The sequence below is a fragment of the Mucilaginibacter arboris genome (assembly GCF_009754915.1).
Taxonomy (GTDB): domain Bacteria; phylum Bacteroidota; class Bacteroidia; order Sphingobacteriales; family Sphingobacteriaceae; genus Mucilaginibacter_A; species Mucilaginibacter_A arboris.
In genome coordinates this window covers 1-56,731 of the sequence record NZ_WPIK01000019.1, presented here as the reverse complement: position 1 = coordinate 56,731, position 56,731 = coordinate 1, and the positions used below count along the sequence as shown (strand labels likewise).

Annotated in this window: 64 protein-coding genes (1 of these 64 cut by a window edge); 22 read left to right on the top strand and 42 right to left on the bottom strand. The window is 37.9% G+C overall.

The annotated features are described in order from the left end of the window. Together GO621_RS16925 and GO621_RS16920 are read right to left on the bottom strand one after the other, a co-directional pair. Positions 1-70, bottom strand: the beginning of a protein-coding gene (locus GO621_RS16925) for an alpha-amylase family protein (protein WP_198170294.1). Its footprint begins 1,499 nt before the window's first position; the window shows 70 of its 1,569 coding nt (coding positions 1-70); the start codon lies at positions 68-70; its stop codon lies beyond the left edge, outside the window. Between the two features lie 339 nt (positions 71-409). Next, positions 410-1,870 carry an NADP-dependent isocitrate dehydrogenase gene (locus GO621_RS16920; protein ID WP_157569230.1) on the bottom strand — a complete coding sequence of 487 codons (1,461 nt, stop codon included), beginning with the start codon at positions 1,868-1,870 and terminating at the stop codon, positions 410-412. Between the two features lie 111 nt (positions 1,871-1,981). On the opposite strand from GO621_RS16920, the gene GO621_RS16915 reads away from it, so the two are divergent. After that, positions 1,982-3,121, top strand: a complete 1,140-nt coding sequence (locus GO621_RS16915; protein ID WP_157569228.1) for a 5-(carboxyamino)imidazole ribonucleotide synthase — start codon at positions 1,982-1,984, stop codon at positions 3,119-3,121. 99 nt (positions 3,122-3,220) lie between these two features. Further along, positions 3,221-3,745: a 5-(carboxyamino)imidazole ribonucleotide mutase gene (gene purE, locus GO621_RS16910; protein ID WP_157569226.1), complete on the top strand. Its 525-nt coding sequence runs from the start codon at positions 3,221-3,223 to the stop codon at positions 3,743-3,745. A gap of 66 nt (positions 3,746-3,811) precedes the next feature. Here the strand turns inward: purE and panB are convergent, their stop codons facing one another. Together panB and GO621_RS16900 are read right to left on the bottom strand one after the other, a co-directional pair. Then, the gene (panB, locus tag GO621_RS16905) at positions 3,812-4,627 is read right to left on the bottom strand and encodes a 3-methyl-2-oxobutanoate hydroxymethyltransferase (RefSeq protein ID WP_157569224.1); all 816 of its coding nucleotides are present in this window, start codon (positions 4,625-4,627) and stop codon (positions 3,812-3,814) included. After that, positions 4,605-4,781, bottom strand: a complete 177-nt coding sequence (locus tag GO621_RS16900) for a hypothetical protein (RefSeq protein ID WP_157569222.1) — start codon at positions 4,779-4,781, stop codon at positions 4,605-4,607. Before GO621_RS16900 ends, panB begins: the two co-directional genes overlap by 23 nt. Positions 4,782-4,835: 54 nt before the next feature. Here GO621_RS16900 and carA point away from each other — a divergent pair, with 54 nt between their 5' ends. Then, positions 4,836-5,948, top strand: coding sequence for a glutamine-hydrolyzing carbamoyl-phosphate synthase small subunit (gene carA, locus GO621_RS16895; RefSeq protein WP_157569220.1), 1,113 nt, complete (start codon positions 4,836-4,838; stop codon positions 5,946-5,948). A gap of 187 nt (positions 5,949-6,135) precedes the next feature. After that, entirely contained in the window at positions 6,136-6,378 is a 243-nt protein-coding gene (locus tag GO621_RS16890) for a hypothetical protein (protein WP_157569211.1), read from the top strand. Positions 6,379-7,339: 961 nt separating this feature from the next. On the opposite strand, the gene GO621_RS16885 is transcribed toward GO621_RS16890, so the two are convergent. Together GO621_RS16885 and GO621_RS16880 are read right to left on the bottom strand one after the other, a co-directional pair. Then, the gene (locus GO621_RS16885; protein WP_157569209.1) at positions 7,340-7,675 is read right to left on the bottom strand and encodes a type II toxin-antitoxin system RelE/ParE family toxin; all 336 of its coding nucleotides are present in this window, start codon (positions 7,673-7,675) and stop codon (positions 7,340-7,342) included. Beyond that, positions 7,665-7,883, bottom strand: coding sequence for a hypothetical protein (locus GO621_RS16880; RefSeq protein WP_157569207.1), 219 nt, complete (start codon positions 7,881-7,883; stop codon positions 7,665-7,667). The genes GO621_RS16885 and GO621_RS16880 overlap by 11 nt, the downstream gene beginning before the upstream one ends. Positions 7,884-7,946: 63 nt before the next feature. On the opposite strand from GO621_RS16880, the gene GO621_RS19445 reads away from it, so the two are divergent. Beyond that, complete coding sequence (locus GO621_RS19445; RefSeq protein WP_394350192.1) at positions 7,947-8,252, top strand: PIN domain-containing protein; 306 nt, start codon at positions 7,947-7,949, stop codon at positions 8,250-8,252. A 264-nt stretch (positions 8,253-8,516) separates the two neighbouring features. Here GO621_RS19445 and GO621_RS16875 read toward each other — a convergent pair whose 3' ends face one another. Further along, positions 8,517-9,041 carry a 2'-5' RNA ligase family protein gene (locus GO621_RS16875; RefSeq protein WP_157569205.1) on the bottom strand — a complete coding sequence of 175 codons (525 nt, stop codon included), beginning with the start codon at positions 9,039-9,041 and terminating at the stop codon, positions 8,517-8,519. A gap of 6 nt (positions 9,042-9,047) precedes the next feature. After that, entirely contained in the window at positions 9,048-9,527 is a 480-nt protein-coding gene (locus GO621_RS16870; RefSeq protein WP_157569203.1) for an inorganic diphosphatase, read from the bottom strand. A 957-nt stretch (positions 9,528-10,484) separates the two neighbouring features. Between GO621_RS16870 and GO621_RS16865 the strand changes: the two genes are divergently transcribed. Both GO621_RS16865 and GO621_RS16860 read left to right on the top strand, forming a co-directional pair. After that, positions 10,485-10,868 carry a GreA/GreB family elongation factor gene (locus GO621_RS16865; RefSeq protein WP_157569201.1) on the top strand — a complete coding sequence of 128 codons (384 nt, stop codon included), beginning with the start codon at positions 10,485-10,487 and terminating at the stop codon, positions 10,866-10,868. Positions 10,869-10,983: 115 nt separating this feature from the next. After that, positions 10,984-11,202 (top strand): hypothetical protein, encoded by a 219-nt coding sequence (locus GO621_RS16860; RefSeq protein ID WP_157569199.1) that lies wholly within the window; start codon positions 10,984-10,986, stop codon positions 11,200-11,202. Between the two features lie 101 nt (positions 11,203-11,303). On the opposite strand, the gene GO621_RS18940 is transcribed toward GO621_RS16860, so the two are convergent. The 7 genes from GO621_RS18940 to GO621_RS16830 form a co-directional block, all read right to left on the bottom strand. Then, complete coding sequence (locus GO621_RS18940) at positions 11,304-11,609, bottom strand: GNAT family N-acetyltransferase (protein WP_232335693.1); 306 nt, start codon at positions 11,607-11,609, stop codon at positions 11,304-11,306. Positions 11,610-11,679: 70 nt separating this feature from the next. Continuing rightward, positions 11,680-11,913 (bottom strand): GNAT family N-acetyltransferase, encoded by a 234-nt coding sequence (locus GO621_RS18935; RefSeq protein ID WP_198170293.1) that lies wholly within the window; start codon positions 11,911-11,913, stop codon positions 11,680-11,682. 464 nt (positions 11,914-12,377) lie between these two features. After that, on the bottom strand, positions 12,378-13,337 hold the full coding sequence (locus GO621_RS16850) for a glycoside hydrolase family 5 protein (RefSeq protein ID WP_157569197.1): 960 nt from the start codon (positions 13,335-13,337) through the stop codon (positions 12,378-12,380). Between the two features lie 72 nt (positions 13,338-13,409). Then, positions 13,410-14,174: an alpha/beta fold hydrolase gene (locus GO621_RS16845; RefSeq protein WP_157569195.1), complete on the bottom strand. Its 765-nt coding sequence runs from the start codon at positions 14,172-14,174 to the stop codon at positions 13,410-13,412. A 58-nt stretch (positions 14,175-14,232) separates the two neighbouring features. Next, positions 14,233-14,955: a hypothetical protein gene (locus GO621_RS16840; RefSeq protein WP_157569193.1), complete on the bottom strand. Its 723-nt coding sequence runs from the start codon at positions 14,953-14,955 to the stop codon at positions 14,233-14,235. A gap of 135 nt (positions 14,956-15,090) precedes the next feature. Further along, positions 15,091-15,954 (bottom strand): SDR family oxidoreductase, encoded by an 864-nt coding sequence (locus GO621_RS16835; RefSeq protein ID WP_157569191.1) that lies wholly within the window; start codon positions 15,952-15,954, stop codon positions 15,091-15,093. A 169-nt stretch (positions 15,955-16,123) separates the two neighbouring features. After that, positions 16,124-17,344, bottom strand: coding sequence for an ABC transporter permease (locus GO621_RS16830; RefSeq protein WP_157569189.1), 1,221 nt, complete (start codon positions 17,342-17,344; stop codon positions 16,124-16,126). Positions 17,345-17,562: 218 nt separating this feature from the next. Between GO621_RS16830 and GO621_RS16825 the strand changes: the two genes are divergently transcribed. The 3 genes from GO621_RS16825 to GO621_RS16815 all read left to right on the top strand — a co-directional run bounded on the left by GO621_RS16825 (position 17,563) and on the right by GO621_RS16815 (position 20,197). Further along, positions 17,563-18,732 carry an exo-beta-N-acetylmuramidase NamZ family protein gene (locus GO621_RS16825; RefSeq protein ID WP_232335692.1) on the top strand — a complete coding sequence of 390 codons (1,170 nt, stop codon included), beginning with the start codon at positions 17,563-17,565 and terminating at the stop codon, positions 18,730-18,732. Between the two features lie 8 nt (positions 18,733-18,740). Beyond that, the gene (gene fmt / locus GO621_RS16820; RefSeq protein ID WP_157569185.1) at positions 18,741-19,670 is read left to right on the top strand and encodes a methionyl-tRNA formyltransferase; all 930 of its coding nucleotides are present in this window, start codon (positions 18,741-18,743) and stop codon (positions 19,668-19,670) included. Positions 19,671-19,777: 107 nt separating this feature from the next. After that, complete coding sequence (locus GO621_RS16815; protein ID WP_157569183.1) at positions 19,778-20,197, top strand: hypothetical protein; 420 nt, start codon at positions 19,778-19,780, stop codon at positions 20,195-20,197. A 133-nt stretch (positions 20,198-20,330) separates the two neighbouring features. Here the strand turns inward: GO621_RS16815 and GO621_RS16810 are convergent, their stop codons facing one another. From GO621_RS16810 to pyrE, 5 genes are all read right to left on the bottom strand, one after another. Continuing rightward, on the bottom strand, positions 20,331-21,308 hold the full coding sequence (locus GO621_RS16810; protein ID WP_157569181.1) for a glycosyltransferase family 9 protein: 978 nt from the start codon (positions 21,306-21,308) through the stop codon (positions 20,331-20,333). Between the two features lie 94 nt (positions 21,309-21,402). After that, positions 21,403-21,795 carry an acyl-CoA thioesterase gene (locus GO621_RS16805; RefSeq protein WP_157569179.1) on the bottom strand — a complete coding sequence of 131 codons (393 nt, stop codon included), beginning with the start codon at positions 21,793-21,795 and terminating at the stop codon, positions 21,403-21,405. 1 nt (position 21,796) lies between these two features. Continuing rightward, positions 21,797-22,477 carry a peptide-methionine (S)-S-oxide reductase MsrA gene (gene msrA / locus GO621_RS16800; protein ID WP_157569177.1) on the bottom strand — a complete coding sequence of 227 codons (681 nt, stop codon included), beginning with the start codon at positions 22,475-22,477 and terminating at the stop codon, positions 21,797-21,799. A 144-nt stretch (positions 22,478-22,621) separates the two neighbouring features. After that, on the bottom strand, positions 22,622-23,017 hold the full coding sequence (locus tag GO621_RS16795) for an SRPBCC family protein (protein ID WP_157569175.1): 396 nt from the start codon (positions 23,015-23,017) through the stop codon (positions 22,622-22,624). A 24-nt stretch (positions 23,018-23,041) separates the two neighbouring features. Further along, entirely contained in the window at positions 23,042-23,683 is a 642-nt protein-coding gene (gene pyrE / locus GO621_RS16790) for an orotate phosphoribosyltransferase (RefSeq protein WP_157569173.1), read from the bottom strand. 384 nt (positions 23,684-24,067) lie between these two features. Here pyrE and GO621_RS16785 point away from each other — a divergent pair, with 384 nt between their 5' ends. Together GO621_RS16785 and GO621_RS16780 are read left to right on the top strand one after the other, a co-directional pair. Next, a complete protein-coding gene (locus tag GO621_RS16785; protein WP_157569171.1) occupies positions 24,068-24,238 on the top strand; it encodes a hypothetical protein in 171 nt (56 codons plus the stop codon). Between the two features lie 188 nt (positions 24,239-24,426). Beyond that, the gene (locus GO621_RS16780; protein ID WP_157569169.1) at positions 24,427-25,068 is read left to right on the top strand and encodes an NUDIX hydrolase; all 642 of its coding nucleotides are present in this window, start codon (positions 24,427-24,429) and stop codon (positions 25,066-25,068) included. On the opposite strand, the gene coaD is transcribed toward GO621_RS16780, so the two are convergent. The 5 genes from coaD to GO621_RS16755 all read right to left on the bottom strand — a co-directional run bounded on the left by coaD (position 25,043) and on the right by GO621_RS16755 (position 27,786). Further along, positions 25,043-25,504, bottom strand: a complete 462-nt coding sequence (gene coaD / locus GO621_RS16775; protein WP_157569168.1) for a pantetheine-phosphate adenylyltransferase — start codon at positions 25,502-25,504, stop codon at positions 25,043-25,045. The two genes, GO621_RS16780 and coaD, sit on opposite strands and share 26 nt — an antisense overlap. 68 nt (positions 25,505-25,572) lie before the next feature. Further along, positions 25,573-25,929 carry a helix-turn-helix domain-containing protein gene (locus GO621_RS16770; protein ID WP_157569165.1) on the bottom strand — a complete coding sequence of 119 codons (357 nt, stop codon included), beginning with the start codon at positions 25,927-25,929 and terminating at the stop codon, positions 25,573-25,575. A 5-nt stretch (positions 25,930-25,934) separates the two neighbouring features. Then, entirely contained in the window at positions 25,935-26,228 is a 294-nt protein-coding gene (locus GO621_RS16765) for a type II toxin-antitoxin system HigB family toxin (protein WP_157569163.1), read from the bottom strand. Positions 26,229-26,389: 161 nt separating this feature from the next. Next, on the bottom strand, positions 26,390-26,932 hold the full coding sequence (locus GO621_RS16760; protein WP_157569161.1) for an RsmD family RNA methyltransferase: 543 nt from the start codon (positions 26,930-26,932) through the stop codon (positions 26,390-26,392). Next, positions 26,932-27,786, bottom strand: a complete 855-nt coding sequence (locus GO621_RS16755; RefSeq protein WP_157569159.1) for a DUF3822 family protein — start codon at positions 27,784-27,786, stop codon at positions 26,932-26,934. Before GO621_RS16755 ends, GO621_RS16760 begins: the two co-directional genes overlap by 1 nt. Positions 27,787-27,794: 8 nt before the next feature. Between GO621_RS16755 and GO621_RS16750 the strand changes: the two genes are divergently transcribed. Continuing rightward, complete coding sequence (locus GO621_RS16750) at positions 27,795-29,216, top strand: ATP-dependent DNA helicase (RefSeq protein WP_157569157.1); 1,422 nt, start codon at positions 27,795-27,797, stop codon at positions 29,214-29,216. 5 nt (positions 29,217-29,221) lie between these two features. Here the strand turns inward: GO621_RS16750 and GO621_RS16745 are convergent, their stop codons facing one another. Further along, positions 29,222-30,454 (bottom strand): sensor histidine kinase, encoded by a 1,233-nt coding sequence (locus GO621_RS16745; protein WP_157569155.1) that lies wholly within the window; start codon positions 30,452-30,454, stop codon positions 29,222-29,224. A gap of 352 nt (positions 30,455-30,806) precedes the next feature. Between GO621_RS16745 and clpB the strand changes: the two genes are divergently transcribed. Continuing rightward, the gene (gene clpB / locus GO621_RS16740) at positions 30,807-33,398 is read left to right on the top strand and encodes an ATP-dependent chaperone ClpB (protein WP_157569153.1); all 2,592 of its coding nucleotides are present in this window, start codon (positions 30,807-30,809) and stop codon (positions 33,396-33,398) included. Between the two features lie 453 nt (positions 33,399-33,851). Here the strand turns inward: clpB and GO621_RS16735 are convergent, their stop codons facing one another. The 5 genes from GO621_RS16735 to GO621_RS16715 form a co-directional block, all read right to left on the bottom strand. Continuing rightward, complete coding sequence (locus GO621_RS16735) at positions 33,852-34,124, bottom strand: hypothetical protein (RefSeq protein ID WP_157569151.1); 273 nt, start codon at positions 34,122-34,124, stop codon at positions 33,852-33,854. A 311-nt stretch (positions 34,125-34,435) separates the two neighbouring features. Beyond that, positions 34,436-34,870, bottom strand: coding sequence for a DUF937 domain-containing protein (locus GO621_RS16730; RefSeq protein ID WP_157569149.1), 435 nt, complete (start codon positions 34,868-34,870; stop codon positions 34,436-34,438). 197 nt (positions 34,871-35,067) lie between these two features. Next, entirely contained in the window at positions 35,068-35,904 is an 837-nt protein-coding gene (locus GO621_RS16725; protein ID WP_157569147.1) for a YsnF/AvaK domain-containing protein, read from the bottom strand. A gap of 40 nt (positions 35,905-35,944) precedes the next feature. Beyond that, complete coding sequence (locus GO621_RS16720; RefSeq protein ID WP_157569145.1) at positions 35,945-36,358, bottom strand: YsnF/AvaK domain-containing protein; 414 nt, start codon at positions 36,356-36,358, stop codon at positions 35,945-35,947. Between the two features lie 388 nt (positions 36,359-36,746). After that, positions 36,747-36,938 (bottom strand): hypothetical protein, encoded by a 192-nt coding sequence (locus GO621_RS16715; protein WP_157569143.1) that lies wholly within the window; start codon positions 36,936-36,938, stop codon positions 36,747-36,749. Between the two features lie 130 nt (positions 36,939-37,068). On the opposite strand from GO621_RS16715, the gene GO621_RS16710 reads away from it, so the two are divergent. The 3 genes from GO621_RS16710 (at position 37,069) to GO621_RS16700 (ending at position 41,745) form a co-directional block, all read left to right on the top strand. Further along, the gene (locus tag GO621_RS16710; RefSeq protein WP_157569141.1) at positions 37,069-38,025 is read left to right on the top strand and encodes a hypothetical protein; all 957 of its coding nucleotides are present in this window, start codon (positions 37,069-37,071) and stop codon (positions 38,023-38,025) included. 155 nt (positions 38,026-38,180) lie between these two features. Next, positions 38,181-40,973, top strand: coding sequence for an outer membrane beta-barrel family protein (locus GO621_RS16705; RefSeq protein WP_157569139.1), 2,793 nt, complete (start codon positions 38,181-38,183; stop codon positions 40,971-40,973). 1 nt (position 40,974) lies between these two features. Continuing rightward, positions 40,975-41,745, top strand: a complete 771-nt coding sequence (locus GO621_RS16700) for a GLPGLI family protein (RefSeq protein ID WP_157569137.1) — start codon at positions 40,975-40,977, stop codon at positions 41,743-41,745. Between the two features lie 61 nt (positions 41,746-41,806). Here the strand turns inward: GO621_RS16700 and GO621_RS16695 are convergent, their stop codons facing one another. The 5 genes from GO621_RS16695 to GO621_RS16675 all read right to left on the bottom strand — a co-directional run bounded on the left by GO621_RS16695 (position 41,807) and on the right by GO621_RS16675 (position 48,175). Next, positions 41,807-42,388 carry a PD-(D/E)XK nuclease family protein gene (locus GO621_RS16695; protein ID WP_157569135.1) on the bottom strand — a complete coding sequence of 194 codons (582 nt, stop codon included), beginning with the start codon at positions 42,386-42,388 and terminating at the stop codon, positions 41,807-41,809. A 5-nt stretch (positions 42,389-42,393) separates the two neighbouring features. Continuing rightward, positions 42,394-42,735, bottom strand: coding sequence for a hypothetical protein (locus tag GO621_RS16690; protein WP_157569133.1), 342 nt, complete (start codon positions 42,733-42,735; stop codon positions 42,394-42,396). Between the two features lie 63 nt (positions 42,736-42,798). Next, positions 42,799-46,134: a UTP--glucose-1-phosphate uridylyltransferase gene (locus GO621_RS16685; RefSeq protein WP_157569131.1), complete on the bottom strand. Its 3,336-nt coding sequence runs from the start codon at positions 46,132-46,134 to the stop codon at positions 42,799-42,801. Positions 46,135-46,158: 24 nt separating this feature from the next. Further along, on the bottom strand, positions 46,159-47,109 hold the full coding sequence (locus GO621_RS16680) for a UTP--glucose-1-phosphate uridylyltransferase (RefSeq protein ID WP_157569128.1): 951 nt from the start codon (positions 47,107-47,109) through the stop codon (positions 46,159-46,161). Between the two features lie 220 nt (positions 47,110-47,329). After that, on the bottom strand, positions 47,330-48,175 hold the full coding sequence (locus GO621_RS16675; protein ID WP_157569126.1) for an alpha/beta fold hydrolase: 846 nt from the start codon (positions 48,173-48,175) through the stop codon (positions 47,330-47,332). A gap of 277 nt (positions 48,176-48,452) precedes the next feature. On the opposite strand from GO621_RS16675, the gene GO621_RS16670 reads away from it, so the two are divergent. Next, entirely contained in the window at positions 48,453-48,791 is a 339-nt protein-coding gene (locus tag GO621_RS16670) for a hypothetical protein (protein ID WP_157569124.1), read from the top strand. A gap of 80 nt (positions 48,792-48,871) precedes the next feature. Here the strand turns inward: GO621_RS16670 and GO621_RS16665 are convergent, their stop codons facing one another. The 4 genes from GO621_RS16665 to GO621_RS16650 form a co-directional block, all read right to left on the bottom strand. Beyond that, positions 48,872-49,087 carry a hypothetical protein gene (locus tag GO621_RS16665; protein WP_157569123.1) on the bottom strand — a complete coding sequence of 72 codons (216 nt, stop codon included), beginning with the start codon at positions 49,085-49,087 and terminating at the stop codon, positions 48,872-48,874. Positions 49,088-49,126: 39 nt separating this feature from the next. Beyond that, the gene (locus GO621_RS16660) at positions 49,127-49,555 is read right to left on the bottom strand and encodes a GtrA family protein (RefSeq protein ID WP_157569121.1); all 429 of its coding nucleotides are present in this window, start codon (positions 49,553-49,555) and stop codon (positions 49,127-49,129) included. Further along, positions 49,556-50,296 carry a CDP-alcohol phosphatidyltransferase family protein gene (locus GO621_RS16655; protein WP_232335690.1) on the bottom strand — a complete coding sequence of 247 codons (741 nt, stop codon included), beginning with the start codon at positions 50,294-50,296 and terminating at the stop codon, positions 49,556-49,558. Positions 50,297-50,432: 136 nt separating this feature from the next. Then, the gene (locus GO621_RS16650; protein WP_157569119.1) at positions 50,433-50,903 is read right to left on the bottom strand and encodes a hypothetical protein; all 471 of its coding nucleotides are present in this window, start codon (positions 50,901-50,903) and stop codon (positions 50,433-50,435) included. A gap of 539 nt (positions 50,904-51,442) precedes the next feature. Here GO621_RS16650 and GO621_RS16645 point away from each other — a divergent pair. Further along, positions 51,443-52,201 carry a helix-turn-helix domain-containing protein gene (locus GO621_RS16645; RefSeq protein WP_157569117.1) on the top strand — a complete coding sequence of 253 codons (759 nt, stop codon included), beginning with the start codon at positions 51,443-51,445 and terminating at the stop codon, positions 52,199-52,201. A gap of 30 nt (positions 52,202-52,231) precedes the next feature. Beyond that, positions 52,232-53,401, top strand: a complete 1,170-nt coding sequence (locus GO621_RS16640) for an FAD-dependent oxidoreductase (protein ID WP_157569115.1) — start codon at positions 52,232-52,234, stop codon at positions 53,399-53,401. 202 nt (positions 53,402-53,603) lie between these two features. On the opposite strand, the gene GO621_RS16635 is transcribed toward GO621_RS16640, so the two are convergent. After that, entirely contained in the window at positions 53,604-53,975 is a 372-nt protein-coding gene (locus GO621_RS16635) for a winged helix-turn-helix transcriptional regulator (RefSeq protein ID WP_157569113.1), read from the bottom strand. Between the two features lie 99 nt (positions 53,976-54,074). On the opposite strand from GO621_RS16635, the gene GO621_RS16630 reads away from it, so the two are divergent. Together GO621_RS16630 and GO621_RS16625 are read left to right on the top strand one after the other, a co-directional pair. Further along, positions 54,075-54,440 carry a DoxX family protein gene (locus GO621_RS16630; RefSeq protein ID WP_157569111.1) on the top strand — a complete coding sequence of 122 codons (366 nt, stop codon included), beginning with the start codon at positions 54,075-54,077 and terminating at the stop codon, positions 54,438-54,440. A 20-nt stretch (positions 54,441-54,460) separates the two neighbouring features. Next, positions 54,461-55,096 carry an NAD(P)-dependent oxidoreductase gene (locus tag GO621_RS16625; protein ID WP_157569109.1) on the top strand — a complete coding sequence of 212 codons (636 nt, stop codon included), beginning with the start codon at positions 54,461-54,463 and terminating at the stop codon, positions 55,094-55,096. A 4-nt stretch (positions 55,097-55,100) separates the two neighbouring features. Here GO621_RS16625 and GO621_RS16620 read toward each other — a convergent pair whose 3' ends face one another. Then, complete coding sequence (locus GO621_RS16620; protein ID WP_157569107.1) at positions 55,101-56,621, bottom strand: serine hydrolase; 1,521 nt, start codon at positions 56,619-56,621, stop codon at positions 55,101-55,103. Positions 56,622-56,731: the final 110 nt, after the last annotated feature.

Sequence of the window (56,731 nt, the reverse complement as noted above, 5' to 3'; positions counted from 1 at the left end):
GCTTAGAAGTTAATCCTTTAAAATCCCCGTAACCATCACCATTGCTATCCTTAAAAGTACGTACATCCAAATTATAGATGATGCTGTTTTTATACCATAAATTCTTATTGTTCGGCGGGTTATTTTGGGAGAAAGCTGACGTTAAGACAAGAAAAAAAAGCAATAAAAAGAGGCAAACGTTTTTCATAAAGTATCAGCGTGAAGAGAAACATCATAACAACCCTTGCAATTTCCTGTTTTTGATATTGGGAAACAGGAATGAAATAATTTTATGCCGATAAAAGAAGCATGACTATTCCTGCTGATAAACACTGGAACGAAGGGGAACAAGCAAGTGGTGATCAACAAAAAAAGCATCCGGCTAATTAAAACTGAATGCTTCTTTTATGGCATAAAAATCGGTATCGAACTATTGTCCCTGTGCCAGCGAGTAACCTGGCTTGCCGCCAAATTTTTTCAGAAACTCAACAGAACAAACATTAATCACCTCAGAAATATTAGCTGCCAGATTAAAAATATCTTTCGCGTTGATTTCCTGTCCTTCGTTTTTCTCAAAACGAAAGCGTGATTGATTAGTCAATTCAGTAAAAACAGAACCTGTTGGCCATATTTGTGTACCGCGGTTAGAAATCATCACCAGTTTAAACTGATTGTTTAGCTTGCTTTGTGCCAGTTCTGCTAATTGTTTTGGCTGCAATACAGTTTCAACAAAAATATCGGCGCCCATAATTTCTTCGGAGATGCCCGGTTCCGTTTCGGTAACTTTATTTCGGGTTGGTTTTTCGCCTGCTTTGGTTGCCTTTTCAAAATTGGCCTGTAATGCTGCGCTTCCTTTTTCCGGCGCTTTGCCCAGGTTAGCAATAATGGCATTTGCAAAATCAGTAGTATTGCTGGAAGGCGTATTTTTATCGCCAAAGTCACCGGTATGTACGCCTTGCTCTAAGGTATATAACAGCGCATTTTCTATGGTTGCGGCATTTTCTGTTAAACCTAAATAACGCAGCATGGCTACGCCGGATAACAATAAAGCAGTTGGATTAGCAATATTACGGCCTGCAATATCCGGCGCAGTTCCGTGAACGGCTTCAAAAATCGAAATAAAATCACCAATGTTAGCAGAAGGTGCAAAACCTAAACCGCCAACCAAACCGGCACACAGATCAGAAACAATATCGCCTTGTAAATTGGTCAATACAATAGCTTCAAAAGTTTCCGGCCGGCTAACCAGTTTCATGCACAAATCATCAACAATAATATCGGTAGCTTGTATTTCCGGGTAACTTTTAGCAATCTCATAAAATGTTTCCAGGAACATACCATCCGTTAGCTTCATGATATTGGCTTTATGTCCGCAGGCTAATTTGGTATAACCTTTTCGCTTTGCCATTTCAAAAGCATACTTAATTACCTGTTCTGAGCCGGGGCGTGTAATAATACGGCGGGCAACAGCAACATCATTGGTAAGCAAATGCTCGATACCGCCATAAGTATCTTCCAGGTTTTCGCGGATGATAGTTAAATTGATATTTACGCCTGCCCTTGAAAACACTGTATTTACACCGTTTAATGTCCTGAAATCGCGTTGGTTGGCATAAGTGTTCCAAACTTTTCGTGCAGTAACATTAATACTTTTTACACCTTTACCTTTTGGTGTTTCCATCGGGCCTTTAAATAAAAGCCCCAGGTTTTCAATGGTTTCTTTAGCTCGGGCAGTCATGCCGGTGGAGTGGCCTGCATCAAAATAAGATTTTCCCATCTCCACAAATTCATAATCCAACTGCACACCGCTGGCTTTAAAAATGTTAAGAACGGCATCCATAATTTCCGGTCCTATTCCATCCCCTTTGGCAACTGCTACTTTGGTTTTCATTAACATTAAATCTGGTAAGGCGGCAAATATACAGCTAACTACTGCAAATTGCCTGTTACAAGCAAATTGGTTCGTCTAATTCGTATTTTTGCCTTAAACTTGCAACAGCACATGAAAGCATTTTACGGAGATTTAAAGCTTGGCATTTTAGGCGGCGGACAGTTAGGGCGAATGCTGATCCAGCAAGCCATTAATTACAATGTAACGGTTAAAGTGCTTGACCCCGACCGCAACGCGCCATGTAAAAAGCTGTGCGACGAGTTTGTAGTAGGTTCTTTAAGCGATTACGAAACTGTTTACAATTTTGGCAAACAAGCAGATTTGCTGACGATTGAGATTGAAAAAGTAAACGTAGATGCGCTGGCACAATTAGAAAAAGAAGGCGTACTGGTTTACCCGCAATCGCGTATTATCCGGCTCATCCAGGACAAAGGCCTGCAAAAACAGTTTTTTAAAGAGAACGATATTCCAACTGCTGCTTTTAAGATCATTTCGTCTGTGGAGGAACTAAAAGAAAAACATTTTCATTACCCTTACATTCAGAAATTAAGAAAAGATGGTTACGACGGACGTGGCGTTTACAAGGTTTGGGATGAATCGTATCTGGAAAATGCTTTTACAGAACCCAGCGTAATTGAAGAATTGATTGATTTTGAAAAAGAGATTGCCGTAATCGTAGCCAGAAATGCACTTGGCGAAGTAAAAACTTTTCCGATGGTAGAAATGGAGTTTAACCCGGAAGCAAATTTAGTGGAGTTCCTGATTTCGCCGTCGCTGTTAAACTTTGAAATTCATGAAAGGGCAGAACACATTGCCATCCAGATTGCAGAAAAACTGAATATTGTTGGTTTACTTGCGGTAGAAATGTTTCTGGACAAACACGGAAACATATTGGTTAACGAATTAGCACCGCGTACGCACAACAGCGGCCATCAAACCATAGAAGGCAATGTGGTTTCTCAATTTGAGCAGCATTTACGCGCTATTTTTAATCAGCCACTGGGCAATACCGCTTGCCTGAATAATGCAGTAATGGTTAACATTTTGGGTGAAGAAGGACACGAAGGGCCAGCTGTTTATCAAAATCTGGAAGAAATTTTAAAACTGGAAGGCGTTTACGTCCATCTTTATGGCAAAGCTTTAACTAAACCGATGCGTAAAATGGGACATGTAACGGCAATAGATGCCGATCGGGAGAAAGCGATTGAAAAAGCACGGTATGTGCAGAAGACTTTAAAGGTGGTGAGTTAAGTTTGTTCAGAGTTTATAGTTGATAGAAGCTACTATAAATATTCTCTGACCATTATTGTTGAACTTGTAATCTTGGCCATAAACTATTAATTACAGCCTATGAACCAAACACAAAATACTATTAAAGTAGCCATCATTATGGGCAGCAAATCAGATTTGCCAGTCATGCAGGATGCTGCCGATGTTTTACAAGAATTAGGCGTAGCATTTGAAATAACTGTAGTTTCAGCACATCGCACGCCTGAACGCATGTTTAGTTATGCCAAATCTGCTGCCGACCGTGGTTTAAAAGTGATCATTGCCGGTGCTGGCGGTGCCGCACATTTGCCCGGGATGGTAGCTTCACTTACGCATTTGCCGGTAATTGGTGTACCGGTTAAATCCGGTAATTCTATTGATGGCTGGGATTCTGTGTTATCAATCCTGCAAATGCCAAATGGTATTCCTGTCGCAACCGTTGCTTTAAATGCAGCCAAAAACGCTGGAATTTTAGCTGCACAGATCTTAGCTGTTGGAGATGAATATCTCGTTCAAAACCTCATTCAATATAAAAACCAACTGGCGAAAAAAGTAGAAGATGCTGCCGCTGAAATGAAAAAAGAAGGTTTCCCTTCTGATTTTTAGGTGATAAAAAAAGCATTCCTCTTGGCATTCAGATGTTAGGAGGAATGGCAGCAGGGCGAAAAAAAATCAATACTGCTCCTTCTCTCCCGGGAAATCTTTCGACTTTACATCTTGAATATAAGCTTTTACTGCGCCGCTCATCTCTTCAAACAGGTTAGCATACTGGCGTAAAAAGCGTGGTTTAAACCCTTTGTTCATGCCCAACATATCGTGGATTACCAAAACCTGTCCGTCGCAATTGCCACCTGCACCAATGCCAATGGTTGGAATAGCAAGACTTTCGGTTACTTCCTGTGCTAATTTTGCGGGTATTTTTTCCAGTACCACACCAAAACAACCTAATTCCTGCAAAGCCAACGCATCTGATTTTAGTTTCATCGCTTCTGTTTCTTCCTTTGCCCTAACCGTATAAGTTCCAAATTTGTAAATGGATTGCGGCGTTAAACCTAAATGTCCCATCACCGGGATCCCAGCCGCCAGAATACGGGTAACCGATTCTGCAATTTCCGTTCCGCCTTCCATTTTTACAGCGTGCGCTCCGGCTTCTTTCATAATCCGGATAGCAGAATTCAGCGCTTCTTTAGAGTTTCCCTGGTAAGAACCAAAAGGCAAATCTACCACCACCAGCGCTTTTTTAGCTGCACGAACAACAGACGAAGCGTGATAAACCATCTGATCAAGCGTTATGGGCAAGGTAGTTTCGTGACCGGCCATTACGTTGGAAGCCGAATCGCCAACCAGCATCACATCAATTCCGGCATCTTCTACAATCGTTGCCATCGAAAAATCGTATGCGGTAAGCATAGAAATCTTCTCACCGCGCTGCTTCATTTCCTGCAAAGTATTGGTGGTTATTCTCTTAACTTCTTTGTTTACAGACATCTTGTAATCTTTTAAGCTGTATTTTTAAAACTGTAAATGTAGAATAACCGTTTGTAAAATCATTAAATTCTGTTTCTAAAAATCCGGCAGAAAAACTACCTTTGTCCCCTGTGAATTCAGAAGCTATTTTTTCATTTTTTCGTGCCTGCTTCACCCTTGTTTTTCCTTTGGGGAATACTTCTTTTATCCACCTTTTTTTTGATAAGACATGACTAACTTCACCAAACTTCCGGCAGTTTTATTACTGGCCGACGGTACTGTTTACCATGGAAAAGCTGCCGGAAAAATCGGTACAACGGTAGGCGAAATTTGCTTTAATACCGGCATGACGGGTTACCAGGAAATTTTTACCGACCCTTCCTACTTCGGGCAAATTATGGTTACCACCAATGCGCATATCGGCAATTATGGTATCCATCATGATGAAACAGAATCCGGGCAGATCCAGATTGCAGGCCTGGTTTGCAAGAACTACAACATCCAGTACAGCCGCAAAGAGGCTGATTTATCTATCCAGGATTACTTCCAGGAACAAAATATCGTTTCTATTTCTGATATTGATACCCGTGAACTGGTGCGCCATATCCGCGATAAAGGCGCCATGAATGCCATTATTTCTTCGGAAATTTTAGATTTGGATGCATTAAAAGCAAAGCTTAACGAAGTTCCTTCTATGGAAGGACTTGAACTTTCATCTCAGGTTTCTACTAATGAAACTTATGATATTGGTGATGAAAATTCTAAATACCGGGTTGCCGTTTTAGATTTGGGTGTGAAGAAAAACATCCTGCGTAATTTTTCTGAGCGTGGTGTTTTTGCACGTGTTTTTCCTTCTTATACTACATTTGAAGAAATGCAGGAATTTGCTCCCGATGGTTACTTTATTTCCAACGGTCCCGGCGATCCTGCTGCAATGGATTATGCAATCAATACAGTAAAAAATATTTTAGAGGCTGATAAACCAATGTTTGGTATTTGTTTGGGCCATCAATTACTGGCTTTAGCAAATGATATTCCAACACAGAAAATGTTTAACGGACATCGCGGCATCAATCATCCGGTTAAAAATATTATTAAAAACCATTGCGAAGTTACTTCACAAAATCATGGTTTTGGTGTGGTACAAGATGCTGTAAGAAACTCTGACAAAGTAGAAATTACGCACATCAACCTGAATGATAATTCGATTGAAGGTATTCGTGTAAAAGGTAAAAAAGCTTTTTCTGTTCAGTATCACCCGGAAGCTTCTCCTGGCCCACATGATTCAAGGTATTTGTTTGATGATTTTGTGGAGATGATTGGGAAAAAGTCAGAAAGTTAGGAAGACGGGAAATCCGAAAGTTAGAATTAGATATAATCAGGCTGCTTGTAAAAAGGCGGCCTTTTTATTGATGCTGTTTTTATCGGATAAAAGTTTATTTCAAGTAAAGCGAAAGAAGTTAGCTTCTACATTTTTTATTTCTTGCGTGAAGAAAAATCTGTAACTTTAATTACACAGATCAAACAGAATGACTTTTACAGACAAACACTTGATTGAAACTTATACCGATTTGTTTAAAGGCTTAAGTTCACTAAATAAAATTGAGTTAATTGAAAGCCTTTCAAAATTATTAAAAAACGATAACGACACTGTTGAAAGCAGGTTTTATAATTCTTTTGGTGCATTTTCATCTCAAAAATCAGCAGAAGAACTCATCATCGCTGATATCAAAGCAAACACGAATTTCAAGAGTAAGGAAATTGAATTTTAATGGGTATTGCTTGATATAAGTATTTGTATTTTCTTTCTACGTAGAAAATTAAAATACAAATAGAAAGGCTACCTGAAAAGATTGTCTTTTTATTGATGCCGTTTTTTTGGGATAAAAGTTTAAAGATTTAAAATCTGAAACTCGAAAGACCGGAGTACAAATCCGGACTAGCAGGAGGTATTATCTTCGTCCTGAATTTATTTAAAGAAAAAGCTAAATAAAAAGATACAATTTGACTTATAATGCTATTTGACTTTTCAGTAAAGTTGAGGTGATTGACTTATAGGATACTCCAAGTAAAAGGAACATTATCCAAATAAAGAAACTTGTTGAAAATAAAGCAGTATTTACTTTTAAATAAGCCGCATTAATAAAGTCATTACTATATTTTAAGTAAACGGTGCATGTGGAATTTAGCATCAATAACATCCAAAAGTTTATTGATGTTAAATTTTTTCCTTTAATGAGCAATTGGTAAATCTGAAGTAAGCTCAATGAGCAAACAACAAGAATCAGTAAGCGGATAATGAAGTTGTCATTCTTGAATAGTGTGTCGCTCAAAAAAAATGATTTATGAAAAATAATTGACCAAACAGTCAGCAGAAACTCTAACATTAAGAGTGTTGCAAAAATGGAATAAAAAGTAACGATTGCTTTTTTCATTGTAAACGTTTTTTTAAAATTAGAAAATTATTATAGTCTAATAAAATAATTAATTTAAAAGGTTGTTTAGCATTTTAAACGGTTCGGAAATATGGCGCACAACGGAAAAGGCTTGGCAAAGAACTGGAATTTGAAACACGTCAGACCAAACCAAAGTTAAATTTATATTCAAATGTTGATGCTTCTTTTACCAACTAAATTTTGTTCCTTCTGCCGGAACTAAAGCAAAATAGCAAAATAAAAGTTGATGTTTATTCCATCAGCCAGTTTTTTGCCAAACCCATATTGTGCGTTCGCCTTATTGGTCAGCATTTAGGTCTTCTATAATCGCTTTTATGGTTTTGTCATCAACAGTATCAAATTCTGATTTGTCATAAATGGTCAGTAAATAAACTTCTTTATTATCTGTCACTATATAAGTTATCACACGGGCACCACCGCTTTTACCTTTGCCCTTACTTTTGATAACAATGCGGATTTTGAAAATGTCACTTCCTAAAGCAGTACCCTTGTCCGGTTCTTTTTCGAGTATGGAATTTAATTCCGCAAGTTCTTGATTAAGAGATGGAAACTTTTTAACAAGTCGTTTTGCTTCACGTTTAAACTTGTCACTTGGAATAACACTAAAGCTCATCTAAAAACTCGTTTAGAGTTTGCTTATGTTCTTTAGTCTTTTTAAGGATAGCAATTTGTTCAAAAGTTTCCTTCAAGTCTGACTTTAATTTTAAAGCCTGTTCATATTTTTTTAGCTTATTAAGCACCTTTTCCCATTCAGTCAATGATAGCTGCACTGCTTGTGTCTTACCATTTATATCATTTACATATTGAAGTGCAATTTTCATATGTCAAATTTAAGAAGTTTTTGTTGGACAGCGAACTGTCGGCAGGTGGTGTACAACTGATTTATTTCTGAAATTACAGTTGTAGAACTTTGCTACGGTGCCGAGAACAGCACAAATCCTTCGATAGCACACCAAGCTGTTGATAATTTTGTAAATGGCCTAACCATCATTCCAATATTTGGGGCGATAACTCTTTATGCAAAAGAAAAGGTAAGGTTAAAAAATATTGGAAAACCGATGCACAATGAATTTGATTTGCTAATTGGCGTAACAGCAATTGAAAACAAACTGATATTGGTAACTGATAATGTTAGAGATTTTGAACGTTCAGACGGAATAATAATTGAGAATTGTTTTGTAAGAAAGTAACGGAATAACAAAATTTGAATAAGCATACAGAATTTGATTTATTTACGAAAGGTTGCCTGTAAAAGGCGGCCTTTTTGTTGATGCTGTTTTTATCGGATAAAAAGTTTAGATTGGATTAGAAATCCGAAGTTCAAAGGACGAGGATTGCAAATCCCGACCAGTAGATGATGGGAAAGAAGCCTGAAAGTTAGGCAAACAGGGAATCCGAAAGCCTGTAAGATAAATACTTTAAATTTAGGCTGCGTTTAATAAATGCAGCCTTTTTTATTGGTTCAAAACCTGATCGTCAAAATTTAAAGTTTCTATTTTTTGCCACGGCCCGCCCAAATATTCCCAAATTGTTAACCCTAAACCTTGTATTTCAAAAGGTTTAAAATCTTTGCTCAACTCTTGTTGTAACCCAACTGCCTTTTGCCTGTCAACTTTATTTTGAACAGTTATATGTGGCCATAAGGTTTGCTGATCTTGCGGTGTAAGCCATTCCTGCCATTGTTGTTGCAGGTTTTTATGCATTATTAGCAACGCTTCACTTTGCAACTTAAAAGCTACACCGGCGCCGATGCTTACTACTTGCATAACTTGTAAAACCATTGGGTTTTGCCGGAGAGATACTGTTTTTACCACCTCTAAAATTGCAGGTTCATTTGGTGGCAGATGATGAAACAAAGTTAAATGTGCATCTAAATAATTACGCTCTGCAGGAAAATGTTTTTTTCTTAATTCTGTAAAATAAGCGGCAGCGTCATCATTAATTTTTAAGGTTAGGATAACCGGGTTTTCTGATAACATTTACCGCTAATCTTCAAACTCAATCATGTCAAAAGCTTCCTGCGCTTTGATCCTTCCTAAAGGTTCAAATTTTTTACCGGCCTGCTCGTTGTAGTTTTTAAAGAAATTTTCAACCTGATTGATAATTCCTTCTGGCAAATGTTCCACATCATCTACTTCTTTAAACAATTGCGAAACTTCCGGTACGGCTAAAAACCGGTCGTTTCTAACCGTTTCACCGTTTTCTTCGGTTTGATTAGCTTTGATTGAACCAATTATCCTGCAATCCATAGAACAACCGGGAAAAGTTGGAATTTCAGAAATCACAACAACATCTAACGGATCACCATCTTCGCCTTTGGTATTTGGTATAAAACCAAAATCGAAAGGAAAAACCAAGCCTGCAGGTAAAACCTTTTTTAACTTAAAAAACTTTGTTTCTGGCTCAAAGTCATATTTATGGCCTTGCCCTTTCGGGCTCTCAATAATTACAGTTATAGGTTTCATAGTTGTAATACAACTTAACAATAAAACTTTTGTTTAACTGGTAAGCAATTAAACACTTGTCTAAATCAAAAAACTTATGATGCTTATTTTACATAACTTTTAATTTAAAGATCGAAGTTGTTTAAACTTTTTTCTGGCCCTCTTTTTTGGGGCCGATGCTTCCTTTATCACCTAAAAATGCTGGCCATTAAATTTTGATTTTTTAGGTTGATGCTTCTTTTATCACCTAAAAAATGTTAACCATTGTTTTTTTGATCGATTAAATGTAAACACCAATTTTACTCGGTAAATCACTAAAGACCTATAAGGTTTTGAAAACCTTATAGGTCCAGTTAGTGATTAAATACAAACACCAATTTTACTCTGTAAAAGAAGCATGGGCACCAAACCTAGGCATCCCGGGAGGATCAAATTTAATTGGTACCAAAAAGTTTAAACAACCTCATCAATCAGACATCAATTTTTACCGATAAAAGAAGCATTGTATTTCTTATGATAAAAATTTAAACAGGCCCTAACAAATAAAATATTTGGTTTAACAGAAGTTAAATCGTACTTTTAACAAATGGCCATCCAAAACGGCCTGCTAATAATGGGAAGGTTAAGTTTAATTTATGCTGATACAATACGTTGCCTTGCATTACGCTTGCAGGTAGCCTATTTTTCATGCAGTAACCTTGATCGTTTAAATTTCCCCATAGGTTATTCATTTCAAATGAGCAGTAAGGACTTTATTAAGTAAGCCCCTTCCTGCAGAAGGTTGGGGCCTTTCGGTCAATCTTTCTTACTGTCATATTCAAAAATCTTCAATTTAAATGATTGCAGGTGTAAGAACAAGGATTTTATAATCAGTGATAAAAATTGATTACACCTTTACTTACAATGCGCACATGACGTTGTATTAAAGAAACCGCACCACATTAACCGTTTTTTTTTTTTATTATTTAAACAAATTTCATGGAAGCGATTCAATTAAGCCTGTCAAAAGGCATTTACGGACTATTAAAGAACCATTTAAAATTCAATACCAACCTATCGGATTACAATAAAAAGAAACTTGAAAAGGAGCTCAAATCTGCCAAAGTATTGCCCAATAAAAGCCTGCCTTTGGATGTAGTGTCCATTAATACAACGGTACAGGTAAGGGATATGGAAACCAAAGCGGTACTTACCTTTGACCTGGTAGCACCTATTGAAGCAAAAATATCAAGCAAAAAAATATCGGTCCTTTCTCCCATAGGTGTTGCTTTGTTAGGATATTATGTTGGAAACGAAGTGATCTGGGAAATGCCTGAAGGTTTAAAAACCTATAAAATAGAAAAGGTATCAGAAATCAAATAAATATCCATACAAACAGGTGATGGCTTTAACTGTCACCTGTTCATTGTGCCGGGTTGAGGTTTTTATGGGCTTGTCAACCCTCAAATTTTTGTTAGACCACTTAATATTTAAGATCATGAGAATTATTTGCCCGGAGCATGGCGGAATAATCCGCGTAGCAGGAAAGCATTTAGCTAATATTGAGAAATTACGGATCACGAACATGGTAGTAGAATGTCCGGTTTGTGAAGATGAAGTGATAATTAACGGCGTTTTTAATTTTGACCATGAAGGAAAGCCGCACATGTTAAAAACAAAAGTTACGTCTTTCTTAAACAAGCACCCTGTTGCTTAAACGCAACCAGAGTGCTTGTTTTTCAATCCGTAGGGTTTAAGTTCCCTACGGATTTTTTTTATCAGGCAGAGATAAAAGCAAGTCCCGGCTTTAAATTCAACCTATTTTACCCTGATTTTAGCTGCCAGTGCTTCTTTTACCGTACCAAACCATTCGTCTTTTAAAATACTTAAAATAATACTGTCTCGCCGTTTTCCATCGTGCGTAGGTGCATGGCTTCGAAGTACGCCTTCTACCGTGCAACCGATACTTTGCATGGCGGCAATGCTTCTTTTATTGTTGTTATCTGCCCGAAACTCTACCCTTTCCACTCCAATTTTTTCAAAGGCAAATTGCAGCAGTAAAAACTTGCAGTGCTTGTTTAAACCTGTACCCTGAAAAGCTTTTCCGTACCAGGTGTAACCCAGTTGCAGCGTCTATTTATGCAATTGTATATCGTAAAAGCGTGTGCTTCCGGCATATTTTTTCTGGCGCTTATCAAAACACAATAAACGGATATTCTTTTTCTGCTTCCCGCGCAGCCAATGTAGCATCGATATAATTTTTTAAGTTTTCTGCACCTGCTGTTGGAACTAAAGAATATTTCCATATCTCTTGTTCATTTAAAGCAAAAGGAAGAAGGTTTTCATAATCGCTTTCTTTTACTGGACGAAGCTTTACAAAATCATCTTCTAACACGTAATCGGCAGAAAAATTAAAAGGTTGGGGCATTGTTGTTTTAGTTGATTGAAGATGTTACATAAAGTAGATTTTTTTAATACTTTCTAAATAAACATAACTTCTGCCAGGCATTTAAAATTTTGGGATTTCCGTAACATCAGTATAAGTTCCCGGAGAAGCATATTATCCACTGCTTGGTATAACAACATAGTCAAAAGCGACAGAATCTAAATTTGGATTCAACGTGTGCACATGAAGTAAAAAATATCACAATAAACAGAAGTTTTTGAAAACGGAGCACTTTTAATATTCCAACATTCATCTCGCCAAATTTTTAGAAATAATACGTGTATATTGATGAATTAGTTAAAAGTAAACGTACACTCTCTCCTGATACTTCTTTTATCACCTAAAAATTAGCATCCAAGTTTGGATAACCAATTAAATAAGTAACATGCAACAAAAGGAAAATCAGCTTGTAAAAATCATGCCGAAACAATTTCGGCATAATTATGCTATTGGGCTCCATTATACTTTCGCAAAAACGTCCTTGTTTTAATACCAGATTCTTTCAGATCACTTTCCTTCCAGTTACCGGTTGGGTTGGCATCTTTTGTCAACACAGAGCAGGTTTCATCTTTATTAGAAACCGACCACGTAATCCAACTGATTTTGTGGCTTTCTGCCCAATCGATCCAGACTAGCCATTCCGGCATATTTAACGGTCCGTCGCCTGATGCGTCCATTCCTGCCGATTCTGAAATAAATATTGGTAAGCCTTTTTTCAAAGCATAATCGCAACGGTCGCGCAGCCATTGTTTGTGTGTTGCAGCGTAAAAATGACAAGTGTACATCACATTGCTAACACCGGTTAAAGGATCGTCGGCAGCAATATTTACATCCTGGTCCCAATGTGTAGTCGGAATTAAAATGATGTTATCCGGATCAATAGCCCGGATAGTTGAAACGATTTCCTGCGCATAAGCTTTTACTTCCGGCCATTTTTCATCATCTGGCTCGTTAAAAATCTCATAGATAACATTTGGCTTGGCCCCATATTTTTTAGCCATTTCAGTAAAAAAAGTTTTAGCTTCTTTTAAATGAATATTGTGGCTGTGAAAATCGATCAGCACATAAATTCCTTCTTTAATAGCAGCATCTACTACTTTTTCGATGATTGCTTTAGAGCCTTCCGGGTCCTGGATATATCCTTTTGCCGGGTCAACGCCCATTGCCGCGCGCAAAACAGTACAGTCCCAATCCTGGTGCAGCCACTTTACCGTTCCGGCATTATAAAATTGCGGCCAGAAATTGTGCCAGCCATAACTCATTCCGCGTAAAACAACCGGCTGTCCGTGTTCATCCTGCAATTGCGTTCCTACCACTTGCAACTTTCCATGAACTTTAACAGGTTGTGCTTTGATCAGCAAACTTGCAATTGCAAGCAATACTGTAAATAAAATCTTCGTTTTCATCAATCGAAATTATCAATCTCTTATTTTAAACCCTTGTATCATTTCAGCAAACTCTAATCATTTTATGCTGATTTATTCTTTGATGATTGCCAGCTTAATTTGTTCTGCCAGCCATTCCGGCGCTTCCATCGGAATTAAATGCCCTACTCCTTTTGTTGTAATTAATTTGGCATCCGGCAAATGCGGCATGGTTTCTTTCAAAGTACTTTCAAAACTAATTGCAGGGTCGTCTTCGGAAGCCAAAACCGTAATTGGCAAAAACAAATGGGCAGCATCGTCGGCTATTGAATGGTTCACGCCTTCCGTTAACCACCAATTCCAGGTATTCTGGTCTGTTTCCAAATTATTCTTAATTACCAGCTCGTATTGTTCTTGCGTTAATCGTTTTAAGGTGTTTTTTCTTGCTGTTGTTTCTGCTTCTATTTGGTTGGGATGATGCAGCATCCGTTGCAATTCCTCATCCGAAATATGTTCTACTGTTGGCGGGGAAGGCGCCACTAAAATCAATTGTTTTACTGCAAAGTTTGGTTCATTGGTTGCAACATCAACCGCAATTTTTCCGGCCATGGAATGTCCGATCAAAACATAAGATTCAATATTAAGCGATTCTAATTTTTCCCTGATAAAAGAAGTATAATTAGCAATAGAAGGTTCTGGCAAAGCTGGTTCTCCGCCAAAGCCAGGCAAATTTAGCGCAATGCAATTAAAGTCGTTCTGTAAAAGTGCCATTACCCCTAACCAACTTTGCGCAGATCCTCCAAAATAATGTAAGAAAACAAGTGTTTCTTTTAAGTCGTCGTTTTCCTGGTTGATTGTATTGATATTTGTAGTAGTCATGTAAATACTTTTGTTAAAACTTAAATTCCAACAGAAGCATTTAAAAATTGTGTTGCTGCTATTTCGTTCTCTTTTCCAGCACAACAATGCGTTCTTCAAACTGAATTTTTAATTCCTGAATTAATGCCCGTATATCTTTTCGGCTTTCAAATAACTTATAGATAGCAGAAGTTTTAATTTCTTGCAGTAAGTGTTGCAGTTTCTGTTTTTTCTGCTGTAAAAACAGCATCAAAGCAGACAAATCATTTATCGTTTTGGGCCGATCAGGAACATAAGTTAAAGCATTTCCGCTGATGATATGCTCGTGCAAACGGTTCAGTTCTTCCAAATCTCCGCTTTTATAAACCTCGTTCAATTTTACGGTTACAGCCGTTGCGCGTTCATTTAATTCATTGTCAGCATCCACAAATTTATCAGGATGGATTTGCACGATGGCTTCTTTATACAATCGTTTTAGTTCCTGCCGGTCATCCGCAGAAACCAAATTTTGTGCGGTAAAAGAAGCATTGCGGGTTTTCAAACTAACTGGTTCCCGGTAGTTTTTGCCGCGCTTTTTCTGTTCTAAGCGTTTTAGTTTTTTTGCCTGTTTTTGATTTTTATATAAAACTGTTAATTCCTGGATCCGGTGGATTTGGGTTGATAAAGCAGATTGAATTTGCAATTGAAAAACGTTTACCTCTGTTTCTAATTCAATCAGTTCCGCTTCCAGCGCAGCAATTTCCCGTTCTAAAACTTTAACCGTTTCATCAGCATAAATATTAGTTTTAGTTGGAAATAACATTTTTTATCGGGTAAAAGAAGCATTTAAATTTGAAGAAAAACTTCTCGAAATAAAGCCTTCAACACAAATTAAACGAATAAAAATGGCCGGAATGTTGTTTCCAGCCATTGTGTTTATTTATAAAACTTTATTGATTTAAGCGTTTACCACTTCGCCACCGTTAACATGAATAATTTGTCCGGTGATGTAAGAAGCATCCTGCGAAGCTAAAAAAACATAAGCAGGTGCAACTTCTGATGGCTGGCCAGCACGGCCAAGCGGCGTTTCTTTACCAAATTGTTCGATCTTTTCCCCTTCAAAAGTGGAAACAATTAAAGGCGTCCAGATTGGTCCCGGCGCTACTCCGTTTACACGTATTTTTTTCTCGGCCAAATTTGTTCCCAACGAACGTGTAAAAGCTGTGATGGCACCTTTTGTGGAAGAATAATCCAGCAGGGTTGGCGAAGAACGGTAAGCTGTAACCGAAGTAGTATTGATGATGCAATCGCCTTCCTGCAAATGTTTCAATGCTTCTTTTGCGAAGTAAAAATGAGCGAAGATGTTGGTTTTAAACGTTTTTTCTAATTGCTCGTTGCTGATGCCTGAAAGGTCTTTTTGCGGATATTGCTGTGCCGCATTATTTACCAGAATATTTAATCTGCCAAAAGCATCAACGGTTTGCTGTACAGCTTTTACACTCGTTTCCGGATCGCTTACATCACCTTTTATCAGCAACGCTTTGCGGCCTTCTGCCTCGATCAGTTTTTTTGTTTCTTCTGCGTCTACATCTTCATCCAGATAAACAATGGCCACATCTGCACCTTCTCGGGCAAAATGAACGGCAATGGCACGGCCAATGCCGCTATCGCCACCTGTAATTAATGCTTTTTTACCTTTTAGTTTGCCCGCGGCTTTATAATTTTCGCTGATATATTCGGGCTTTGGATCCATTTGTGCTTCAATTCCCGGTTGAGATCCCTGCTTTTCTGCTGCTGAAAAATCTGTTGGTTTTTGTTCCATAATAGTAGATTTTGGTTTTCAAAATAAATACAAAAACCTGACCATTTTAATTTCTAATCAATTTTTTATCGCAAAGGCATTTTTATTTTGTACCTGCTGCTGATATTTTCACTGTTTTATGCTGATAAAAGTTGCATTGATAAGTTTCAGTTCCGCAAATTTTTGCTCCTTATTTAAACCGGATTGCTTTAACCGGCGAAATAGAACTTACCAGCATGGAAGGTATCAGAAGTACCAAAACACAAACTACCAATGTGCCGATGTTAAGCAGCAATACATCCATTAAATGGAGTTGGATCGGCACAAAATTCATGTAATACGAAGCCTGGTCGAGCTTGAAAAAGTGTGTGTAGTTTTGAAAATAGCTTATTCCAACCCCAAATAGATTGCCTAATACCAGGCCGGCACCAATTAAATAAAGTGCATTGAGCAGGAACATTTGCTGGATGCTCCAGTTGTTGGCGCCCATTGCTTTAAGTATTCCGATCATGTTGGTCCGTTCCAGGATCATGATCAGCAAGGCAGAGATCATGTTGATTACTGCAACAATCAGCATTAAGACTAAAATAACTTGCGTATTTATATCGAGCAGGCTCAGCCATTCAAAAATAGTCGGGTAGAATTGTTCTACGGTAAATGATTTTAGTTCTATCGGCAAAAAATTGTTTAATGCTGTTTCTGATTGCTCTAAGTGATTAAAATCAGGGATTTGCAGTTCATATCCGCCAACTTCATTCGGCTTCCAGTCGTTTAAACGCCTGATGAGCGAAAGCGAACCGATTACAAAGGTTTTATCTACTTCTTCCACACCAACATTAAAAATACCGACAATTTTAAACTTACGTTTCCGCAAAGGTTGCTGTACAAAATACATCAGGAAATCGTCGCCTACTTTCAGCTTTAAACGGTCTGCTGTAAACTGCGAGATCATGATCTGTTTTTGCGCTTCTACAGAATCTTTAAAATCAAGTACGCGGCCGGAAGACATATTTTTCTTAAAGAAAGACCAGTTGTAGGTTTGGTCAACGCCTTTTAAAACCACGCCTTCAATGGCATCATTTGCTTTGATAATTGCCGGTTTGGTAGCAAAAGCCGAAAGATGCGTAAATGCATTATTGGTAGTGATTTGGCGGAGCAAGGCAGGATCTGCAGTAAAAGGGGAATTTTCGTAAGAAACGTTTAAATCGTACTTAACAATTTGAATATCTCCCGAAAAACCTCTTACTTTTTCCCGGATCTCCTGCTTAAAACCTTTTACAATGGCCAAGCTCAAAATCATGACGCCCAAACCCAGCATGATACCTGTAATGGCAATGCGCACAATCATTTTAGAGAAAGTGCGTTTGCTGCGGAAAGAGATGCGGCCTGCTATAAAGGTAGCTATGTTCAACTGCGGATATTGATTTTTTTGTATCTTGGCAAAGATGCAGTTTTAAGCTGAAACTATACTGATGATACTGAAACGGAGAACGCCGTGAGGTCAGTTTTAGTTTTCAATTTGTTACTGTTTCATAATTTTTACCTGATAAAAGAAGCATTACTGATATAAGTATGAATAGAACAATAATTTTTATGAGAAACAGAAAGCTACTTTTTCTGGTTGTTGGCATGCTTCTTTTACAGGCTAATTTTTGTTGTGCACAAAATCCAACTATACAAACCGGTGCCGATCAAACAGAATTGTACGTACCGCTTTTAAAAGGGAAAAATGTGGGAATGGTGATCAATCAAACTTCTGTAATTGGAACAAGGTTGGTCCCAAGTGTAGACAGTTTGCTGAAACTGGGCATCCGTATAAAAGAAATTTTCGGCCCGGAACATGGCTTTCGCGGCAACGCCAGTAACGGTGCAAAAGTTACCGATGAGATTGATGCAGAAACTGGCATTCCGGTTATTTCCCTTTACGGTCAAAAAAGAAAACCTTCTAAAAAAGACATGGATGCGATTGACATCATGATTTTTGATATTCAGGATGTTGGCTGTCGCTTCTACACAAACATTAATACGCTGGCTGATGTGATGGAAGCTTGTGCCGAGAACGGAAAAGAATTGATCATTTTGGACCGGCCAAACCCAAATGCTTTTGTTGATGGTCCGGTTTTGGATATGAAGTTAAAATCTGGAATTGGCAGGTTTCCGGTTCCAATTACACACGGAATGACGATTGGCGAATTTGCGCAAATGGTTAATGGCGAAGGTTGGCTTCCGGATAAAATGCAGTGCAAAATCAAAGTAATACCTGTAAAAAATTACATGCATGACCTGGATTACGTTTTGCCTGTAAATCCTTCCCCAAATCTCAATACGCAGCAATCGGTTTTACTTTATCCGTCATTATGTTTGTTTGAAGGTACAACAATTAGCCAGGGCCGCGGTACTTACATGCCTTTTACGGTTTTAGGCAGCCCGGATTTGAAAGGGATTTATCCGTTTTCTTTTACACCGGTAAGCATTCCAGGAAAATCTGAAACACCGTTGCATCAGAATGAGGTTTGTTACGGATTGGATTTGAGGAATTACAATACAGTAAAACTGCATAAAAGCGGGCAGATCAATTTAAAATGGATGATGGAATTATATAAAGCCTATCCGTATAAAGAAAAATTCTTTGATATGTCGCAAAGTAAACAGATGGGAAACATTGATAAGCTTGCCGGGACTACTCTTTTTAAGGAACAAATTATGGCAGGCAAAAGTGAAAAAGAAATCCGCCAAAGCTGGGAACCAGAATTAAGCCGTTATAAAGCAATGCGACAGAAATACGTATTGTATAAATAAAATTAGTTATGAAGATCGTTTTTATGGGCACGCCCGAGTTTGCAGTTGCTTCGCTGGATGCTTTAATAAAAGCCGGAATGGATGTAGTAGCAGTGGTTACTGCGCCTGATAAACCGGCAGGACGAGGCCAGCAGGTTTCACAATCAAGCGTAAAACAATATGCGGTACAAAATAATTTAAAAGTGCTTCAGCCTGAAAAATTAAAGAACACAGATTTTTTGCTGGAACTGCAAAAGCTGCAGGCAGATTTACAGGTTGTGGTTGCTTTCCGGATGCTGCCGGAAGTTGTGTGGAGTATGCCGCCAAAAGGAACCATAAACCTGCATGCTTCGCTTCTGCCTGATTATCGTGGTGCCGCGCCAATTAACTGGGCTATAATTAACGGAGAACACCAAACCGGAGTAAGCACCTTTTTTCTGAAACACGAAATTGATACCGGAGATATTATTTTAACAGACAAAACAAGCATTTTAGAAACAGATACAGCCGGCGATGTACATGATAAGCTGATGAAAATTGGTGCAGATTTACTGGTAAAAACAGTACAGGTTATAGCTGACAATAACTTTAAAGAAGTGCCCCAAAGCGAATTAATACAGGTTGAGGAAACTTCTCCTGCATTAAAACATGCACCTAAAATTTTTAAGGATGATTGCCTGGTCAATTGGATACAACCGGTTGAAAAGGTTTATAATTTCATCAGAGGTTTAAGCCCATACCCAACTGCTTTTACCCATTTAAATGATAAAATATTTAAAATATACAAGGCCGAAAAACAAATTACCGAAACTGCAATATCTGCTGGCGGCTTTCTTACAGACCATAAAACCTTTTTAAAATTTGCCTGTACCGATGGTTTTATCCTGGTAAAAGAAGTACAACTGGAAGGCAAAAAAAGGATGAACGTAGAAGAATTTTTGAGAGGCGTAAAATTATAAAACAAAACCTGCAAAGGTTTAATAATTCTATTATTAGGAAAAATAATTAAAAACTGAAATCAACTTGCAATGTTTATATTCATATTAAACCAATAAAATTATTTCTTATGAAAAAGGTAAGTGTGGCAATGATGTTAGCAATGTTTATGTGGGTATTTCAAAGTGCATCGGCACAGACAACCCAAACTGGTTCAACAGGTTCTGGATCAACGGGTTCTGGTACAACAATGGGTACCGGTAGCAACTCAAGCGGAACGCAGTCTGGCAGAACGCACAGAAAAAGTTCTGGTACAAGTAAATCAGGCAAAAGTACGATGAAGAGTGGAAGCTCTCATTCAGGTACTTCCGGTTCAACCATGGGAACAGGTAACACAACCGGAACTTCAGGTACAGGCACAAGTTCTGGTTCAACATCCCGTTCTGGCAGAAGCACAGGAAGAACCGGTACAAGTAACACAACCGGAACTTCAGGTTCAGGTACCGGAGCAGGCTCTGGCACTGGTAGTACTACTCCTCCACGAAAATAATTGTAAAAAATATTTGTGGAATTTTAGCTTTTAGCTGATTAAACCAAAAGGGGCTGCTTATTATAAGCAGCCCCTTTTGGTTAAAATTAAATTGTATTGATTAGTCCAAAATCCGTAACTATCCGGTATTTTACTAAAGCACTACTTCTGTTAATTGTTCCCTTACCAAATTAAAATTTGGTGTCCTGGTCCAGTCAATAGTCCGATGTTTCATCTGGTTTAATGGCGACCATCTTTCCGGCTCGCCATGCAAACTGATGATGATACTTGGCGTACCATAAGCTGCAGCAATGTGCGATACGCCTGTACAATTTGCAATCAGGGCATAAGAATTTTTAATCATTACTGCAAGAGCACCTAAAGTAGTTTTACCGGCCATATTATAAGCTTCATGTTTCATGTTTTGCATTACTTCTGCCGCTAAATGCTCTTCATCTTTTGTTCCGGTTATCACTACATCAAATCCCTGCTCCTGGCAATAATCAGCCAAAGCAGCAAAATAAGCAGGCGGCCATTGGCGGGCAACACTGCGTGAACCCGGATGGATACAAATATACTTTTGCGGAATGATTTGTAAGTTTAACTGATCAAAGGCATCATAATCATAACTGTTAAGCGGAAACTCCAGTTCCTGCCCAACAGAGGGAATACCTAAATGGTTCATCAGCAATAAATGCCGGTGGATTTCATGGATGCCTTCGGGATATTTTAAATATAACGAACTTGGGCGAAAATCTTCTTCCCGGTAAAAACCGGCAGTATAAAAAGCGCCAAACAACTCCACCATTGGATTTACAATGGAACCGTTTCCCTGCATTTGTAAAGCCAGATCAAATTTTTCATGCTGCATTTCCTGCAAAAAAGAAATTATTTTTTCAGGGTTTACTTCCTGTTCCGGTAAACCGGGATAACCCGGAAAAGCAATAAAAGCATTAAAATATTCCGGAAAACGGTCTATCAAACTTTCGGCCCAGGGCAAACCAACTAAAGTAATATGTGCATCAGGATAAGCCGTACGCAAAGCGCGGAAAGCAGGAACAGAACATAGCATATCGCCTAATTGCAAGGCGCGAAAAATAACAATTTTTTGAATGGGATGTGCAGATAGCATAATTTAAAGGTTGTGTGGTTAACCTACGTGCCGATATTATGTTTCAGGAAATCCATACTGTTTTTACCGGCATAAAAACAGTATGGTGCTAATGTTACTGATTCTTAAACTTTTCGTCTGAACTGGTAATGTGGGTTTTACCATGAGGGAACGGGTTTCCATCATGGTCAACATTTACAAAAACAATTTTATCAATGGTCAAAATGCTTTTGCGCGTAACTTTATTCCGCACCTCGCAATGCAGGGTAATTGAAGTACGGCCAAAATTAGTGGCCACCATTCCCAATTCAATAATATCGCCTTGCCGGGCAGAACTTACAAAGTTAATTTCAGACATGAATTTAGTAACCACATGCGGATTATCTAATTGGCAAATAGCATAAATTGCTGCTTCTTCATCAATCCACATCAATAAACTGCCTCCAAACAAAGTACCGTTTGGGTTCAGGTCTTCCGGCTTTACCCATTTTCTGGTATGAAAATTCATGTTAAGGTTTTAACTTGCCTTTGTACGTTTTTTTAAACTGTTCGAAACGTTGTTCGGATACATTCTGGATGTAAGGATTATCCTTGTTGTGTTTCGCGTAATTCTGATGGTATTCCTCCGCACGATAAAAAGCGGTTAAAGGAACAATTTGCGTAACAATGGCGCGTTGGAACATACCTGATTTTAGTGCGTCGGTTTTAGCCGTTTCTGCCATTGCTTTTTCTGACGCACTTGCATAGAAAACAACAGAACGATATTGCGTGCCTTCATCCGGCCCTTGTTTATCTTTCGTTGTAGCATCGTGCGAAGCATAAAAAACTTTTAATAATTCGGGATAAGAAACTTTTTTAGGGTCATAATAAACCAACACAGATTCGGCATAACCTGTAGTTCCGGTGCTTACTTTTTCATAAGTTGGGTTTTGCGTATGACCGCCGGAATAACCTGATATTACAGAATCTACGCCTGCTACATCTTCAAAAATCTCTTCCGAGCACCAGAAACAACCTTCGGCAAAAGCGGCAATTGCTTTCCCTTTTGGCGCAGTTAAGTTTATTTTGCGTACACCTTCATCTTTTCCGGGTTCTTCGGTAGTTGTTAAAGTATTGGAAGAAGCTTGTCCGCAGGAAGCAAAAAGCAATGCGCCAAAAATAAGGTTATAAATTTTGATGTGGATTTTCATAGTTTACAAATTTACGATTGTAAACAATATACGCAGCACAAGCTTTATGAAGGGTTTTGTGAAGAAAACTTACATTGTTTTTACAAGAAGAAATTTTGAAGATGTAGATTTTTATGTGGTAAAAGAAGCATTGCTAACGAAAGCTTACTTCGTAACCAGCTCCTTCAACCTTTGGGTTTCAAAATCGGCCAATTTTTGTAACTGGCCACTTGCCAGCATTTTCATCATCATATTCATATCAGCAGAAATGGTGTAGAAAACCTGCGTTTGCGTACCTGCTTCTTTTATCTGCCATTTTAGTTCAAGCGGAAAAGGTGGCGCTTCTACTGCATTAATCAAAATTTCGTTTGGGTTACGGTTGCTAACCTGTAGAACAAGCTTGGCCATATTTTGGATATTAAAACGGGCTTCATCTTTTGTGGCTGTCCACCCCACCACGTTTTCGGGCATTAACTGATGATGATTATTCAGATCAGCTAAAAAATTATAAACCGATGCAGCAGGTGCATTAATGGTAACTTTACTTTCAATAACAGTCATAACAAAAAAATTAAACTCAAATAACTACTTCCCCCACTCAGACGGATTAGTGCGCCATTGCTGTAACACTTCAATCTGATTATCGTTTACGTATTGATGATTCGCTGCATACTTAATTAAAGCCGCATAATTTGATAAAGTAGCAAAACGGCAACGGGCATTTTTAAAATTTTCGGTTGCTTCATCCAAACCGTAGGTAAAAATAGCTGCTAAACCGGCAACATCTCCGCCTGCTGCACGCAAGGCTTCTACAGCCTGCAAGCTGCTTTTACCGGTAGAAATTAAATCTTCCACTACTACAATTCGCTGGCCGCGGTGCAACTCTCCTTCTACCAAGTTTCCGGTCCCGTGCTCTTTTGGTTTGGCCCGTACGTATAAAAAAGGCATCCCCAATTCCTGCGCCACCAAAACCCCTTGGGGTATTCCGGCGGTTGCTACACCTGCAATACAACTCACAGCACCAAATTCTTCCTGAATCATGGCAACCATTTGCTGGCGGATGTAAGTACGGATGGTTGGATGGGAAAGTGTTAAACGGTTATCGCAATAAATAGGCGATTGCCATCCAGACGCCCAGGTAAAAGGTTTGTCGGGCTGTAGTTTAATCGCTTTTATCTGTAATAAAAATTCTGCAACCTGCTGTTCAACTTCTAATTTATGAAACATAGCTGCAATTAGTAAGGTTAAATAAATTGTCGCTATTTTCCGGGTTGAAAAAGCACTTTGCCGCTAAATTAATTTCCCTTATTAAAAATATTATCATAATTGTTAATCAGTTGCCGGGTGGTACACTGTTTAAAAAGTACCTGTTTCAGCTTAGCAAAGATAAAAATCTTGCCTGGTTTTAGGGCATCAGGCCAATTAATTTGTTATAAAGTTGCCTCCCCCCCTTTTTATGCTGTTGCTTGTGCTGCTTTAGTAAACAACACTACTGCAAACCCCGGCTAATGCCAGGCTATTTTCCACCATTTTTTATTTTAAAAAAAAATGAAAATAATAATAACTATAGCAGCACTGGTTACGTATAGATAGATAAACAAAACAATTGTTATGGAAATTCAAGCCTTGTTAAAAAAACTGAGTAACGATATAGAAGAAAAAAGTGGTTTATTGAGTATGGCAGAAGCAGAACACCGTGATACCACCAAAGTAAAAATGGATCTGGAAATTGCCATTGAAAATTACAGCACTATTTTTAGTGCGCTTCCGATGCTAATGTAATACATTATTAATGTAATACGCCCAATATCAAGCCGAATTGAAGGTTTGTGCCGGTTAGATAATTAATCTGACGGTGCAAACCTTTTTTTATTTTAACGATTACAATAATTTATGCTTCTTTTACGCCGGTAAAATTGGCAGGCATAAACCTGAACCTGAATTTATTGGTTAAACACGACAAACACACTATGGAAAATACCATATTTCATATTTACATCAACGAGAAACTTTTGGTTGTTGCAGAAGCTGTACCCCCAAATTTAACAGTTTACCAGGACTTGAGTGCTGAGGTTGCTGATTTGAAAAATCTTTATCGGCTTATCTCCGCTTCTGCTGAGAAACAAAAATTCTTGTTTTTGTGTAAAAATGCCAAATCAACTTTGAAAAAGCTGGCTAAAAGTGTCAGGCTGATTGAAGCAGCAGGCGGTTTAGTTAGAAACGAGCGCAAAGAGTACTTGGTTATTTTTAGAAACGGTGTGTGGGACTTACCAAAAGGGAAAATTGAAGAAGGGGAAAAAACACGGAAAGCCGCTGTGAGGGAGGTGGAAGAAGAATGCGGTATCCGGGTAAAAAAAGCAGGCAGAAAAATTTGTAAAACCTATCACGTTTATCCGCAGCGTAACAAAGAACTGGCTTTGAAAAAAACACACTGGTACCGGATGAAAGCAGAAGGACAGGAAAAATTAAAACCGCAAAAGGAAGAAGGCATCACCAAGGCATGTTGGTTTACGCGCGAAAAATTTACCATTTTAACCCAAAATACCTATCCATCTATTGTTGATGTTTTGGATACTATAGGTTTACTTACAGAAACGGAAGTGCCTCTTTAGGGATAAATTGGCTTACATCGCCGTTATACTTTAAAATTTCGCGCACAATGGTAGAGCTGATGGAAGAATAACCCGGTTTACTTACAATAAATATGCTTTCTATTTCGGGTTCTAAAGCATGGTTCATTTGGGCAATGGCTTTTTCGTACTCAAAATCAGAAACGGTACGGATACCACGGATCATGTAAGCGGCGCCAATTTGTTTACAAAATTCAACTGTTAAGCCTTCATAAGCAATTACTTCTATACGCGGCTCATCTGCAAAAACAGCTTTTAGCATTTGTTCCCGCTTTTCTGGTGTAATAAAAGGTTTTTTAGTGCTGTTTAAACCAATTCCAACGTAAACTTTATCAAACAGACTGACTGACCGTTTTAAAATATCAACATGGGCTTTGGTAACCGGATCAAAAGAACCGGGAAAAAGGGCAGTTTTCATAGTTAATTAGTAGATGAATAAATAAGTATGATAATTTCAGATCAGGAAAAACAACAGCTAAATTTTTATTAGTAAGCCTGGATCAAAACCTCTGTCGGAATTTTCAAACTTTCATGGAGTAATCGGATCATCTCTAAAGATAATTTTCTTTTTCTGTTTAAAATTTCGCTTGCCCTGCTTTTTAAGCCAACCATTTTAGCCAAATCAGTTTGGTTATATCCCATTTGCTCCATTCTGAATTTTATAGCTTCAATAGGATCTGGAAAGCCCACAGGAAAATGTTCATCTTCATATTTCGCAATCAAAATTCCCAATACTTCCAATTCATCTCCTTCAGCAGAATTTTTCTTAGAGTCGAAAATCTGTTCCAGCCGCTTTAAAGCTTGTTGATAATCCTGCTCAGTCTTAATGGGTTTAATAATCATCCTATTTAAATTTTTGTTGCATCCGTTTTATCATATTCTGCATGTGTGCCAATAAATCTTATCCACAACATTTGATAGTCGTAATTTATTTTAACAATTAGCCTATAACTATTTCCTTTTATATTGAATACAACTCTGTTATCTGCTAAAAAACTTGCACTCGGATACTTCATTTTAATTTCAGCAGGATTATTCCAATTATTAGTGTTTGCCTCTTGATACCAAGATTTTAATTGATGTACACAATCGGGATGTATCTCCCAAAAGTCGCGAAGTGTTTTTTTAGCAATAACTCTCAAAGATTTATCAAAGATAATAAACAGTTCCCAAAAATGGAACTGTTTTAAGCCTTAATTATAATACTTCTTTTATGCCTGTATTTTTTGCAGTATTACAAAAAGTACGGAGATATTATGATTTTTATATGGTAAAAGAAGCATATAAAATAGACGGAATAAGTTTAAACACCTTCAATTTTAAAAAAAGAAAAAGCAGTATTTCCATAAATTCTTTTTTCGCTGAAATTAGGCTGATTGCTTAAATTTTGATAAGATGGATGTTCTATAATTAACAAACCATTAGTTAACAACAAATTACGGATAAAAACAGCATTTGGCAATTGTGGAATTTTATCCAGATCGTAAGGCGGATCAGCAAAAATAACGTCGTATTGATCGGTTTCCAATTCCAGGAACTTAAAAACATCCGCTTTAAAAGTGATAATTTCAGGCAGTTGATGTTTGGCTGCCATATCTTTTAAATAATATATACATTGTGCTGCACGGTCAACCGCTACTACTTTTTCTGCATTTCGCGAAGCAAATTCCATCGCAATATTCCCGGTCCCGCTAAATAGATCAAGCACTTTTAAACCTTCAAAATCCAGCAGATTGTTTAAAATGTTAAACAATGCTTCTTTGGCCAGGTCTGTTGTTGGCCTCACCGGTAAATTATTGGGTGGGTTTAAGCGTAACCCTTTTAAACGTCCTCCAATTATCCGCATTAAATCAAACCTAAAAAATTAACTACCTGATGCTGCTGCAAATTGTTGCGTTGTTTAAAAGCAGGTGTATTAAATAAACTGGCTTCTTTAAAAAACTGCCTTAAACGAAGCACCTGTTCATCACCTGCTTCTGCCCTGCCGCAAATAATCAATGCGGTTTCCTGTGGTTTTAGCTTTAACTGTTCTGCTACCAGCGCGGTGTAATAAACTAATTCGTCGATACTTGAGCAGGAAAACTGGTTATAAAAACGCACATTTTTCCGTTCCGGATACAACACCTGCAACTGGTCCTTTTCGATCATCAAATACAAATTTTGCCCTGGAAGTTCTGCTTGTATTACTGTTTTTATCCAGCTTTTTGGTGCAAATTCAATTTTTGTGGTATTAAAATGCGCTGCTAATTTTTGTACCAGCCCTTCATCAAAAGTAAAAATAACCTTGTTTTGTCCGTTTTCTATTTCATCAGTTAAAATCACATCTGCTTCTTTTACCGACAAAAAAGCTGCAAAGTCCAGCAAATTATCAGGTGTAAAAATAGCATTTGGGACGAGGCAAAAACTAGGCGTTTCAACCGCTACAACAACTTTTTGGTAAGATGAGGTTAATAAACCCAAGTTGTTTTGCAGTTCAAATAGTTCGGTTAATGGATTATCTGTACTTACGCTCACCAACCTCTGTGTTGCAGGATGACGGACAGCATAGCTAAAAGTATCCTGGCTTAAAATAACCATCAACTGAAAATCAGCCGTGTGAACAGGGTTAAAACCAGGATCGGAATAATTTATCGGGACAAAGTGCATCGGTAAACAAAAGTAAAAATTTTTGGCATAGACTTTAACCGTTTTTATAGTCATTTTTGGGGATGATGAACGAAAGCCTTCTGCTTAAAGCTTTTCCGCATACGCCAACCCAACAGCAAATGGAGCTGTTTAACCTGCTGCACCGTTTTTTAACCAATACCGATGAAGATACTTGTTTTATCCTGAAAGGATATGCCGGTACGGGTAAAACTACTGCTTTGGCTGCATTGGTAAAGCTGCTTAAAAACTATCAATACCAGTCGGTTTTGCTGGCACCAACCGGCCGAGCAGCTAAAGTAATGGGCAGTTACTCGGGCCGGAAAGCTTTTACCATCCACAAAAAAATATACCGTAAAAAAAGCGCCGTAACGCCAGACCTTGCTTTTTCTACCGCTGATAACCTGCACGAAAACACATTGTTTATTGTTGATGAAGCTTCTATGATTTCTGGAGAAGGCAATGGGAACGGCAACAGTTTATTACACGACCTGGTTGAATATGTTTATAATTCCCGTAATTGTAAGCTTTTATTAATTGGTGATACGGCGCAGCTTCCTCCTGTTGGTTCTGAACACAGTATTGCTCTCGAGCCAAAGTTGCTGAAAGATTTATTTCATTTGAAAATATTTAGTTATGAGTTGACCGAAGTGATGCGGCAGGAAAAAAATTCGGGTATTTTAGAAAACGTAACGTTAATGCGGAACCTGATCCGAAATGAAGAAGCAGAATATCCGCAAATTACCACGAAAGGTTTTAAAGATATTTACCGGATGACTGGCGAACGGTTGGAAGAAGGTTTAAATTATGCCTACAATAAATACGGCATAGAAAACACGTTGCTCATTTGCCGTTCCAATAAAAACGCAAATAGTTACAACCAGCAAGTACGTGCACGTATTTTGTACCGGGAAGAAGAACTTACGGGAGGGGATTTTGTAATGGTGGTGCGCAACAATTACTTCTGGTTAAAAGAAAATGAAGAAACCAGCACAGATTTTATTGCCAACGGAGATATTGGCCAGATAAAAAGAGTACGCAACATCAGAGAAATGTATGGTTTTCAGTTTGCTGATGTACAAATAGAATTTACCGATTATGCAGATGCTTTAACTTTAGACTGTACCGTGATGCTTAATACACTTTACACCGAAACACCAAGTCTTTCTCAATCAGAAAACCAGCGCTTTTATGAAGAAGTGATGAAGGATTACGAACACCTAACCAGCCGCCAGAAAAAAATGGAAGGGCTGAAAGCCAATCCCTATTTTAATGCTTTGCAGATTAAATTTGCTTATGCCGTAACCTGTCATAAAGCGCAAGGCGGCCAGTGGGACGCAGTTTTTGTAGACCAGGGTTATTTAACGGAAGATATGTTGAACACAGATTTCCTCCGCTGGTTTTATACTGCGTGTACCCGCGCAACAAAAGAGCTCTTCCTGATTAATTTCAGCGACAACTTTTACCTGGAAAAGGCTGCAGAGTAAGATTTTTAGGCGGTAAAAGAAGCATCGGCCTTTGGTAAACAGATGCGAAAAATGGAACCCTCGTTTTCTATGCTTTCTGCTTCCATCGTTCCGCCGTGTTTTTCTACAATCCGGCGTGCAATGTTTAATCCTAAACCGGTTGATTTTTCTCCCCGTAAACCTTTACGGCTTGATTTGGTAAAACGATCAAAAATATAAGGTAATAAATGCTGAGGAATACCAATACCGTAATCTTTTACTTCAATACAAACATCTTGCTTAACTTCTGTTAACCTGACTTCTATTTTGCCTTCCGGCTCTGAAAACTTAACAGCATTGGTAATCAGGTTATCTAAAACGCGATGAAATTTTTCAGTATTAATATTGGAGTAGCTGTTTTTATCCGCAGATACAAAAACAATCTCGTTACCCACATTCTGATTTTTCCATTCGTTAACCAAACTCACCAGCAACTCATTTACATTAACCACGGTTGTTACAAGTTCTAAATCGCTTTCATCACGCGCAGCTTCCAGCAGTTCGTTTACAATTTCACGTGCCTTTACACACGATGCTTTAATCATCGTTACGTTCTCTCCCGTTTCTTTGTCAAGCTCGTCCATCTCCATCAGCGAAGCAATAGATTCGATTGCGGCAATCGGATTCCGCAGATCATGTGCAACCATTCCAAGCACTTCATTTTTAAAGTTGCTAGCTTTTTGCAGCTCAATATTGTTTTGCTCGATTTGGATCAGCTGCAAAAAATTCTTGAATTTGTAAGTATAGAGATACCTGGAGACCATATAAAAACCGGTCGATAATACTATACTTGCCAGAATGTTGTAGATAAAATCTGTGTTGTTAGCAATATTGAACTTTAATAAAGCATAAAATACTGCTTCTATAACAGCAATGATGATGATTACTTCCGGCACTTCAAAAACCAATGTTCCGGCGGTAATGATCAAAGCAACCATAAAAAAAGTTAAGGTATTATGCGGATTATGCATCGCCATAAAACTGGTTAACATACCGCTAATTACAAGATAACTTCCAAAAGCAATTGTAAAAATTCTGGTAACGTATATAGTGATTTTTGTTTTATGCTGATAGGCCATCAACAGTAATCTATCCAGAAAAAGGAATAAAGGCAAAACCAGTAAATGCATCCAATTTACAAAGTTGTGTTCCTGGTAATATTTAAAAGCGCTTAAATCTTTTTGGTAAAAAAAGGAAACGATGCGTAAAAATAAGTTCAAACAAAAAAAAATGGAACTAAATATTTTGATTACTTGTAAATTTTGAAGCAGGTAAAAAGACTGAAATTGTGCTTTTGATCCGGCAGGTATTTTTTTAAAAAAGAGCTTGTCCAAGTTATTTATGTTAGCTTAAAGGCTGAGCAATGTTATTTGTTATACGATTTTTACGTATTGAACAAACAAAATCCTAATATTTTTTAAAAGTATTATTTCTAACCCCAATTATATTAAAAAAAGCGTTTCCATAATCGGCACTGCCCTTTTGTCTTTTCAAATTAAATCTCCCTGACAAATTTTCCCTTCTACTGTTAACTTGTAGCTTTGGTAGTGAATTTGTAAAAGAGTAATTACTATGAACTTAAACAACTATACCATAAAAGCTCAGGAAGCTATTCAGAAAGCATCTGAAATTACTTCCGGAAACCAACAGCAGGCGATAGAAAATGCGCACTTGCTGAAAGGAATGTTGCTGGTGGATGAAAACGTTGTAAATTATTTGCTGAAAAAACTTAACGTTAACATAAACCGGCTTAATACTTCGCTGGACGAACAAATTGCTACTTACCCAAAAGTTAGCGGCAGTGATGTTTATTTATCGTCTGGCACCAACAGTACTTTGCAAAAAGCATTGTCGTATGTTAAAGAATTTAAAGACGAATTTGTATCTGTAGAACATCTTTTGTTAGCTGTTTTAGCGGCTAATGATAAAACAAGTTCTTTACTCAAAGATTCTGGGGCAACCGAAAAAGACCTTAAAAAAGCAATTTTAGAATTGCGCGGAACCAATAAAGTAACAGGGCAAAACGCAGAAGCAACCTATAACTCGCTCAATAAATACGCACGTAACTTAAATGAATATGCAGAATCAGGCAAGCTTGATCCGGTAATTGGAAGAGATGAAGAGATCCGCCGGGTTATCCAGATCTTATCGCGCCGTACTAAAAACAATCCGATTTTGGTTGGTGAGCCGGGCGTTGGTAAAACGGCCATTGCCGAAGGGATTGCTTTCAGGATTATCAAAGGCGATGTTCCTGAAAACCTGAAGTCTAAAACTGTTTATTCGCTTGATATGGGCGCGCTGATTGCCGGCGCGAAATACAAAGGAGAGTTTGAGGAACGCTTAAAAGCAGTGATAAAAGAAGTAACCCAGGCAGATGGAGAAATTATCCTGTTTATTGATGAGATCCATACTTTGGTTGGCGCTGGCGGCGGCGAAGGTGCAATGGATGCAGCAAATATTTTAAAACCTGCGTTGGCACGTGGCGAACTAAGGGCAATTGGCGCAACTACTTTAAACGAATACCAAAAATATTTTGAGAAAGATAAAGCGCTGGAACGTCGTTTTCAAAAAGTAACGGTTGATGAACCTGACACCGCGGATGCGATTTCTATTCTCCGTGGCATAAAAGAAAAATACGAAACCCACCATAAAGTGCGGATTAAAGATGAAGCGATTATTGCTTCGGTTGAAATGTCGCAACGTTATATTTCTGATCGCTTTTTACCAGATAAAGCTATCGATTTAATGGACGAAGCTGCTTCTAAATTACGATTGGAAATGGATTCTGTTCCGGAAGTGGTAGATGAACTGGAACGACGGATTATGCAGTTAGAAATTGAACGCGAAGCCATTAAACGCGAAAACGATGAAAAACGGGTGAAAGAGCTGAGCGAAGAAATTGCAAACTTATCCAGCGAACGTGATTCTGTCCGTGCAAAATGGCAAGGTGAAAAGGATTTGGTGGATAACATCAACTCTAAAATTGAACAGATAGAAAACTATAAACTGGAAGCGGAACAGGCAGAACGTGCTGGTGATTATGGAAAAGTTGCTGAATTACGTTACGGCAAAATCAAAGAAACAGAAGCCGAAGTTGAAAAGCTAAAAAAGCAGCTGGAAGACGAACAAGGCGACGGCCGTATGTTGAAAGAAGAAGTTACAGCCGATGACATTGCCGGTGTGGTTTCCCGTTGGACTGGTATTCCGGTTTCTAAAATGATCCAGAGCGAACGCGAAAAACTGTTGCATTTAGAAGATGAACTGCACAAACGTGTAGCCGGCCAGGAAGAAGCGATTGAAGCAATTTCTGATGCCATCCGCCGAAGCCGTGCAGGTTTGCAAGACCCGCGTAAGCCAATTGGTTCCTTTATCTTTTTGGGAACAACCGGTGTGGGTAAAACTGAGTTAGCAAAGGCATTAGCAGAATACCTTTTTAATGATGAATCTGCTTTGGTACGGATCGATATGAGTGAGTATCAGGAACGCCATGCTGTTTCCAGATTAATCGGTGCGCCTCCGGGTTATGTTGGTTATGATGAAGGCGGACAATTAACCGAGGCTGTCCGCAGGAAACCATACAGTGTGGTTTTGCTGGATGAGATTGAAAAAGCGCATCCGGATGTATTCAACATCTTGTTACAGGTTTTGGATGATGGCCGTTTAACAGATAATAAAGGCCGCGTGGTAAACTTTAAAAATACCATCATCATCATGACTTCCAACATTGGTTCTAACGTTATTCAGGAAAACTTTACCATACTGAACGAGCTGAACCATGATGAAGTAGTTGCGAAAACCAAGAACGAATTGTTTGAACTGTTGCGTAAAACTATCCGTCCGGAATTTTTAAACCGGATTGATGAGATCATCATGTTCACCCCGCTAAGCCGTGATGAAATTGGCAATATTGTAAAATTACAATTTAACCAATTGCAGCATACCTTAGAAGAAATGGGCATCCATATTGAAGCTACCGATGCCGCACTTGAATGGTTAGGACAATTAGGTTACGATCCGCAATTTGGCGCCCGTCCGCTAAAACGGGTTATCCAAAAAAAGGTGCTAAACGAACTATCCAAACAAATATTAGCTGGCAAAGTAAACAAAGACAGTAACATTAAATTAGATGAATTTGACCACAACTTTGTGTTTTTGAATTCCTGATTTATACATACTGTTTTTACCGGCTATTTTTATATAATTATATTTAAAGAGGGGTTTCCGGTAAGTGGAAACCCCTTTTTTATTCCTTTACATCTTCAGCCTTGACTTTCCTGATAACACCATTCTCAGAAAAAACAAAAACACCACCAGTTTGGCGTTTGGCTTTTAATAATGAGGTTGTTTAAACTTTTTGGGCCCATTTAAATTTGGTTCTCCGGCATGCCCAGGTTTAGTGCCCATGCTTCTTTTACCGGGTAAAATTGGTGTTTACATTTAATCACTAAAGACCTACAAGGTTTTGAAAACCTTATAGGTCTTTAGTGATTTTTAGGCGATAAAAGAAGCATCGGCCCCAAAAAAGAGGGCCAAAAAAAAAGTTTAAACAACTTCAATTTTTTAAAAGTTAAATCCAAGCCTTTTTCAATTTTTTGAATTAATTCTTCATGCTTTAAATTAGTTCTTTCCATTTGCTGAATTTATAATTTTCATCCAATCTTCTTGTTTTTTAATTTTGATACTTGAATCATTTTCACCAGTTGCAATAACAGAATAAGGTTTAATTGAATTATCAATAACAATCCAATAATCACATAAACTTGTAAAGACATTGTTCAAATTAGAAATCCCTTTATAACAATATCTTACAATTACATCTTCCGGAATACGATGTCCCCCTTCTGCAACTCTGATTTTTACCCTTTCAATAGCTAAATTTACAGCATACAACCAAAAAATAGTAGCTGTTTAAATTATATTCAACTTACTTGCAATGCTTCTTTTACCAGATAAAAATCCTTAGTCTATACTTCTTTTTGTATCGATACAACATTTAAATATAGAATTTATAGGCTTAAAAGAAGCACTATAAATTTTTATGATAGAAATTTAAACATTTTTTAAAATATCAACAAAAAGTTATTCCCATCTCTTCTACTTATTATACCTTAACAAAGAAACTTAAAATCCTATTTTTAATTAAATAAAAAAAGCCAGCACAAATTGTGCTGGCTTTAGTATTAATAGCAATACTGTTTTTACTACAACAAATTACTTAAGCTACCTAATAATCCGCCGCTGTTTCCGCCAGAAAGAGAATTTTGCAAACTATCTGGTGTAATGCTGGAATCATTAGGGTCATTAACTTTACGGGCAAATTTTTGTAATAAGCCAGGTAAAGCAGCAGCGATAGCGCCTGTGGCCATTGGTGGCAAACCAAATTTACTGCCTAAGCTACTTGCCAGTCCGCCTTCTATTGCGCTGGTAATCGGGCTGCCAGAACTCATGCTTCCGGTTAACATGGATAATAAACCACCAGCACCACCAGATGCTGCAGCCTGGTTTTGTAAACCATTGGTAATATGACTTGCAATTTCCTGATGAACGGCATCTTCTTGTCCGGCTGGAATAGCGGATGTTACTTGAGAGTTTCCGCTCATCTGGTCTTTAACCAGTTGTAAGATTTGATCAAACATAATTTTTAATTTTATTAGTAATATGATTTATAGACAATTAGTTTTAAAAGCAAATACTTTTCTTGTAAATCTGCATACAGATTGTACATTTAATTCTGCCATAATTATTGATAAATTAGTAAGTAAAAAAACTAAAAAGCGTCAGCATTTTACTACTGACGCTTCTTTTACCAGGATTTTGTGCTGATCAGAAAGGCTTATTTATAAAAACCTGCATCATCTCCTGCGGTTGTACTTCCGCCTGTTATGCTGTTTTTTGTGGTAATGGCATTGTCCTGACTGGTCAGATTTTCTGTATCTACCTCAGTTTTGCGAACAGTTCCTTGCACGGTTTCGTTGTTTTCCTGTACTTCTTTTTCCAAAGAAACTTCGCCGGTAACAAATGCTTCTTTAGCAACTACAGGCACTTCTGCATGCTCTGTCATTTCAATAGTAGCATCCTTAAAGTTGGCCAAATCAGCTTCAGTAGCCGGGCGATTAACATTTGTACGTGCTACACGAACGCGTTCTGTACGCAAACGTACATCTTCGTGTACCGCTTGTTCCACAATACGGCTGCGTAAACGCACTCCGCCAGTTTCAACTTCGCGTTTACCAACGTTCATTTTTTCTTCAATGATTTTGATTGAATCCGCCTCATTTGTATTTACTGCACCGGTAAGTCCTGAAGCTGTAGTGCTGCTTTTGTATTGTTCTGCACGTTCGTTAACGTCAATAGCGCCGTAGTTATCCAAAATTTTAGCTGCACTTTCAGCTTCCTGATCGTTTTTTGCGTGAACGGTTACGATAGAACCTTTACGGCCGACTTTAGTATATTTTTCGGCTTCATCGTTGCTTCCGAACAGATTACTAAAGAATCCGCCAATACTATTATCATCTTCGTCGTCATCATTAGAAACTGAGGTTCCTTCTGTTTCTGAAGCACGTGAAGACAAATCAATGTCTGATCTGCTAAAACCATTGTTTACAAGGTAATTTACGGCTTCCTGGGCCTCACTTGTATAGTCGAAAATTCCAATTACTGTTTGTGACATGATTACTGTTTTTAAAATTGTTAATTAATTTATTGATTTGTTATTGTGTTGTGTCTATTCTGCTGATCTCGATCTCTTCTTTTCGAAGCAACTCGTTAATGGTAGTTGTTGTAGTAACATGCTTTTTGGTAATGCGCAGTTCTTCTACCAGCATCAGTCGTTTTTCTACTACCAATACTTCTTTTACCACCGGAATTATGGTAGTATCGCCTTCATAACGGGTTGCAGGTGCGGTTTCAACATATTCATTGATAGCAATCCGTTCTACGTGTACTTCTTCTTGTGTAACCGGAATTTCCTGGCTTACTTCCTGGGATATTATTTTTTTATTGATCCGGACGGTACCGGTTTCTACCTGCCTTACACCAACATTTAAACGCTCTTCAACCAATGGGATTTTTTTTGACAGTTCTGCCAGGTTAAGCTGTTCCTCTGTCTTGCCGATATTGTTCATTCTGTTACAATTTTTTTATCAAAAAGCAAAAAATGTTTACTAATTGATAATAACTTAAATAAAAAACTAACAGAATTTGTTTTTTAATTAAAAATGCACTTTGGCAGTTTCTAAGAAATTTGTAATTAAGAAGAAGAAAAACCTTTGTATAGTTAACTTTGCATTCATTTTAATATCAAATTAAAATATTCATGCAAGTAATTTTTATAATTCTTATAATTAGGCATTATACTTTTTCGAAGTTAGTTTTTTAAAAAGCATCATTACAGGTAGCATTTTTAACAGAAAAAGTATTAGAAGGAATCAGGATAGAAGGAGAAGGTTGGATAAAATCCAAAAAATGAAGTACTTTAAAACAAAAAAGCGGTACAAAGACCGCTTTTTCTATCTACTGTTTTGCCTTTTTGTTTATTTTGTAACGCATGTCAGGCTTACCAGACTTGGTAGTAGGAATTGGTTTTTGTTTAACCGTCATGTTGGCCTTATACCTTTTATCAGGTGTGCCGTCTTTTTTTGTTTGTGCAAATGAGAGGGTAAATGCCAGGGTTGAAACAAGCAATAACAAAAGGGACTTTTTCATACTTTTTAAATTGATTTTTAAGCAAATTAATTATTATTTTGATAAGAGCTGGCGTTTATTAAAAAAAATTAAAACAAAAAATTAAGCAAAGTTTGATTTGTCCTGCTGTTTTTATCGGTACTATTTTTATATGAAGTATTTTTCCTTTTTTATACTGAATTTTATTGTGTTTACCATTTTCTCATGTAAACAAAAAGTTAATGAAAAACATTCGCCAGCAGCCGAAGAATCCAACGAACAACGGATAGCCAGGACTAAAACTTCTTTCAAAACTATTTCAGGGATCCGTTTTACAGAAGTTTACCGCCGTTTTGATAACGGCGTTTCTTTTAATGCGCAAGGTTATCAGTTAAAACCATCCTGGAAATTATACTTTGTATCTGATACGGTTGTTAATTTGTACAGTGATATTAAAAAACGTTACTACGAACTGCCGGTAACTTTAGACCACGATTCCATTTTTAACATGGGCGGCGCCTGGTTTAAAGCCAGGAAAATCAACAAAGACAGCCTTTTTTTCCAGGTGCTTTCGGTAAAAAACAAGGTCATCAGCTGGAAAAACTCAAACGTTTACGTTACTTTTTATGCGGAGGATTATCTTAAAAACATATTGCATAAAAAAGCTAAAACACTGCAAGGAACCACCAAAAAAGATACGGCTTATATCCGGGCTCTGGCAATCGCCTCTTCGCATAATCCCAAAAAAATATTTGCAGCACAGCAACCGGTTACATTAAAAAGTAAAAGCACAAATGTTGCAGTTACCAATGCAAAGGTAAAGGCTAAAGATCTGGATAGTTACTACATCCCCGAAACGTTGTTTTATCCTGAATACAGTATTACGATCCATCAAGCTTATGCAGACTTTTACCACACTTTTGCAGTTCAGGTTGATGCAAAAGGACAAATGCATTTTGTAGAACCGATGGAAGAAATGTTTCCGGATGAAAAGGAAAATATAATCAAAGTAATGAAAGGAATTATGGATGGATACCTAAAACTTTATCTGGATATTACGCCAGGCAAAACCTTAGGTATTGCGCATGATAGTTTGATCTTATTAGTGGTTCGGGGTTATACAAGCTGATGCTTCTTTTACCGGTATAAAATCAGGATAAAAACAGCATCTGCAATTTTAGTATAAAGCAGTTTGTTAAAAATAGTTAAAAAGCTAAATATTTTCTTCTAACTAAAGTATAATTAAAAGTTTAGTTATATATTGATGCCCATAAACCTCTGCGTATGAAAGGCATAATACTTACTTTATTTATTTGTTTCGCTTCACAGTTTTTGCTGGCACAAAATAGTTACCGTATTAAAGGCAGCGTTGCCGATACGGTAGCCAATGTAAAGCTGTATAATACTACTGTTGTAGTTTTAAATGCAAAGGATTCTACATTACGCAAATTTACACGGGCTGCCGAAGACGGAACTTTTAATATCGTCGGGTTAAATAAGGGCAAGTTTATTTTACTGGTCTCCTACCCTAATTATGCCGATTATGTGGAAAATTTTTCGTTAGATTCCCTCAACAAAGAACATGATTTTAAGCGGATTTCAATGCTGCTAAAAGCACGTTTGCTGGCCGGCGTAATTATTAAAGGCACCAGGGCAGCCATCAAAATAAAAGGCGATACTACAGAGTTTGATGCCAGTAGCTTTAAAGTTCAGCCAAACGCTAAAGTGGAAGATTTACTAAAGCAATTGCCCGGCATCCAGGTTGATAAAGACGGAAAAATAACGGCACAGGGCCAAGTCGTAAACAAGGTTCTGGTAGATGGAGAAGAATTTTTTGGCGATGACCCAACCTTGGTTACCAAAAACATTCGCAGCGATATGGTTGATAAAGTGCAGTTATACGATAAAAGCAGCGACCAGGCTGCATTTACTGGTGTGGACGATGGCAAAAAAACGAAAACCATCAACATTAAATTAAAAGAAGATAAAAAGAACGGCTATTTTGGTAAAATTGATGCCGGTGCAGCAACTGATAAATATTACCAGGAACAACTTTTGTTCAATAAATTTTGGGGCAAAAAGAAGCTTTCGGCTTACGGAACTTTAGCCAATACCGGCAAAACGGGTTTGGGCTGGGAAGACAGCAATAAATACGGCGCATCCAACGCGAATACCGAAATTGGTGATGATGGCAGCGTGAGCATTTATATTAGCGGCGGAGACGATTTGGATTCTTTTGATGGCAGGTACAACGGGCAGGGTATCCCGGTAGCCAGAACCGGCGGTTTGCATTTTGATAATAAATTTAATGGTGATAAAGAAAGCATCAACACCAATTATAAAACCGGATTTTTAAATGTAAAAGGTAACCGTGATAATTTAAGCCAGAATACCTTGCCCACCGGATTAATCAAAAGTAACACAGCACAGGATTTTAATAATTCTATTTTCAGGCAGAAGCTGGATGCTGCCTATTCCATCAAGCTGGATACCACTTCAACCTTAAAAATAACAATTGACGGCACCATCAAAAGCAATAAAACCCGAAATAATTATCTGGCAACCAGCCAGCGCGGAAACGATACTTTGCTAAACCGGAGCAACCGCATTTTGACTAACGATGGCGACGAGAAAATTTTGAACGCGAGCCTTTTTTACACCAAAAAATTTAAGAAAAAAGGCCGCACGTTTTCGGCAAATTTTACTGAAGCGCTCGATCAGAGCAATACAAAAGGTTATCTGAATACGGAGATTGATTACTACAATAATTTGGGCCGGTTGGACAGTACACAGCGCATTAACCAGTATAAAACCACCGACCTGCAAAGCAGCGTTTTTAATTCGAACTTTACTTTTTCTGAGCCGCTGACAAAAACGGTTACGCTAACCGGAAACTATCGTTTTATTTTAAACAACAGCAGCATCAACCGATTATCATACAATCAATCTTTGCCCGGAGAATATGACCGCGTGGATAATACGCTAAGCAGTAATTATAAACTCAACCAAACGAGCAACCAGGCCGGTGCTGTTTTTAACTATAAAAAAAACAAGACCATCTTTAACTTCGGAACAAAAATAGCGGCTGTAAATTTTGACCAAACCGACCTTTACACCCAAAATGAGCTTAAAAGAAACTTTATTAATTACAACCCGCAGGCCAGTTATCAGTACCGGTTTTCTGCCCAGCGTTCTATCCATATGGATTATAACGGCAATAATACCCAACCGAATTTAGATCAGATCCAGCCGGTACGCGTAAACACCGATCCGCTTAACATTACTATTGGCAATCCTGATTTGAAGCCGTCTTTTACCAATCGTTTCAATATGTACTATAATTCTTATAAAATTATCAGCGGGCAATCCATTTATACAAGTTTAGGATACTCAACCACTTCCAACGCAATTATCAGCAATACCATGACGGATTCTGCCGGAAAAAGCACTTATCAATCCATCAATCTCCGCGGAAAACAAACGGCTAATTTTTATTTTTATGGCGGATATTATCAAAAGATCAAAAAATTAGATATAGATGCCGGATTAAACGGTAATGCCAACGGAAATACTTACTACAGCTATACCAACGGCGTGCTTAACAAAACGCAATCCTATACTTATGCTGTTAGCGCCAGGCTTTCTAAATACAAAGAAAAAAAGTACGAGGTTTCGTTGTCTGCCGGCCCAACTTATACCAGAAGCCAGTCTTCATTATTAACAGCTATCAATAATAACGGGACAGGTTTTAATGCCAACGGCGATTTTGGTATTTATCTGCCTAAAAAATTCAGGATCAGTACCGACCAGCAATATACTTATCAAGGCAAAACAGCTTCTTTTAACCAGGATTTTCAGCGTTTAATTATCAATGCCAGCCTAAGCAAAGCTTTTTTTAAGGATGAAAGTTTAAAGCTGATGATTAGCGGAAATGATTTGCTGAACCAGAATGTTGGTTTTAACCGAAGCGCAACAAGCACATTGCTTACCCAAAGCACTTATACCACTATCCGCAGGTATTTTATGTTTTCAATTGTGTATGATTTTAGTAAAATGGGCGGTGCCCCTCAAAAATAAAATGATGAAAAAAGTTATCCTGACAGCTGTTTGCCTGTTTGTTTACAGCCAAATGCAAGCGCAAAACACGCATTTTACCACAGTTGGTTCTATCGAATTTGAGAAAACCATCAACATGTTTGCGATGATAAAAAAGCAGATCAACAAAGACAATGAAAGCTATATGCAGCAGGCTTTTGATCAGTATAAAAAAACGCAGCCGCAGTTTAAAAAGTTGAAAAGCACACTGTATTTTTCGGGGAATAAAACCATGTTTAAACCTGATGCAGATGAAACCATGTCGTCGGGATTTTTCAGCGGCGCACAAACCACGCAGAACAATATTACGCGCACAGATTTAGGAACGGGAACTTTTATTAGTCAAAAAAAAGTATTTGAAGAAACATTTTTGGTGAAAGACAGCATCCGCAACATCAACTGGAAAATTACGGATGAAACCCGCGAAATTGTCGGCTATACCTGCCGCAGGGCAAACGCCATTGTGCTGGATTCTATTTATGTGGTTGCTTTTTATACTAATGAAATTGCAGTTTCGGGCGGGCCAGAATCTTTTGCCGGTTTGCCCGGCATGATTTTGGGCGTTGCCTTACCGCACGAAAACATCACTTGGTTTGCTACCAAAGTAAATGAAGTTGCAGTCGACCCCAAAAACCTCAACGCACCAACAAAAGGAAAACCGGTAAATAGTAAACAGTTGCGTACTACTTTACAAGCGGCTTTAAAGGATTGGGGCGATTATGCCAAAGAATCTTTTAAAGCTTTGTTGTTGTAATTTTTGGGTGATAAAAGAAGCATCAACAAAAAAACTGATACTTCTTTTATCGGTATAAATTTTAATCCCTACTCATTATGTATAAATTATAATTTGTGGAATAAGGTTCCTCAACTGTTATTTCTTTTATATCTAAAGTGACATTAGAATAGTTTGAAAACAGATTACCAACATTTGTTTTCCAATTTTCATTTGAAGAAAGAAATCTTGATAAGGAATGCTCTTCTTTAATACCCCATTTACCATCGTAGTCTTTTTTATTGTCTTTATCCCAAGAAGAAATAATTAGAATAAACATATCACATTGTTTTTTATATATAGATCGCTGAAAATCCTTTTCTATGAAATGATTGTAATCAGCAAACTGCTTATAATCGTTTGTGTACTGAAACTTAAATTCTATTGAATATGGTCTGTCCTTCTCAGCATCATTTACTATAGATAAATCAATCTTACTTCCTTTTTCGCGTGGATGTTCCGCAAACGCCTTATTTGAATTATCTAAAAACTTTTCGTTCAATAACTCTAGCACAGCATTTCGTATCAGATTCTCTTGTTTTAAGTTGGAGTAGTTTCTGTTAATGTAATTAAGCCTGTGTGCAAATTCGTCTGATTCAACAACTTTTAGTACAATTTCACGCATATATTTCAAATTAGTATTGCCAATAATCCTACGGGAATCAAACCTTGAATAGTATAAAGAGCATCACTACCATTCGTAGATTTACCTTTAAATAAAGTCTTTCCATCGTACGTATATAAAACATCACTGCCACTTGTTGATCGTCCTTTGTAAATTGATTTCCCGTCAGTTGTTAAAATTATATCGCTGCCACTTGTTGACCTGCCTTTGTAAATATGTTTTCCATCAAAAGTATAAAGGGTATCACTACCACTTGTTGATTTACCTTTAAAAATACTTTTACCATCAAAAGTATAAAGGATGTCGCTGCCACTTGTTGACCTGCCGCGATGAATTGTTGTTGACATAATTTAAAAAATGTTTTATGAGAGATCTAAATTTAAATTTTATACCGATAAAAACAGCATCAACTATTTATCAAACACACACAACGATTCAACATAATCCTTGCTGCCATCCGTAACCCAGGCATCCAACTGCGCCGGGTCTTTCATTTGTTGTCCACGGTAACGGGGAACAACTAAATAACCGCATTTCAGATCGGTTAAAGCGGTCATATCCGTCCATAATTTTTCAATTTGTGCAACGGGATAAATATCTTCCTGTCCATGTCCCCAACGGTATTTTACATCTTTAATGGTTACATAAGTTGGAATTCGGGCAGCAACACTTCTTACCGCTTTGGCTAATTGTGCTTCATCGCCTTTTTGCAGATCTTCACGCGTTAAACCAAACAATTTTAATAATGAATCAATCTGAATCCAGGTTGTGTTGGAATTGTAATAACTCAAGTTCAACTCATCTTCTTCCCTCGGCTGTGCCAAACCTTCGAGCAAGCGTAAGCTTCCGTTTACACGTGCTAAACCTCCTCCACGATCCTCAATCCGTCTCGGGATCATTTCAAAAGTGAGCACATTACCAGAACCTAAATGGGTACTTAACGCATGCGGATCGATATCAGCGCCAAGCGTATCAATATTATGCAGCATGATGGTTTCTAACTGCGGATGTTCGGCTAACATTTTTGCAAGTGTTCCATTACGTAACAAATTAGAAACTTCGTACCAGTGGCCAAGCGGCGAAAAACGCTGTGCAGCAATATTATCGGTATAATCAGAACCTTCGCCTTTTGCTTTTGCCCAGCCGATCATGCTTTGGCGCACGGCATCGCGTACTTTCTGCTTGTTTTCATCTAAAGTTTCCTGCGGCGTTTCTTCCCACAAAAAACTTAAATCCCGTGCCATTGGCACAAAACGTTGTCCGATTGATCTTCCCGGCGATAAGTAAACACTTCCTTGATTGCCAAAATTTTGCGTCAGTTCGAGTTGCTTGCGGATGGGTTCATGGGTGAGGTAACTCGTAGCAACAATATGCGGAATAGAAGTTTGATATTTTTCTGCAACTTTCCGTGTTTTTGCCAGATGGATCTCCAGGAAACTTCGGTGCTCGCTTTCCATCTCCACAAATGGATTGATAGCTTTTATCACACCTGCGCCTTTCGTCCAGCGACTTCCGATTCCGGCAGCCAGGCTCATTACGGCAACTTTTCCGGCTTTGATTGCTTCCTCACCTGCTTCTTTTACAGCAACTTTTTCAAGATCAGTTACATCGTTCGGCTGTACATCTTCAATTAAAGTTTCGGCAGGTAAACGATTTCTTGATAAACCAATCAATCCTTTTTGCATTTCTTCACGAATTTCTTCATGCTGGATATAGTCAAAGCCATTTTCTTTTTTGATGAAATCTGCTTTTTCATTCTCAACATTTCGGTTTCCTTGTGAAGAAGGATCAGAAACTTTAAATAAATTGCTGATAATGGTCCGCAGCAGCGGATAAGCGAGATTGTTCTTCTCGCAATAAGTGGTGAAAAAATCAATTTCGGCACGGCGGATATAAGAAACCGAAGCCGGGTCCTGCTTTACCAAACCCGAAACCTGGATGCCATAATACTGTTCCGGCATCAACGCTTTGTTTCCTTTTAACAAATTGCTCCAGCTGCCGCGATTATTAATGCTCCAGTTATAAACCACAGGTTCCATGGCAAAAGGCAGTGAACTGGAAAGTTCTTTTTTGGTTTCCTGAAGGATTTCAAGCACTTTCAACTTGTAATCTTCATATTTTTCGGGGTTAACAAACATGCCCATGCCGCCGCCAGACATACCACCAAGCATCAAAAAGCCGTAATAATCTTCTCCAAACTGTTTTTTTGCTTTCGCGATAATTTGCTCGGTAAAAAAAGTACTTGCCCAGGGAATGATGGTTTTGATCGGGCCTTCCCAGTTGCTTGCCGTACTTGCACCCAAACTTTTGATGTCGCCGGTTTTAATGGCGTTTAAAATTTGATCGTAGATCCGGTTGGTTTGCTGGCGCGCGTTCCATTCTTTTTCTCCGCGGAGCAAATATTTCTCGCTTACCATTTCCAGGATCGGACCAACGTTGGAAGCCATGCCGCCGTGCATCAAAACCAATGATTTCATAATCCTTTCTGCTGCTTCCGGATGTGCTTCTTCGCCTTGCAAAACTCTATGACGTGGTAACAATGTTCCCCTGCTGATACCAAATTCGGGGTCGCCTTCCTGTGCAAAAGTTCCCTGGATCGCTTTGATCCCCGGCCATACGCCACCAGAATCTTGCCATCCACCGCCAGAACCACCAATCCATTCGCCCAAAATTGCGCGTGAAGCCACCAAACGGCGCTCGCTTTCTTCCAGTCCGCCTTCCAGGTTTTTCGTTTGTCCGGTTGCCCGCATCAGCAAACTGATGATAGAACCCAATAAATTGGTAGAAACTGCAAAACGCGAGCCTTTTGGTATATCGTTTACTCTCGTAACCAGTTCTACGCCCATTCCCGGCGCAACAATTCTCGTCAGGATTTCTGGTAAAGACTGGTTTGTCCCTTCAAAAGAAGGCGGAATTAAGCCGGAAGCAATTACACCAGCTTTAATCAAACTTAAATAATCATTACCAAAATTGAACAGATCGGCCAGATCGGTTACATCTTTGGTAACATTTAAGTCGATACTGGTTAAGCGCAGAACCGGCTCTGGAATAACGCGGAAATAAGTGTGCAAAGGCGGATTAATAGCTGCATCACGACCAAAAACACCTAAATCGATAGACAAGTTTACTACGCGTGCTCCTTCGGGATAATCCATTCCTAAAAAGAAAATATCCGACCAGCCACTATGTGTTAAATCCATCCGAACGGAAGTATTTTCGTGCAAAACCGGATAAAAAAGAGAGTTTTCCGAACGTTGCAGCAAAGCTGGATGAATATGTATCGGATGTTCTTCCTGATGTCCTACACGAAACATCCATTGATTTCCTTTGCTGGAACGAACGCTTTTGCGCACCTGATTAGCCAATGTTTGGAAAGACAGCTGGTGATAACTTTCGGCCAAAGCGCTAAATAAAGTTGCATTTGGCCCATTTTTATCCAGTTCTGCTAAAAAAACGGTTATCGCTTGTTCAAACCTTCTCGCTAATAAATCTTCAAATCCATTATAAGGGATTTTTCCGGTTTGTGATATTTCTTTGCTCTCAGAAAGAAAAAAACGAAAACCAGCATATAAAAATTGGATGGCACGAACTTTATCGTATAAACTTGGTGTGGTTTTGCGGAACCCGTCCAGTTCGCGCAATAATTGTAAAAGTTCTTTGGATGGTAATTGCCTGCTGATTTCGAAAAAAGAACGGTTCCTTTTGCTGACATCCGCAGAGGTAATTGTTTCTATAAAAACATTCATGTTGCTTTTCTTACGGTTGTTAGCTTATGTTAATTGCCGGCCTTGCGCTTCCGTAAGCGATTCAACCAAAGTTGTTAAGGTTTCATCATGCGCTTCTCCTGCCAAACCTAAAGCAATTTGTGCACGTAGCAAACCGTGTTTTTTGCTTAGGTCGTAGCGTTTTCCTTTTACTTCCAGTGCTAAATATTTTTCGCTCTCAGCCAATTCCTGTAAAACCGGTGTCAGCATGATATTCGTGCTGTTTTTATCGATATATTTTTGAAGCAGATCGAAAACTTTGGATGTAAAAACGTGCATCCCAAATAAACACAAATAATATCCTGCCCGTTGTCCCGGAGTTTGCAATTCCAGTTCTGCTGTACTTAATGATGGTTTTTCGATGATCTTTTCAATCTGGTAAACGCCTGGTTGCTCGTGAACATGCTTTCCGGTCAAGGTTCCGTAACGGTTGATTTGATGTTCGATAATAGAAGTTACTGCCGAAACCGGACAATCTTCCTGCACAGCCAGTTCAATTAACTGAGTTGCGCAACGTTTTGCTTTTAAAGCAGATACATATAAATAATCGCCTAACAGTAACAAAAAAGGTTCGTTTCCAACAAATTCGCGTGCACAATAAACAGCATGTCCGTAGCCTAATGCTTCTTTTTGCTCTGCAAAGTGAAGGCGACTTAATAAATCAGTTATTTTTTCTGCTTGTTGCTTTGCCCAATCAACACTTTTAAAAGATTTAAGCAGGTTATCGCGCAGCGAAGTAAAAGCATTTATATACAGGTCCGGATCGCCGGGCGCACAAACAATACAAATTTCTTCAATACTGCTGGCAAAAGCTTCTTCAGCAATAATCTGAATGGCAGGCTTGTACAAACCATCTGTATCAATTACGGGCAGCATGGCTTTTTGTATCGTATCCGCAACCGGGTACAAGCGTTCGCCACGGGCGGCAGCGGTAATTACTGCTTTTTTTATTTTCATCAGTATATGTGTTTTTCAATTAAAATGAAAGCTACGGTCAGCCCTTATCTTTTTTATAGATGAGCTTACCAGGTTTTCCCATTTTCCTTTTATTATATTTTTAAAATCGTTACTAATATATCTCATTATTTTAGTTAATGAGGTTTTGGCAATATTAATCCTTAGCACCTGTTGCCGATGCTTCTTTTACGGGCAAAAAATCTTTGCGGCCAAAAATACTTTAAAACAGAAAATTTAAAATGAGCCGATTTACTTTAGCTGCTTTTTCATGATGAAGCCAGTGCGTGGCATCTTCAAGCATAATCAGTTTTCCTCTTGCACAAAGCAGGTTACTTTTTTCTGCCATTTGCGGCAACAGGAACTTGTCTTTTTTCCCCCAAAGAATAAGTGTTGGAATGCTGATCTTTTTTAAAGCAGGTTTGCTGTATTTATAAGCCCTGTACCAGTTGATCATCGCTTTTAATGCGCCCGGATTGCGCCAGGCGGATTTATATTGCGCCAGTTCCTGATTTGAAAATGTTTTTTTATTAGCCGACCGGACCATGCTTTGTTCCAATATTTTGTAATTGAACAAACTGCTGAACCACTCGGGCAAAAACGGGACCTGGAAGAAACCAGTGTACCAGCTTTTTAGCAGTTGCCGAAAATTACGCTTCAACGTATCGCGCATTACTTTTAAATGCGGCATGTTCAGGATGATGAGTTTTTCGATCAGCTCCGGATATCTACCTGCAACTTCCCACGCAACAGCCCCGCCCCAATCATGTCCCACTAAAATTACTTTTTGGGTTGATAATTGTTGGATTAGTTCTACAACATCGGCCACTAAATTTTCTATCCGGTAAGCTTTAACGCCTTTTGGTTTACTGCTGAAGTTGTATCCGCGCTGGTCTGGCGCTATTGCATAATAGCCTTTTTCTGCAAAAAACAGCAATTGCTTTTTCCAGCCTAATGAAAACTCAGGAAAGCCGTGCAGAAATAAAATGACTTTTCCTTTTGGCGGGCCAGCAACTGCCGCGTGTAAATATATTCCGTTTACTTCATAAAACCGACTACTGATTTCCATATCAAAACAAAACAGATTGATACGGATATTACTATTAAAAGCCGGATGCTGTTTTTACCGGCATAAAATTTATCTTATTACCTCTATGGTTTTTTAATAATTATCCGAAGTTCCTACCCTAAAGAACGGCTGGGCCTGAAAGAAGAAAGGCTCATCAATATGCATTTAAACTTTACAAGCTGCTCATCTTATAAGTTAAAACCAGGAATTTTTTATCCTGCAAAAAATAATTTTACCAGGATTAAGTTTATGGATTTAAAAACAACACCTTATTTTAATGAAAAAACTACTTTTCCTGTTCTGGCTGCTGCCTGCTGCTTGTTTTGCACAAACAGATTCTGCCCGGGTTAAACCGCATGATGCTTATTGCAGAATTTTTGTATTAACACGTTCTTTCAGGTCTGGCTATGCTATCGGTACTGATTTTGGGCATGATAGCAGTACAAGCGCCTTGTCCGACGAAGAAATTAACAAGCTAATTGCAAAACTTAAAACTTTTGACAATGAAATTGATGCCTTAAATTATATGGCCAGTAAGGGTTGGGAAGTAATTAATTACAACGATCCGCTAAATAGTCCGCGTAATTATTTGTTAAGAAGAAAAACTGCTCAATAAATGATGATGCTTCTTTTACCGGTAAAAAATGTGCAAGAAACTTTATAGCCTATTAACAATAAGCTATAATCACAATTAATTTACCTGCGTTTTTTATCGATATAAGCCCCAATTAGCTGTACATTTTCCGCAGTTAAATCTTCCCCGGCAACTTCTTCCAGGTTCCAGCCGCCGTTTTCTTTTAAAATTTTACCTATAAAAACAGTATCCTTCGTAATGCTGTACAGGTTTTCGCTTAACGGTTTAGCACGACAAATAGCATTTTTAAAAATCCCGGAAATTTGAATAGCTTCCATAAGCTGCAAATATAGCAGATATTTTAGGTGAGGAGCGCATCAGCTTCTTCTTGCGTTAGTTGCAGGCTGCATTTTAAACACCCAGAAGTTTTGCAGGATAAAGTTGAAACCAAGCGAAACAATAATATCAATAATAATCCGGCTGATGCGGTAATCAAGATGTAAGCCTTGTGTTAGCAAATAAGTTCCTGCGGCTTTCAAAAAAATACTTCCTGCAAGCATTAGCATAAATTTACTTAATTGAGAAGTGATGGGAGATTGATTAGACTGATGAGCGCGAAAAGCCCAGGAACGGTTGATCGAAAAGTTAACAACTGCACCAATTAACCCGCTTATCACAATAGAAATGGTGTAATGGACATGTAGTAATTCGGTACAGGCTATCATTACTAAATAATCTGTAACACCACCTATAAAAGCCGAAACCTGTGCTTTGGCAAAAATAAAAACAGGCTTTTTGTAAGCCATTTAAATGCTTCTTTTAGCAGCCATTTCTGCCTGGTCGCGCATATCGCCCAATTTTAAAAGCTTGTTGGTATCTATTAGATCGATAATGAAAAGTGCGAGGCACATTACTAAACCACAAACCTTGATGGAATCCGGAAAGGCAACTTCCAGAACAAGAATCAGCGCAATTAATATGCGGACTTCTGTTGGGCCAAACAAACCTGAATCAATCGTATAGTTATCGGTAATTTTATAACGAAGTTGAGAGATGATCATCGCCCATCCATACAAAACCACAAAAATAAAAGCTAATAATTCATATTCGTTCTGAGAGTAAACCAGATAACCTAATCCGATTAATACGGTGCCAATCCAATCCATAATAATATCCAAAGAAAAACCGAACCATTTGCGTGGCTGGTTGCGGTAATAAGCAATCCGTCCGTCTAAAGAATCACCCAACCAATTGATAACCAAACCAATAACGCCTAATAAAAGAAAACTTCGATCTACATAATTAGCCAGGATAAAACCAATTAAAACAATTACGCTGCCTGCAATACCAATGCCGGTAAGCATGTTAGAAGTAATAAAACCCGGTACTTTTTTTACCAGGTAAAAAATTGTTCTTTCTTCCGGCGCGCTTAAAATATTAGTCCTTTTTCTATCGGCAAACACTCTTTTTTTATTACTATTTTCTTCATTTTTTAACAACAACATCTCTATTCGTCTGCTTTCTTCTGTCAGGGCACTATTTACCATATTAATTATTCTGCATTTATTTCAGGTAATTTTAAAACCCGCACAAATACAAAAAGTTTTTTCCATTTTAATACGTGTTTTACCAAAACAGTTTTCATAAAAAAGCCTCACTAAATTAGTGAGGCTTTTGCTTAATTTACCAGTTATGGTAGCCACGGTCCCGGTAATCATGGTCATAACGGTTCCTGTCTCTTCTGTCCCAGCCGCGTCCGTAACCAAAATCCCTGTCGCGTCCTCTAAAATCACGGTCACGGAAATCTCTGTCGGCATAATTCCTACTTTGGTTCTGGTAATTCTGGCTACCACGGTTTGGCATATTCTGGCCCTGATAGTTTTGGTTTCCCTGGTTTTGGTAAGATTGATTATTGTTTCCCCTGCCAGAACCTTGTCCCTGATAATTTTGGCTGCCTTGATTTTGACTGTTTGAATATTGTGTATTTTGATTGCTGTTGCCTTGTTGCTGATTTGCAGCACTTGTATTTCTTTGATTGGTATAACTTCCGTTTTGATTTTGACGGTTGCCGCGATCTTGTGCAAAGGCTGAATCAGTAAGGTTAAAACTTAAGGCAGATATAACAACTAACATTGTAACTTTAAGCGTTTTCATAAATTTAGTTTTTTAAAGATTTATGATGGATAGAGCATTTACAATTGCAGTAGTTTAACCAGAAAATATATAGTTTTTTAGACTAAACCTTTTGTAAAATTTTGTTCTAAGCCTGCCTTTTCTCAATAAACTTAATGCAATTTTACTGGTATGTGCATCTCAATATTTCCATATATTTAAATAGGGATAACAATTATTAAGCTGCCAAATACAACTTATAACAATATGGACAATAAAGCCAATAATAATGAGCGTAAAGAAATAACAAATTATGTATTGACATTTTTAACTGAATAGACAGATGAAGAAGAACAGCGGACCGCTAATATGGATTTGGCAAAAAAACTGGCCGACAGTTTCAACATCAGCTTTTGTTTTAGCAGAAGGAACAAAATTTAGCTGGTAAAAGAAGCATCAACAATTAAACATTAATTTAACTTTGGTCCGGGCTAACGGATTTCAAATTCCCGTTCTTCGACAGGACCGGAACGTTATCGGCAACCCTAACAAGACATCCTGCAAACTTGAAATAACTACATTTGACGAACGACATACAATTAAAAATAATCAAGCCTAACGCAACACTTTCCAACTTTGTAGAAAGTTTTTGGATGCTTGTCAATAATTCAGACAATGATAAGGATATTGCCACTTTGCCTGATGGAAGAGTTGATGTGCTTTTTTCTTATTCTGATACGGAGCCTTTCAATGCAATGCTTATGGACTTGGATATACACGCTTCGCAAATAATATTTTCTGCGAAAACTATCATTTTTGCCGTCAGCTTTAAACTACTTGCCGTTAAATATATTCTTGAAACTTCTATCGCTTATCAACTAAATAATCCATTACAATTGCCTGATAACTTTTGGGATATTAGCATCAATGACCTGAACAACTTTGAAAATTTTGCAAACAAAGTTTCTGAAAAAATACTCAACATACTCAAAGGGAAAAAAGTAGACGATAAAAAACGCAGGTTATTTGAATACATTTATTTATCAAACGGTTCAATGACAGTTAAAGAATTATCAGCAAAATCGTTTTGGACAAGCAGGCAAATCAATCGATATTTTAATCAATATATAGGAATTTCATTAAAAGAGTATTGCACCATTTTAAGGTTTTATGCAACGTTGCCACAAATCAAAAAAGGTAAATTTTTTCCCGAACAAAATTTTGCAGACCAAGCGCATTTTATTAAGGCCATCAAAAAACATTCAGGCCTAACACCCAAAGAATTAAATAAAAACAAAAATGACCGATTTGTACAATTATTAGCTTTGCCCAAAAAGTAATTTTGCATTGTAATTAAAAAACAAGGTAAAATGAATTTACTTCAAAATAAAAAAATAGCCATCATTGGCGGTGGGCCGGGCGGGCTTACACTTGCACGGCTTTTACAACTCAAAGGAGCAAATGTAAAAGTGTATGAAAGAGATCTCAATAGAGATGTAAGGAAACAGGGCGGAACACTTGACTTGCATACTGAATCGGGATTAAAGGCACTTGAAGAAGCAGGTTTGATGGATGCCTTCAAAGCAAATTATAGACCTGATGCTGACCGGGTCCGTGTTGTTGATGAAAATGCAAAAATTTTCTTTGATGAACATAACGAAGAACCTAACGGCCATTTTGGAGATGAATGGTTTAGGCCCGAAATTGACCGTGGCCCATTAAGAAATATTTTATTAGATTCTTTACAGCCTGATACCGTTGTTTGGGACAGTCATATGGTTTCTCTTGAAAGCATTGACAACACTTGGAAAATAATTTTTGAAAACGGCAACACTGTTATTGCCGATATTGTAATTGGAGCAGACGGCGCTAAATCCAAAATTCGTCCGTTCGTTACACCGATCAAGCCTTTTTATTCAGGCGTTACCGTATTAGAAGGCAATATTTATGATTCTGAAAAAAACGCACCAAAGATCCACGACTTATTACAAGGTGGAAAAATCATGGGATTGGGCGATTCAAAAACAATATCTGTAAGTGCCAAAGGCGATGGTAGTTTGGACTTTTATACTGGCTGGAAAGTTGATACCAACTGGGTTACAGACAGTGGTATTGATTTTAAAAACAGTAACCAAGTTTTGGAATGGTTTAAAAAAGAATACTCCAATTGGGATAGCATTTGGCTCGAATTATTTGAAGTTGAAAACACAATATTCATCCCCAGGCCTCAATATTGCATGCCTTTAGATCAAAAATGGGAAGCCAAAACAAACATCACACTTATAGGCGATGCAGCTCATTGGATGCCTCCCTATGCTGGCGAAGGTGTAAATATGGCAATGCTTGATGCTTTGCAATTAAGCGAAAGTTTAACCAATGAAAAGTTTACTGATTTAAAATCTGCAATAGCGCATTACGAAAAACAGATGTTTGCAAGATTTGCCGAAATAGGGAAGGAAACATTGGACAACACGGAATTTATGCACTCACCCGACGGACTAAAAAAATTGATAGAAATGTTTGGTCAAGGCCCAAATTAAAAACAAAATTGCCTGAAGAAAAGAGGGTTCCGATAACAAGGGTTTGCCAAAATGCAAGATTTATTTTTCTAACAAAGGAAATGAAACAAAAGTTACAGAAAAATTTTGAAGTAGAAACTGCACATCCGATAGAAATTCATAGAAACGGCCGGCAATTAATTCTGGATAATTTTAAAAAATATAAAGAACCGTATGAACAGCGCTATTGGTTAAATTCATCGATAATTTTTCTGCGATGTTCTACTCCCCAATTTCGCAATTCGATGATTACTTTTTCTAAGGATTGTCCATGTTCAGTAATAGAATATTCTACCGTTGGTGGAAACGAATCATGAACAGTACGTTTGATAAGGTGGTTTACTTCCAAATCTTTTAATTCTTTTGATAGCATTTTATCTGTAATGCCATTTAATTCTTTAGATATTTGCTTAAAGCGTTTTACACCAAATGACAAGGAAATAATAATCGGCAGTTTCCATCTGCCATTTAAAACTTCCAACGCATCTCTCACAGCAGGCAAAAGCAGGGTGCATTCCTGGTGTGTCCGCTCTTTTTTCTCTTCAATAACATTCATTTTCGCTTCATCGGATTAAAAATCCACTATCTGAAAAGATAGTGCTATAAAATATATAGCAAAAATAGCTTTTTTTTGGATGTTAAAATTCAATTAGAAATGAAAGCAAAAAGAATTATTACCATAGTTATAACAGCTATTGCTGCACTGCTGGTTACTTACAGTGGGATTATGAAATTAACCGGCAATAGTAATGTACAAAGTTTCCTTACTAAAGTAGGTGTTGGTAAGTATATTATACTTTTTGGTTTGATGGAAATTGTATTTACAGCCTTGTTCCTTTACCCAAAAACAATGAAGATTGGTTTTATATTGCTGTCTTGCTATTTTGCAGGAGCTATGGCAACAGAAATTTCTCACGGAACCCCTTTAAATGCTTTAACGCCAATAGTTTTGGTTTGGATTTCTGCTTTTTTGCGCGACAGGAGCATTTTTCTACCTGTTACATATAAAGCTGTAGTATAACTAAAAAAATAATTTTAATAATGCGCATTACAATTTTTGGCGGGTCCGGCGAGACAGGACTTTTGGTAATAAAGAAAGCATTAGCCGAAGGACATTCGGTAACGGCTTTTGCAAGAACGCCTTCTAAAATAGCTTTTCAAAACGAAAAACTGACAGTAGTAAAAGGTGAATTGGATGAAGCGGATAAAATTGAAGCCGCAGTTAAAGATGCAGATGCTGTTATAAGTGTTTTAGGACCGACAGGCAAAACAAAAGGACAAGCTATATCTGTCGGCATCAAAAATATTATTACAGCAATGGAAAAACATGCCGTAAAAAGACTGATTGCTACGGCAACGCCATCTTCCAAAGATAGTCATGATAAGTTCCAGCTTAGTTTTAACATAGCTGTTTTTATGGTACAAAACCTGATGAAAGATGTTTATAACGACATCATAACTTTGGGGGAAAATATAACGCAAAGTCGGCTCGATTGGACATTGTTACGCTTGCCGATGTTAAGTAGTAAACCTGCAACCGGAAAAATAAATATTGGTTACACAGGCGATGGAAAAGTAAAATTATTTTCTCTGACAAGAGAAGACCTGGCAGTTCTGCTTATTCAACAGCTTGACAACAAAGAATATATAAAAAAGGCTCCTGTTGTTAGTAATTGAGGGTTTATCCCTGTTTTACAAAAGTATAAGGATCATACTCTAAAAAATCATTCACTTTAATAGAAGTTGAAATTACTTTATCCTGTTCAGTTTTAAACTTTAAAGGGAAAATACCAAAAGCCGGATTGTTGTAAGTGAGCAACCATTCGTTGTTGTCCATATATTGAAGTTTTGCTTTTAAAGTTGCATGTCCGTTAAAGTTAACTTGCAAATCTTTTCCATTCTGGGTAATGGTAATTGGTCCGTAAAGTTCATTCACATAAGTGCCGGTATAGTTTTTTAAAGGCAAAGCTGGTGCGTTGCCTTTAACCCGTGCCTGCATTGTATTTACCTTTTTTACGCTTTCTGCAAATTGGGGCGCAAAAGCACGTAAAACTTGTTTACTTCTGTTTATATAAGGAACACCTAAATAAGCATCCAGAATTTGGTAACGCAATGCTTCAAAAAACTCCTGGTTATCGTTGTTGGTTAAAATTACAATACCCAGCTTTTCTTCGGGCACAAAACAAGTATTCGTTACAAAACCATCTGCGCCGCCAGTATGATAAAAAACCTGCCTTCCATTATAATCTCTTTGAAAGATTCCCAAACCATAACCGGTATAATGACTTGGATAAATAGTGGATTTTTCGCTTGAGATAATTGTATTCATTTGCCTTGTTTTTTGCAATACTTCCCACGGTAAAATTCTTTTTCCTTGATAACGGCCGCTATCCAATTGCATCATTATCCATTTAGACAGATCTTTTACATTGCTTACCAAACTTCCTGCGGGTGCAAGGTTGTCAACCAAATCATAAGGCAATTCAGATAATTTGCCGGTAAAAACAGTACTGTAAGGTTTGGAAATATCTTTTCGTTGCGCTGCACCTTTTCCTAATGTGTAAGTGTTAGTCATGTTTAATGGTGTAAGCAAACTATCCTGAATATAAGTTTCCCATTGTTTTCCGGTAACTTTCGGTATCACCTCGCCTGCCGTTAAAAAGCAACTGTTGCAGTAGCCAAAACTCTGTCTGAACTGTTGCGATGGTTGCAGCAACTTCATCTTTCCCATGATTTGCTCACGCGAAAGATTACTGTTCCAGAAAGTAAAATCGCCCTGAAACGTTTTTGTACCTAAATGATGCGAAAGCAAATCTTTGATCGTAACCAAAGCCGTTGTATTTGGATCGTACAATTTATAATCCGGGAAATACTTGGTGACCTTATCATCCAAAGACAACTTTTTATCATAGTCCAATTGCGATAAAGCTGTTGCTGTAAACAGTTTACTGTTACTTGCAATCAGGAACAAAGTATTTTCATCAACAGGTTCTTTGGTTTTAACATCCCGAACACCAAAACCTTTCATTACTACTATTTTTCCATCTTTTATAATCGCTATCGCCAGTCCCGGCAAATTCCAGTCTTTCATGCCCTGTTGTACATAACTGTTCAAACTATCGGTTACAAAAGAGGGGTTTTGTGCTTTTATAGCGGTAAAAGAAGCAAGGCTTAACAGCAAGGCAAAAGTCAGTTTTTTCATCGGTAGATATTTCGAGGGAAGATAAGCAAGATCAGGCTGATAAGAAAACCTGCAATTCATTTTCCATTTTAATTCAATTAAAAAGCAATGGTTTTACTGTTTTTAAATAG

Coding starts and splice junctions, on each gene's coding strand:
- GO621_RS16920 (WP_157569230.1), bottom strand. CDS start 1,870: ATGAAAACCAAAGTAGCAGTTGCCAAAGGGGATGGAATAGGACCGGAA.
- GO621_RS16915 (WP_157569228.1), top strand. CDS start 1,982: ATGAAAGCATTTTACGGAGATTTAAAGCTTGGCATTTTAGGCGGCGGA.
- purE (WP_157569226.1), top strand. CDS start 3,221: ATGAACCAAACACAAAATACTATTAAAGTAGCCATCATTATGGGCAGC.
- panB (WP_157569224.1), bottom strand. CDS start 4,627: ATGTCTGTAAACAAAGAAGTTAAGAGAATAACCACCAATACTTTGCAG.
- carA (WP_157569220.1), top strand. CDS start 4,836: ATGACTAACTTCACCAAACTTCCGGCAGTTTTATTACTGGCCGACGGT.
- GO621_RS16890 (WP_157569211.1), top strand. CDS start 6,136: ATGACTTTTACAGACAAACACTTGATTGAAACTTATACCGATTTGTTT.
- GO621_RS16885 (WP_157569209.1), bottom strand. CDS start 7,675: ATGAGCTTTAGTGTTATTCCAAGTGACAAGTTTAAACGTGAAGCAAAA.
- GO621_RS16880 (WP_157569207.1), bottom strand. CDS start 7,883: ATGAAAATTGCACTTCAATATGTAAATGATATAAATGGTAAGACACAA.
- GO621_RS16875 (WP_157569205.1), bottom strand. CDS start 9,041: ATGTTATCAGAAAACCCGGTTATCCTAACCTTAAAAATTAATGATGAC.
- GO621_RS16870 (WP_157569203.1), bottom strand. CDS start 9,527: ATGAAACCTATAACTGTAATTATTGAGAGCCCGAAAGGGCAAGGCCAT.
- GO621_RS16865 (WP_157569201.1), top strand. CDS start 10,485: ATGGAAGCGATTCAATTAAGCCTGTCAAAAGGCATTTACGGACTATTA.
- GO621_RS16860 (WP_157569199.1), top strand. CDS start 10,984: ATGAGAATTATTTGCCCGGAGCATGGCGGAATAATCCGCGTAGCAGGA.
- GO621_RS18935 (WP_198170293.1), bottom strand. CDS start 11,913: ATGCCCCAACCTTTTAATTTTTCTGCCGATTACGTGTTAGAAGATGAT.
- GO621_RS16850 (WP_157569197.1), bottom strand. CDS start 13,337: ATGAAAACGAAGATTTTATTTACAGTATTGCTTGCAATTGCAAGTTTG.
- GO621_RS16845 (WP_157569195.1), bottom strand. CDS start 14,174: ATGACTACTACAAATATCAATACAATCAACCAGGAAAACGACGACTTA.
- GO621_RS16840 (WP_157569193.1), bottom strand. CDS start 14,955: ATGTTATTTCCAACTAAAACTAATATTTATGCTGATGAAACGGTTAAA.
- GO621_RS16835 (WP_157569191.1), bottom strand. CDS start 15,954: ATGGAACAAAAACCAACAGATTTTTCAGCAGCAGAAAAGCAGGGATCT.
- GO621_RS16825 (WP_232335692.1), top strand. CDS start 17,563: ATGCTTCTTTTACAGGCTAATTTTTGTTGTGCACAAAATCCAACTATA.
- fmt (WP_157569185.1), top strand. CDS start 18,741: ATGAAGATCGTTTTTATGGGCACGCCCGAGTTTGCAGTTGCTTCGCTG.
- GO621_RS16815 (WP_157569183.1), top strand. CDS start 19,778: ATGAAAAAGGTAAGTGTGGCAATGATGTTAGCAATGTTTATGTGGGTA.
- GO621_RS16810 (WP_157569181.1), bottom strand. CDS start 21,308: ATGCTATCTGCACATCCCATTCAAAAAATTGTTATTTTTCGCGCCTTG.
- GO621_RS16805 (WP_157569179.1), bottom strand. CDS start 21,795: ATGAATTTTCATACCAGAAAATGGGTAAAGCCGGAAGACCTGAACCCA.
- msrA (WP_157569177.1), bottom strand. CDS start 22,477: ATGAAAATCCACATCAAAATTTATAACCTTATTTTTGGCGCATTGCTT.
- GO621_RS16795 (WP_157569175.1), bottom strand. CDS start 23,017: ATGACTGTTATTGAAAGTAAAGTTACCATTAATGCACCTGCTGCATCG.
- pyrE (WP_157569173.1), bottom strand. CDS start 23,683: ATGTTTCATAAATTAGAAGTTGAACAGCAGGTTGCAGAATTTTTATTA.
- GO621_RS16785 (WP_157569171.1), top strand. CDS start 24,068: ATGGAAATTCAAGCCTTGTTAAAAAAACTGAGTAACGATATAGAAGAA.
- GO621_RS16780 (WP_157569169.1), top strand. CDS start 24,427: ATGGAAAATACCATATTTCATATTTACATCAACGAGAAACTTTTGGTT.
- coaD (WP_157569168.1), bottom strand. CDS start 25,504: ATGAAAACTGCCCTTTTTCCCGGTTCTTTTGATCCGGTTACCAAAGCC.
- GO621_RS16770 (WP_157569165.1), bottom strand. CDS start 25,929: ATGATTATTAAACCCATTAAGACTGAGCAGGATTATCAACAAGCTTTA.
- GO621_RS16760 (WP_157569161.1), bottom strand. CDS start 26,932: ATGCGGATAATTGGAGGACGTTTAAAAGGGTTACGCTTAAACCCACCC.
- GO621_RS16755 (WP_157569159.1), bottom strand. CDS start 27,786: ATGACTATAAAAACGGTTAAAGTCTATGCCAAAAATTTTTACTTTTGT.
- GO621_RS16750 (WP_157569157.1), top strand. CDS start 27,795: ATGATGAACGAAAGCCTTCTGCTTAAAGCTTTTCCGCATACGCCAACC.
- clpB (WP_157569153.1), top strand. CDS start 30,807: ATGAACTTAAACAACTATACCATAAAAGCTCAGGAAGCTATTCAGAAA.
- GO621_RS16730 (WP_157569149.1), bottom strand. CDS start 34,870: ATGTTTGATCAAATCTTACAACTGGTTAAAGACCAGATGAGCGGAAAC.
- GO621_RS16725 (WP_157569147.1), bottom strand. CDS start 35,904: ATGTCACAAACAGTAATTGGAATTTTCGACTATACAAGTGAGGCCCAG.
- GO621_RS16720 (WP_157569145.1), bottom strand. CDS start 36,358: ATGAACAATATCGGCAAGACAGAGGAACAGCTTAACCTGGCAGAACTG.
- GO621_RS16715 (WP_157569143.1), bottom strand. CDS start 36,938: ATGAAAAAGTCCCTTTTGTTATTGCTTGTTTCAACCCTGGCATTTACC.
- GO621_RS16710 (WP_157569141.1), top strand. CDS start 37,069: ATGAAGTATTTTTCCTTTTTTATACTGAATTTTATTGTGTTTACCATT.
- GO621_RS16705 (WP_157569139.1), top strand. CDS start 38,181: ATGAAAGGCATAATACTTACTTTATTTATTTGTTTCGCTTCACAGTTT.
- GO621_RS16700 (WP_157569137.1), top strand. CDS start 40,975: ATGATGAAAAAAGTTATCCTGACAGCTGTTTGCCTGTTTGTTTACAGC.
- GO621_RS16695 (WP_157569135.1), bottom strand. CDS start 42,388: ATGCGTGAAATTGTACTAAAAGTTGTTGAATCAGACGAATTTGCACAC.
- GO621_RS16690 (WP_157569133.1), bottom strand. CDS start 42,735: ATGTCAACAACAATTCATCGCGGCAGGTCAACAAGTGGCAGCGACATC.
- GO621_RS16685 (WP_157569131.1), bottom strand. CDS start 46,134: ATGAATGTTTTTATAGAAACAATTACCTCTGCGGATGTCAGCAAAAGG.
- GO621_RS16680 (WP_157569128.1), bottom strand. CDS start 47,109: ATGAAAATAAAAAAAGCAGTAATTACCGCTGCCGCCCGTGGCGAACGC.
- GO621_RS16675 (WP_157569126.1), bottom strand. CDS start 48,175: ATGGAAATCAGTAGTCGGTTTTATGAAGTAAACGGAATATATTTACAC.
- GO621_RS16670 (WP_157569124.1), top strand. CDS start 48,453: ATGAAAAAACTACTTTTCCTGTTCTGGCTGCTGCCTGCTGCTTGTTTT.
- GO621_RS16665 (WP_157569123.1), bottom strand. CDS start 49,087: ATGGAAGCTATTCAAATTTCCGGGATTTTTAAAAATGCTATTTGTCGT.
- GO621_RS16660 (WP_157569121.1), bottom strand. CDS start 49,555: ATGGCTTACAAAAAGCCTGTTTTTATTTTTGCCAAAGCACAGGTTTCG.
- GO621_RS16655 (WP_232335690.1), bottom strand. CDS start 50,296: ATGGTAAATAGTGCCCTGACAGAAGAAAGCAGACGAATAGAGATGTTG.
- GO621_RS16650 (WP_157569119.1), bottom strand. CDS start 50,903: ATGAAAACGCTTAAAGTTACAATGTTAGTTGTTATATCTGCCTTAAGT.
- GO621_RS16640 (WP_157569115.1), top strand. CDS start 52,232: ATGAATTTACTTCAAAATAAAAAAATAGCCATCATTGGCGGTGGGCCG.
- GO621_RS16635 (WP_157569113.1), bottom strand. CDS start 53,975: ATGAATGTTATTGAAGAGAAAAAAGAGCGGACACACCAGGAATGCACC.
- GO621_RS16630 (WP_157569111.1), top strand. CDS start 54,075: ATGAAAGCAAAAAGAATTATTACCATAGTTATAACAGCTATTGCTGCA.
- GO621_RS16625 (WP_157569109.1), top strand. CDS start 54,461: ATGCGCATTACAATTTTTGGCGGGTCCGGCGAGACAGGACTTTTGGTA.
- GO621_RS16620 (WP_157569107.1), bottom strand. CDS start 56,621: ATGAAAAAACTGACTTTTGCCTTGCTGTTAAGCCTTGCTTCTTTTACC.